Here is a 57,671-nt window from a genome sequence, read left to right as displayed (position 1 = left end):
GTCAACTCTACAGGGAATGGTGCTTTTTTTATCATCGAAAACCGGAATATATCATCGAAAATAGGAATATATCGGCGAAAACCGGAATATATCATCGAAAACCGGAATATATCATCGAAAACCGGAATATATCATCGAAAACCGGAATATATCATCGAAAATTGGAATATATCATCGAAAGTCGGAATATATCATCGAAAACCGGAATATATCATCGAAAATCGAAACTTACCAATCGTAATGACTCATAAGACTAAAGGCAGGATAAAATATATTTGACAAATCAGTGACTTGTAACTTATATTGTTACATGTAAGTAATTCAGTTACATTTGAGAATTCAATTAAGGGTTCAAAAACGATATAGGAGGAATTTGAAAATGAAAATAGGTATTATTGGTGCGAGCGGAAAAGCTGGAAGTATGATTTTAAAAGAAGCATTGACTAGGGGACATGAAGTTACGGCTATTGTCAGGGATCAAGCCAAAGTCCAAATTCAAGGAGCATCCGTACAGGAAAAAGACCTATTCGATCTGAAAGCTGAAGATATTAAAGCATTTGATGTGGTAGTGAATGCCTTTGGTGCTGCACCAGGGAAAGAACATCTGCATGTAGATGCAGGAAAAATCTTAATTGATGCCATGAAAGGGGCTCCTCAAACTAAACTGATCGTTGTTGGCGGAGCGGGAAGCCTTTTCGTTGACGAGGCGAAAACGATACGTGTACTGGAAACACCTGAATTCCCGAAAGAATACTTTGCAACAGCATCTAATCAATCCAAGAACCTTGAGGATTTAAATAATGCCACTGGAATTCAATGGACGTTCATCAGTCCTTCAGCCTTCTTTGATCCGCAAGGAAATAGAACAGGTGAGTATAAACTGGGTAAAGACAACCTTCTTGTAAACTCAAAAGGGGAAAGTTATGTAAGCTATGCCGATTTTGCCCTTGCAGTACTTGATGAAATAGAAAACCCGCAACACATCAATCAACGCTTTACGGTTGTTGCCGAAGCTGAATAATTTGTTTGTAAGGTGATCCATTATAGTGGACATCAGCCCCTGTCTTAAGGCAGGGGCTGATGTCCAAGATCACCGAATCCATCGCCATCCCCTGATTATTGCCTCCATTCAAATTCAATTGATTATCCATCCCTAACAAACCTTTTTATGTTGAAAATATTGACTGATATCCATTTATTGCTGATAATATAGTGAAGAAAGTCCTATGAATGGCTTTTTTTTTATTTCAGTGATAACTGTTAGTCTTTAGCAGAACATCTAGATTTCCCAACAGGGAACCAGAAAGAAAGAAGGACAATGTGAAAATGGATTATAAATGTTCTTACCACTCATGGGTGAATTTCGAAGCCCTTGATGAGGAAATGAAGTCATTACTAAACAAGATGCAAGATGATGAAAAACATATTGAAGATGCGTTTTATAAGAACTTGGAATTTGGCACAGGCGGTATGCGCGGGGAAATTGGGGCAGGTACCAATCGAATGAATCTTTATACGGTCCGCAAAGCAACATTGGGATTAGCCCATTATCTGCAATCGATGGGTGATGAAGCAAAACGCAGAGGTGTCGCGATTGCCTACGATTCACGTTTTAAATCACCTGAATTTGCCTTGGAAGCAGCCAAGACCTTGGCTACTGAAGGGATCAAGGCTTATCTATTCGATGAGTTAAGACCAACGCCGGAGTTATCCTTTGCCGTTCGAGAACTGAATGCCTATGCTGGGATCGTTATCACGGCAAGTCATAATCCCCCTGAGTATAATGGCTATAAAGTGTACGGACCAGATGGTGCCCAGCTTCCTCCGGCTACTGCTGATAAAGTGATTGAATTCGTGAATGCGATTGAAAATGAACTTGCCATTTCGGTAAAAGATGAAGTGGCATTGAAAGCACAGGGCCTCATTGAGATCGTCGGAGAGGAAATCGATGCCGCTTATAATGAAAAGTTGCTTACTGTGCCCGAAAACAGAAATCTAAGCGAAGAAGTTGATGTGACAGTAGTATTCACACCACTTCATGGCACAGCAAATAAGTCGGTTAGGCGGGCTTTAAAAGATCTGGGATACGATAAGGTACATGTTGTTAAAGAGCAGGAATTGCCTGATCCCAATTTTTCGACAGTCAAATCACCGAACCCTGAAGAACATGCAGCATTTGAAATGGCCATTGAATTAGGAAATGAGGTATCGGCGGACCTGTTGATCGCAACAGATCCGGATGCAGATCGGCTCGGTATCGCCGTTAAAAATAAGAATGGCGAATATGTAGTGCTTACAGGTAACCAAACTGGTGCACTAATATTGGATTATCTTTTAAAAGAAAAGAAATCGAAACGCACTTTACCTCCCAATGGAGTTGTCTTAAAAACGATAGTGACTTCTGAAATAGGCCGCAGGATCGCAAATGAATATGGCTTAGGGACCGTTGATGTATTAACGGGTTTTAAATTCATAGCTGAAAAGATCAACGAATATGAGAAAAGCGGTAAGCACACATTCTTATTCGGGTATGAAGAAAGTTATGGCTATTTAATCAAGGATTTTGCCCGTGATAAAGATGCGATCCAAGCTGCTGTTCTTGCGGTGGAAGTGTGTGCCTACTATAAAAAGCAGGGCATGGACCTATATGAAGGTTTGCTAAATATATTTGAAAAGTACGGATATTACCTGGAGGGACTCCAGTCATTGACCTTAAAGGGGATCGAAGGCGCTGGGCAGATTCAAGGGATACTGAATCAATTCCGTGAGAATCCTCCAAAGCAAATAGCCGGAAAAGGTGTAACTGTGCAGGAGGATTATCAAAGCGGCATGAAGCTGACGGTGGGCACCGATAAGGAAGAAGTCATTGATTTACCTAAATCAAATGTAATTAAGTACTTCCTTGAGGATGGCACATGGGTATGCTTACGGCCATCTGGGACAGAACCTAAAATCAAATTCTATTTCGGAATCCAAGGTGAAACGATGGAAGAAGCCGAGCTGAAGTTGAACCTAGTCATGAATGCTTTCATGGAAAAAATTAATGGGATGATCAATAGTACTAAATAAGTCAGTCTTTGGACCTGACAGCCGTATAATCAAGAAAATAAGGCCTTTTCCTGATATTCGTTCGGGAAAGGGCCATGTTTACTTTATCAGACGTTCCGTTCCAAGCTAGAGACGGTGAATAGTGTCAATTTATGTGTCTAAACAGTTGTAGATGAAAGATTTACCCAATAAGTTTTAAATTATGAAGAAATTGGTATATAATAAATAGGATATAAAAAGTATTGAATATACAAACATTTTAACAAAAAACCAGACTATGTTACTATTAATATGGTGATTAAGAAAAAACTGTAAATTATATGGATTTAATTTTTAAAGTTGATATGGAGGAGTAACAAGAGTATGAAAAAAGTAAAAAAGGCTATAATTCCTGCAGCTGGATTGGGAACTAGATTTTTGCCTGCTACGAAGGCTATGCCAAAAGAAATGCTGCCAATAGTGGACAAACCAACTATTCAATATATTATAGAAGAAGCCGTGAAAGCGGGAATCGAAGATATTATCATTGTCACTGGAAAGAATAAACGTGCGATAGAAGATCATTTTGATAATGCATACGAACTAGAGAACAACTTGAGGGAAAAAGGGAAATTCGATTTATTGGAGAAGGTACAATACCCATCGAATTTAGCTAATATCCACTACATTAGGCAAAAAGAACCGAGAGGCCTTGGACATGCTGTTTGGTGTGCACGTAACTTTATTGGTGATGAGCCATTTGCAGTCCTTTTAGGCGATGACATCGTTCAAAGCGATGTGCCATCATTACGTCAATTAATCAACGAATATGATGCGACAGGTTCGTCCATCATTGGAGTGCAGCCAGTAAATGAGAATGAAACACATAGATACGGCATCATTGACCCGCTTACTCAAGAAGGCAGAAGATACGAAGTGAACCGATTCGTTGAAAAACCAGAACAAGGAACGGCACCATCCAATTTAGCCATCATGGGAAGATACATACTAACCCCGGAAATATTTGATTTCTTAGCTAAGCAGGAAACAGGGGCTGGCGGTGAAATCCAGTTAACGGATGCGATCCAAAAACTGAATGAAATCCAAAAAGTCTTCGCTTACGATTTTGAAGGAAAACGTTATGATGTAGGAGTTGTTGATGGCTTTGTGAAAACGACAATTGAATTTGCCCTTCAACGTCCTGATTTAAGAGACGACATTATAAAAGAAATGGAAAATATCCTCAAGATGCATAAAGCAGGAATCAGATAGACCATTTTAAATAGAGAAAACACCTATGTGATACTATCCCCTTTAGGTAGAAAGTGTACTAAGACCAGTAACAATTTTGGATTGTACACGACTTGCCTGGAGGGGATTATTATGGCTAAAAGGGCTAAAGCGTGCGATCCAGGGACGCCCAATTCTTAAGACGCGTGAGGTTTGTTGGGAGAACTTATAACGTAAAGAAGTCAGTTTAAAAAGAAAGGGTAAATATTATATGATTTTGGTCGTTGGCGGTGCAGGATATATTGGAAGTCATCTTGTAAAAGAGTTAGTGAATACAGAAGAGGTTGTCATTCTGGATAATCTCTCAACCGGTTTTCCTTCGCTGGTCGATTCGAAGTCGATCTTGGTAGAAGGTAATTTAGGGGACGAAGCGGTCTTGAATGAAATATTCCTTAAATATCCCATTAAAGCTGTAATGCACTTTGCTGCTAATAGCTTGGTTGGCGAGTCTGTCCAAGACCCTTATAAATACTATGATAATAATGTTGGTGCAACTCTTACATTAGTGAATACCATGCTCAAGCATGATGTTAAGAATTTCATTTTTTCATCAACGGCAGCTACTTACGGTATACCAAATGTGGATATGATTGATGAAGATCAGCCAACTGATCCGATTAATCCATATGGCCGCTCGAAATTGATGGTGGAGCAAATCTTAAGTGACTTTGCAAATGCATATGGACTCCACTATGTCGTTTTACGTTACTTTAATGCGGCTGGAGCACATGTTTCGGCAGAAATCGGTGAAAGTCATGATCCTGAAACACATCTGATTCCTATTATTTTACAGCATTTATTAGGTCAACGAGAGAAGATTTCCATATTTGGCACAGACTATGACACGAAAGATGGCACTTGCATTCGTGATTATATTCATGTAACGGACTTAGCCAAAGCTCATATAATCGCGCTTCAAGCCCTATTGTCCGGGAAGAAGGATACGGCCATCTACAATCTTGGGAATGGAAAAGGATTTTCGGTTAAAGATGTAATCGACACTTGTGAAAAGGTCACAGGAGTGAAGCCGACCATAGAGTATGCAGACCGTCGCCCTGGAGATCCAGCCCGTCTGGTTGCTTCAGCTAATAAGATATATGAAGAACTTGGATGGAAAGCATCAATAGATTTGGAAGAGATTATTGAAAGTGCATGGAAATGGCATAAATCTCAGATAGTTTAACAATTAAAAGTCGTTTCAGGCTGTAGACAAACTCGAAGAAAAGCGAGTTTGCCTGCAGTTTTTTTAGTTGAAAATCGTTCCATTTGATTTCGGCCGCCGACTGTCTGCCAAGCCTCACCAAAGCACGCGTCTGTGGGATCTCGGCTAGCCAGTTTTTCGACCTCCCGCGCAGTTTATTCGACCGCGCAACCCAGTTGGACCTAACTCAAATTTTATTCGTCCGTTCACGAATTTTTGCGACAGTCTGAAACGACTTAATTAAAAGTCTTTCTTTGTTATTCTAAGCTTGAAGAGCTTTCTGTATTGATTTTTTCATCGCTTTTACAAAGTTCTGACGGGTCTCATCAGTTAATTCCAGCAAGGAAAGATAGGGATTTAAATCTTCCAGTTCAACCAATAAAAGTTCACCTTGCTCATTCCGGCATGCATCAACTCGTTGAATCCCCCAATCAAGATTATTCCATTCAATAAATTGCTGAGCAAAGGCTAAATCTTTTTCTGTTGGTGTATATTCCTTTAATCCCCATCTTTTCTCTTTGTCTGGTGCATAAAGAGCATACTGAAATTCCTTATCGATAAAATAAAATGAAACCTCATACTCAAAGTTGATAAAGGGTTGTACCAATAGGTTCTTTGATTCTGAATCGATTTTTTCTCCCAATTCATCTTTCGAGACAAATGCCAAACCGATGGAATCTGCACCATCTTTCGGCTTCACTATGTACATTTCTACATTAGGAAGTTTATTTAAAGAATCAAGGGTATCGATAGTTGGAATGACAGGAAATTGGGCATTCGTCAGTTCAATTAAGTATTCTTTCCCGTTCATATCAGCCTTTCCAATAAATGAATTATAAGTTTTCAAACCAGTAGCCACTCTCTTGCGGAATGCTTGATACTTATCTTTAAAATTTGCTACTGGACCAGCATTTCGAAATACAATTAGGTCAAAATCCTTTTCAAATGTTTCAGTGTCTTCAGGGTGACAAATGACCAATTGAAAATCTTCCCTAAGTTCCGAAGTAAGGAACAAATCCTCCTCATAATAATTTCTTCCTTTTGCTTCATAGTATAAATCTGTTACGAATAATAGTGTCTGCATTAGACCTTCACCTGCTTTGCCTTTATTTTCATTGATTTAACTGGATTAAAACAAAAAATCCCGTCTCATTAAGAGACGAGATTCGGAACTCGCGGTACCACTCTTGCTTAATGGAATGCTTAGAAAGCACATTGCTGCCCTTTACAAACATAATTGTATGTTGTCCCTTATAACGGAGGAAACCGGTAAAGCTTACTAAAGGTTCGGCTTTACTTCTCAGAGATGATCTTCGGTTATTATCTGGACACTGGCTTTCAGCAAAGCACCAGCTCTCTTTGGAACAGAAACTATAACGTACTCTTTCTCTTCATGGAATGTTAAATAAAATTAGGTTAATTTGAGTTATTGTATAATAGTCAGAAAATAAAATCAATGGTTTTTACCAGCAAGGAAAATGGTCATTTCTCTTAATATAGGATAATTGTTACTTCTATACTTAAATTCATGGATTTAAATTGAAAACGTAAAAACCCTGTGCTAAGACGTGTATTGTCTTAGCACAGGGTTCTTTAATCAATCATTCCCCCATGCTCATCCCTTTTAAAACGACCGCAGTCAAAAATACGGTCACACAAATGATTGAGGTGGATACGACAATCGCAATCGGTAACGTCATTGGAAATCCCTCCTTTAGATGATGGTCACGCTGCTAAGATCAACCTTCGCTCCATTTAAAAAGTTGAAAGTAAGTTTATCCATCGAAGCTCCAGTAAAGTCGATTTTCTTTAAATCGGACATCCGGAATTGAACATTGATGAGTGTGGCATCACGAAATGATGCCTTTTTCAATGAAGAACCCTCGAAAATGGTTTGGTTAAATGTTTCCCCATCAAATGTAAGACCAGATAAATTACAGCCTTTAAAATGGGTCTTATTATAAATGCTGTTCTTGAAAGTTACGCCTTTTAAATTCGCGCTTTTAAATAAGGTGCTCGTTAAATTGACGTTTTCAAAGATGCATTTATTTAAGTTACTGCTTTTAAAAGTGCTGTTCGTCAGGTCGGAATGGCTGAAATCAGAGCGGCTTAAATCACAGGAATTGAATTTCCCGTCATGCACGGAAACCGAGCGAAAGTCGGAATCCAATAAGCGATGTCTGGAATAGTCCATGTTTATCGCTTGCTCAAGTTCACTATAGTGAAGATTGAGTGATTCCATGAGCTCTGATACTTCTCCAATTGAATCCACAGTCAGCTTATACGCTTCCTGCTCACTAGAGCCATTCCTTTTATGGTCATTGTATTTTTCCAGTAAGTTTTGCAGCAGTTCTTCTTCCAATTCATTTGCTGTTTTTGCATTTTTGTACGGTGCAAAAATGCCATGAACATGTGCATGCAGTTTTTCAATCACATTTCATCTTCCTTTCTTACAAGAGGCGTTCAAGTATTCGCTTGGCAAGTTCCCAATCATTTTTATTTTGCGTATATGTGTCTTCCCCGATGGGGGTGATTTTGTAATATTTCCTTCTTCCGCCTTGTGAAGCATCTCCCCAATAAGAGATGATGCATCCGTCCTTTTCTAGACGTTTTAAACTGGAATACATGGTCGCTTCCTTTAATTCATATTGCTCATTTGAACTCATATATATCAGTTTGCTGATTTCATAACCGTATTTATCGCCACTTTGCAGGAGTTTTAGAATCATCGTATCTACATGTCCGCGAAGCAGGTCAGAGGATAGCTGTCGTTGAACCAAATCCTCACCTCCTGTGGTATATCTTATAATGCATTACTATGACAGTCAAGGTAATTTATTAAAATGGTTGCAGGTGTAAGGTCTGTGTTTAAAAAGGTATGGCCTTTAGATTTGGAGGGTTGTTCTATATGGAAAGAAATACAGGGAAACCTAATGTCGGACACGGCTGGAGCAATCTTATGATGATTTAAGGAAGAAAACCAATAGTGGGAACAGTTTTTAGAGATATGGCATACCTGACCGTTATCGTGGAAGGAAACATCGCATACTGAATGAACTTTACATATCCGCTTGGAAGGGATTTCATATGCTTTATAGAAGAAGTATGTAAGAGGCCGGGGAGGTATGGATGTTGAATAATTCGTGGAATAAAGTAATTTATAAGGTTTGGTCTCCAATATATGACAAAACCTTCAGTGCCCTCTTTTTAAAAGCCAGGAAAAGTATATTTGAAGAGATATCATTTCATGACAATGCAAAGGTTCTGTTTGTGGGCGTAGGAACGGGTGCCGATTTAGAGTTGATCAAGCACCTTGACCTTGAGATAACGGCGATAGACCTTTCGGCTGATATGCTAAAAAAGGCGATGGTTAAATATGGGGATAGATCGATCACTTTCCTGGAGATGGATGCACAGCATATGGAATTCGATAATGAATCGTTTGACTATATAGTTGGAAGTTTGGTCCTTTCCGTCGTACCTGATGCAAATGAATGTCTTAAGGAAATGATCAGGGTTTTAAAAGGCGAGGGGAAAATAATCATATTCGATAAGTTTATCTCTAAAGATGAACGGCTTTCATTACCCAAAAAGCTTCTGAGACCCATTATTAGATTTTTAGGTACAGATATTGGCTTGAGGTTTGAAGACTTGTTCAGTAGACATGAAAAAAATATGAAAATGGAAGAAAATCGATCGATCATGCTGAATGGAATGTATAGAAAGATAATTATCAGTAAACGGAGGGAAGAGTAAAGACCCAAAAGGTGTGAAAATCATTCTGAAAAATGGAAGGGCTCAACGAAGTTTATTTTCTTCATCATGGTTTATAACCTTATATTATTTTAAATAGATGTATAGAACGGAAAATCCCAATTAAGTCTTCCTTGGTTTTTCTAATCGTCGTTATTACATCCTTTATCAGTATGCAAATGATTGGCCATGATTATATCTTTTCAATGCTTACTGCCAATAGCATGATTTTAACCCTATTATTATTTTCTTGGAGATATCGAGAACTGCTGGTGATAGAGAGGTAGTTGTGGATTCTCTTAATCGGCTGGGATATTTTTTTCATCTAAGGGGGATTTATTTGTTTGTCAGTCTTGCCATTTTGATTGTTATAGTTATGGCTGCCAAAGTGATGGTAAAGAACAATAATATTGAGGAAGCTGGTGGAGGCATGTTTCAGAAGTGGATTGGGAGTCAATTGAAAAATCCGAAAGGCCCTCTCTCCAAATGGGTGGGCAGGTATATGGAGAGAGGGAACCATACTATAAATGATTGGACAATTGGCTTATTGAATAGTAATGGAAACGAAAAAATTCTGGAAGTCGGAATGGGAAATGGCTCCACATTAACTAGATTGGCTCAAGTGAATATTCTTGGCAGAAATTATGGTGTCGATATTTCCGAAAAGATGGTCAAAGAAGCAATGAGGAGGAATAGGAAGTATCTGTACGATGGGGTGGTGGATATACAGGTAGCCAATATTGAAAGCTTACCTTTTAGAAATGACTTTTTTGATAAAGTATTCACCGTCCATACCATTTATTTTTGGGATGATATTGATCAAGGAATATGTGAAGCATACCGAGTGTTAAAACCGCATGGAATGTTATTTTTATCTAAAACCAATATGGAAATGATGGAGCAAACGAAGGACTTTAAACTGTATTCAATCCAGGAGATAGAAAGTAGCTTGGTACAATGCGGATTCAAGGACATCAGGATACATAATAGAGATGAGTTTTATTGTTTGGTAGCTAAAAAATAGGAACCTGTCCGTAATGTTGATAATGGGTTGTTTCTATCAAGGTGCGTAAGTATGGGAGACACCGTTGTCTGTCATTCTTCTAATGGATAATGAGCTGATAAACGGTTATTAAGTAATGTTGGATTATCAATCAGAAGGCAGTTTGAGTGCGACTTTGCTAGCTTTACGTCATATGTAACAAATGCAGCTGTTACATGGCCGCCGGGCGAAATCGGTATAATTAAATTGTGGGATATAATGGGAAGAGGTGATGGGTTTTGTCGGAGACGATTACAACCTATGAAGATCTATTGAACATGCTTGATTCGTTATTGCGTGAGCCAACTGCATTCTGGAATGGTTTTTATGAAGACCGGGAAAAGGGAGTTCCCTTTTTCGGAAATCTCCCTGATGAGAATTTGGTTCAATACTTTGATAGTGAGCTGCTTGGGTCTGGAAAGGTACTTGAGCTTGGGTGCGGTCCTGGAAGAAATGCTATTTACCTTGCTCAAAAGGGCTGTTCTGTTGATGCGGTTGATCTTTCAAAGGAAGCCCTGGAATGGGGAAAAGAACGAGCGGCAGAAAAGAAAGTCCAAGTGAACTTCATTCAAAGGAATATATTTGAGTTGGAAATTGAGGAAGGGCGATATGACTTCGTATATGATTCAGGCTGTTTTCATCATATCGCACCACATCGAAGGATCAATTATTTGGAGATGGTGAAAAAGGCGTTAAGGCCAAGGGGATTGTATTCGATTACTTGTTTTATAGAAGGCGGCATATTAGGTGGTGCCGACATCTCGGATTGGGAGGTATATAGGCAAAGAAGCCTTAAAGGCGGATTAGGTTTTACTGAAGAAAAACTTAGAATGATTTTCAAGGAATTTGAAGTGGTGGAAATACGTAAAATGAGGAAAAAGGAAGAATCTGATGAAACCTTTGGGGTGCAAGGTTTATGGACGGCTTTATTTATGAAAAAGTAATGGTCATTAGATGGGTGAAACGGTGATGGGGTGGTTTAAAGGTTATGGATAGTGCGGCTCAATGCCACTCAATGCCACTAAACGGAGGATCTGGGATCAGGTCCTTTTTTCACGTGAAAAGAAAATGGTTTGGATGAAGGTGAAATTGTTAACAAAAAATAAAGATGGTAAACTATAACAATAAAATGACCAGAATAATTGATGAATGTTTTTAAGAATCCTTTTTTAAAAAATCGGCAGTTGTATGGTTTCAAAAATAGCTGGGAAGGTAAATGGAAAGAGGGGACCATTGGGGGGATCTTTGATGCTTACTTTGTTGATTGAATCGTTAACTTTCAATACCCTTACAATGCTGATTCCAGTCTTCCAGTAGCGATGATTTATCGATTGCTGAGACCAATTGGGATGATAAAAAAATAAATAGGTGGGGAATTTATGCACAGAAATAAAGAACTATATTCATTTTTATTAGGTGTTGCAGCACAATTGACTGAGGATTGGTACGCAACATTGAATAAAAATGATAAGGCGGGGGTTTATTGCTCACCTGATCCCGAAGTAATTAAAAAGCTTAAGCAACAAAATAATGAATTCCATTTACGTTTCTTTCAGGTCTTTGATACAGAGGAAAGGGAATACTTTGAGCATCTTGGTGAGTGGATTGAAAATATCGGTCAGGATGAGCAGCATTTAAACACACCCATCTATTTTATATTGAGGGAGTTCTTTCGAACGCAAGAGCAATACTTGGATTATATTGATCAATTCGTGGCATTGCATGGAGATCAACATACACAGGAGGAAATAAACTCCTGGTACCGGATAGTGGTCAAGGTGCTCAGTGAAGTGATGGAGCGGTTTACGGAAGCGAATCATAGATATGCCAATAAAATTATGAAAGCCCAGCAGGCAACGATCGATGAATTGAGCTCGCCTATCATTTCCCTTAAAGATAACACGGCGTTGCTTCCCCTGATCGGTGATATTGACACGGCGAGAGGCATGTCCTTGCTTGAAAACACATTACAAAAATGCGCTGAAAAAAATGTCACCAGGCTTTTCATTGACCTATCGGGCGTCCATGCAATAGATAGTGTATCCGCCCACCAACTGTCACAATTGATTGAATCCTTAACTTTGATCGGAATCCGGACAACCCTTTCAGGACTTCGGCCGGAAATAGCCAAGACTGCTGTTAAGCTTCAACTGCCTTTTGATAAAGTGATGATAAAATCCACTCTTGCCCAAGCCATCAATACCATTAAATAATACATACGTATTCATGGCAGGGGAATATTTGTTTTAGTGAAAAAAGTATAAAATCCATTCAAGAAGACCGCCATAAAGCAGCCTTCTTGAATGGGTAAACATAAAAATGAAACCGCTACAGAAAAGGGAGGTGGAACTATGGAAAGGCATATGACATTTGATGATGATGCGGGTATGGGCTATATCTATTTAGCCGAACCATTGAAGCACACCATTACAAAAACGGACGAGCTCCCGCTTAACGAGGATATCATTCTGGATTTCGGCAAAGGCATTCCAATCATAGGAATTGAATTGGAAGGTGGAACAGCCTTGAAAATTAAAGGTTTGGCTGATGAAATGCCTACATTCACAATAGGAATTACAGCTGATGGTGAAAGCTATTATTCCTTAAGATTGAATGATGTACTTGTAAAACGGTCAGTTACTCATCCTGATGCCAAGAAAATAGTGTTTCTCTTTTCAGATCCTGACTGCAGGGAATTTATAGGAATCGATATATATGACACGAAGTCCTATGATGAGTCATTCTTAATCGGCTGATTTTAGTTCATCTTCATACAGCCAGAACCGGAAACGAGAAGGGGAACCATTATTCAATATTTGCAAAGACGGCAAGATCTTCTTTATTGCCAACCACTAAAAGCATATCTTTTTCTTGGATATCCTGATCGGGTGATGGTGCTATGATAATTTCCCCATTACTCACGATGGCAATGACGCTGATATTATATTTTGCGCGTAAATCCAGCTCCCTGAGGCTTTTTCCCTTCATGCTCATGGGGACTATGATTTCCTCGATATTATATTCTTTAGATAGTTCAATATAGTTCAGCATGTTAGGGGACAGAAGCTGGTTCGCGACCCGTTCCCCCATATCCCTCTCAGGATAGATGACCCAATCGGCTCCAACTTTAGTGAGCACCTGACCATGATTTTTATTAAGGGCCTTGGCAATCACCTTTTTGACCCCAAGCTCTTTTAAAAGCAAGGTAGTTAAAATGCTTGATTGCATATCAATTCCGATGGCTACGATGACACAATCGAAGTTGCGGATTCCAATGGATTTCAATGTCTCTTCTTCAGTCGTATCCGCAATGACTGCATGGGTAACGCTCAGTTCCGCATTCTCGACTCTTTCCCCGCTGATATCAATACCCAATACCTCTTGGCCAGCCGAATATAATCTATGGGCCACACTGGTTCCGAATCTGCCTAAACCAATCACGGCATATTGTCTTTTTCCCATCTTTTACACTCCTTCATTTATGTTTAACCAATCATGATTTTCCCTTTTGGACGTCGGAACGGATCTGGTTTGCGCCTCATAGCGATGGCAAAGGCCAAAGTCAAAGGACCCACACGGCCTGCAAACATCGTGAAAATGATGAGCATCCGGCCAACCGGTGATAATTCGGGGGTCAAACCCATTGAAAGTCCCACGGTGGCAAATGCTGAAGTGGCTTCAAATAAAATCATCAAGAAGTCACTTCCGCTTTCAGTGATGGTCAGCAGAATGGAGATGATTGAAACCATGAATACGCCAATGAATGTAACGGATAATGCTTTAAAAATCGTTTCACTAATTATGCGGTGACGGAATAATACCACATCACCCTTTCCTTTAATCTGTGACCAGACCGTTCCGATAAGCGTCGCAAATGTGGTTGTTTTAATCCCGCCGCCAGTCGATCCGGGTGAAGCCCCAACGAACATCAAGAAAATGATGAGCAGTAATGTGGGTTGAGTCAAATCAGGGATATTCAGCGTATTGGAGCCGGCCGTCCTTGGTGAAACCGATTGAAATAGAGACGATAACGTTTTACCCATGAAAGATAAAGGCTGCAATGTCTTGGCATTACCGAACTCGAATAAAAAGATTAAAATTGCGCCGACGATTGTAATTGTCAGGCTAGTCATCAGAACAACCTTCGTATGTACGGATAAACGATGGGTATCACGATATTCGTATAGTTCATTCATCACGATAAAACCTATTCCGCCAAACGTGATCAGGAAGGCGACCGTAAGGGTTACGAATGGATCCGATACATAAGGGGTCAAGCTCTTGAATTCTCCCATCAAATCAAAACCGGCATTATTGAAATTCGATATGGAATGAAAAACCCCGTAATAGATCGCTTTGCCGATTGGCATGTCAAAAGAAAAGCGAATCGATAAGATAAGGGCACCCATGCCTTCAATGATGGCCGTGAAAATTAAAAGCCGTTTTACTAACTTGACTATACCTGCCATGGAAAGATTATTTAAGGATTCCTGCAAGAGTAACCTGCCTTTTAAAGAAATCCTTTTGCCTAAAAGGAAAAAGAAAAACGTCGCAAATGACATGAAACCTAAGCCGCCTATCTGAATCAGTGTTAAGATGACCAATTCACCAAAGGTGGTGAAGGTCGTTCCCGTATCCACTACGACAAGTCCTGTTACACATGTAGCGGAGGTTGAGGTGAATAAAGCATCCAGAAAAGCAAGGCCATTCCCATTTTCAGTAGAAATCGGCAGGGTCAGCAAATAGGCCCCAATAAGTATCAGGGTGGCAAAGCCTAGTACAAGGATTTTTGGCGGATCGAATAATTTTTTTGCTTTTATCAATTGATCATCCCTACCTAAAAATGACATGTGTAAAACTGTATGAATATCTTAACCATCAATCCTGTTATCAAATCTTTTTTAAGCATAATAAAAAGACCTGCGTAAACATCGAACAGCTATTTTGTCACAAAAAGCGTGCAAAAAAAGCTCCCGAAATAGGCGGTCTTATGACCTCCTTCGCTTTAGCCGACGAAGTTAGCTGACGGGTAGGATGGCGAAAGAGCTGATCTCATCCCTTCTGCATGGCAGAATTAACCCCAAATGATTGGGTCCTCCGTACTCAATTCCTTTGAGTTTTGGCCGAAATATATTAAATTGATAAACGTATTCTACTCCCAACATTTAGCAGTTGTAAACCCCTAAATTGTAAAAAAATATTTCTTTAATAAAACTGAAAATTTACGTTTTATTTACATTGATAAAACGTATTGACAAATATTAGTTAGCACATTATGATAGGTTCGATTAATCCGATTATGATAACAGTTTCGGTGTACTTGATTCAACACTTTCTAGCTGAACAGGTCATGGGCAATCAATGTTATTAATATATATAAACTATTTTTCTTTTGAAAAGCATAGAAAAAGTCAATGCATTCGTATTTAAAGGTTTCAGACATTTTATAAAAAAGGCGGGCAATTATGGAGAAGACGTTCAATAGATATGTTATTAACGCTACAGGCAAGGGTGGCCAGACATATTTAACACAATGCCAGGATAAAGATGCACTAAGGAAATGGATAGCCGATCATGAGGACCAAATCATAATGAATGAGTTAAGGATAACGGATAAGAAAAAGAATCCGTTATTAAAATTGTTTTCCCTAAAGTAAATCAGCTGAATCCAAACATTCATTTAACGGTATTCAATTATGTCATTCCTGTGTCTTATTCGGGAACGCTGAGCGAAAAATTCCTATCTTGTTTTGCTTTCAAACTCATTTAATTTTGAATGAGTTTTTTTGTTTTGAAAATCATAACATTTACAAAATTATACCATTAATGTTAAAGTTTAGGGGGAATGTGATTCTGATGAGAAAAAAGTAAATGAAACGCAACTTTCCAGTGCGCTTGGTAAACTGGAAAGGAGTAACGGGGATGTATTGAGGCTTAAAGGGAGTTCCCATTATAGTGCATAGTTATTGCATGCTGTTAATGCAATACGGCATAAGATTAATAATGGTGACATATTAATTGGCACCGTTCTATTGATCCCGTCCCCAAGACGCATTTCTTGTGGACGGTTTTTTTTATTGTTTTTATATTTTCTTTCTAAGGAGGGGAAGCGTTGACATTGAGAAATTCATTAGTATCTTGGAAATATCCTTCCATTTTATTGTGCGGGATCGGGATTTCCAACTTCGGTGCTTGGGTTTATTTCATTGCACTTAATTTAATCGTGCTGGATATGACTGGCTCGGCCTTGGCGGTTGCTGGACTGTATATCGTTAAACCGATGGCTGCCATATTTACGAATGTTTGGGCCGGCAGCGTGATCGACCGGATCAATAAGCGGAATCTAATGATCGCACTTGATCTATTTCGAGCGGTATTCATGGCTTTGCTGCCATTGGCTTCTTCTATTTGGGTCATCTATTCCCTTATCTTCGTGATCAATATGGCAGAGGCCATGTTTGTAACGGCATCAAGGACTTATATAACAAAATTAATCCCCATTGAACAGCGGAAACGATTTAACTCGTTACGAAGCTTGATCGATTCTGGAGCTTTTTTGATTGGACCAGCGATAGCGGGTATCCTTTTCTTAATCGGTACACCGGTTTTAGCCATTTATATTAACGCGGCTGCCTTATTATTATCCGGTATCATCACTCTATTCATGCCTAATCTTGAAAAGGATCATCCCCTTGGAAAATCCAGTCATTACCTGTCTTGGACCATCATGAAAAAGGATTGGGGCATCGTCCTGGATTTCAGCCGGAAATCTTCCTATATCATGCTCATTTATTTCTTATTCAGCTGCATGGTGGTGATGGAAACGGCCATCGATTCCCAAGAAGCAGCGTTTGCCAAGGCCATACTCCTTTTGTCGGACAGCGATTACGGATTCCTTGTAAGCATCGCCGGGGCAGGCATCATTGCGGGTGCCATAGTCAATGCCGTATTCATCAGTAAAGTGCAAATCTCGTACATGATTGGTCTTGGATCTTTATTTGTCTCGATAGGTTATATGGTCTATGCCTTTTCGAATTCCTTTTCATTGGCCGCCATCGGTTTCTTCATCATTGCCTTTTCTCTGGCGTTTGCCAATACAGGCTTTCAAACCTTTTATCAAAATAATATTCCTGTGGAAATCATGGGCAGGGTCGGAAGTGTTTTTGGCTTGTTAGAAGCTTTATTGATCATCATCACTACAGCAATTGTCGGTGTTTCAGCTCATTTCATTTCGAGTCGGTTCGTGGTGATTTCAGGTTCAATGATCATGTTTGCTATATCCATTTTATTGTCCATGCTTAGTATGAAGGCCTCGAAGAGCAGGTATTATCAGGTTGGAAAGGCAGAGGTCAAAGCGGGGGAAAAGATGTAAGTTTAAAGGGGGAGTATCCCATTTTATTATCCTAAAGGCATGTAAATGGAACATGCCTTTATAAAAGTTCATTGAATGAATGCCCGTAATTGGCTGATGAAGTTCAGGATTTGAAAATGAATTTTCGCCATTTCTTCCGCCGTTTGCTCTTCGCAATTCTCCAGCCACTCCTGTATAACGCCTAAAATCGCAGATGTCATGAAGGCGTGCATATACATGCGGAATGCTTCATCTTTAGCTGCTGGATGCTGGCTGATCAAACGCTCCGATAGTACTTCACCGAACACAAGCTTTATTTTTTTTGCAAAAGAAGGATCTCCCTTATCTCCAAGAATGGCCCTTAATGCGTGCGCATGTTCACTGATGAATTGAAAAATGGCTACGAAAGGCGGGTAAAGTTGTTGTTGATGGAGAGCCAAAAAAGCCTCTTTCGGCAAAATGGCAGTAATTCGGGTTTGTAGTTCATTTAACAATTCCTGCTGTAAGTGATCCATCAATTCATATTTATCTGTGTAATGCAAATAGAATGTGCCCCGATTAATGTTGGCGCGCTCTGCAATTTTCTTCACTGAGACATGTGAGAACCCCTCTGCTTCAACGAGTGCAATAAAATGATGTTGTATCTGCTTTTTCGTCTTTTGTACCATATCCTCATGAAATTCCGCCATTGAATGTCTCCTCACTAAACATTTTTCGAAATGTGTTGATTGTATTAGACTAAAAGCTACCTTAGAATGATGATACACTCAACACCGTGTTAATTAAAGAGGGAGGATGTGTGTACAATGAAAAATGCGATTTCCATTGAAGGAATTGCTAAGGGTTTTCATCATAAAAAGGTCATTCAGCCATTGAGCCTGAATATTGAAAAAAGTGGAATTTTTGGCTTGTTAGGTCCATCCGGATGCGGAAAGACGACCTTGATTAAAATGCTTGTCGGATTGATTAAGCCCGATGCTGGTAAAGTCACGGTTCTGGATCATGAAGTGCCAAATGAAGCACTGTTAATGGATGTCGGCTATATGGCACAATCCGATGCTTTATATACAGATCTGACGGGTGCTGAAAACCTCGAGTTTTTTGCGAAGCTATACCGTTTTTCGAAAAAGGAACGAAGGGAACGCATTCAATATGCAGCTGAAATCGTACAGTTGACGAGTGACTTGAACGTTCGGGTTGCGTATTATTCCGGGGGGATGAAACGCCGTCTGTCACTGGCGGTTGCACTCATCCAAAATCCGGAGATTCTCATTTTGGATGAACCGACAGTGGGAATGGACCCTTTGCTGAAACGATCCATTTGGCGGGAACTTGAGCGTTTAAGAAATGAAGATCATAAGACGATCATCATCACGACGCATGTGATGGATGAGGCGGAACGATGCGATAAACTGGCGATGCTGCGTGAGGGTGAAATCATCGCATCAGGAACCCCGGCGGCTTTAAAAACACAATATGCAGCGGAAACGCTTGATGATGTTTTTTTAAGGATTGGAGGTGGCCTAAAATGAGAATTGCCTCTCTTGTTACGCGGATCACACAGCAGATGCGCCGGGATCGAAGGACGCTCGCTTTATTTTTCCTCGCTCCATTGCTCATTTTAACGCTCATGTATTTTATTTTCGATACAGAAGCGAGTGATTTGAAAATCGTTGTTACAGGCAGTAATGAAGCTATGGTTAAAGCATTGAAACAAGCGGATTTTCAAGTAACGGCTGCTGAGGAATTTTCACAGGGGAAAATGATTGAAAATGATACAGATGGCTGGCTGCAGGTTGAAAATGGCAAGATAAAACTGACACTATTGAACGACGAACCGAGCCGTGCAAAGGCCGTTCAAATGCAATTGATGCAAGGGCTGCAAGGGAATGGAAAAAATACACCCTCAATTGAGAAGCAATATGTATACGGGGATGCCAAAACAAAGGGTTTTGATACGTTCAGTCCGATGCTCGTCAGCTTTTTCGTGTTCTTCTTTGTATTTTTAATAGCAGGGATTGCACTTTTGAAGGAGCGAACAAGTGGTACGTTGGAACGGTTGCTTGCTACACCGATTAAACGATACGAAATCGTAGCGGGGTATGTAATCGGATATGGCATATTTGCGCTCGTTCAAACCTTAATTGTCGTACTATATGCCGTAAATGTGTTGGATATCGTCCTTGTTGGCTCCATTTGGCTCGTTTTATTAACGAATATACTTGTCGCGCTTGTTGCATTATCGCTTGGTACATTACTATCGAGTTTCGCAACATCTGAATTCCAAATGGTACAATTCATTCCGTTGGTCATCGTGCCGCAAGTCTTCTTCACAGGGATTTTCCCATTGGATGGCATGGCAGACTGGCTGCAAAAAATCGGCAAGGTCATGCCGCTCTATTACGCATCGGATGCCATGAACGGGATTATGTACAAAGGTTTCACTTTCAATGAGGTTTTACTGGATTTACTCATTCTCCTGGCATTTTCCGTCGTTTTTATAACCATCAATATTATAAGTTTAAAAAAATACCGTGCACTATAAAATGAACATCAATAAACAAAAAAGCCTGATTCCTGGAAAGTGAGGAACCGGCTTTTTTTGTTCTGCCGGATGAAGGACGAATTATCAAACACAACGGACGAATTCTCCTTCGTTTCGGGTGATTTATTCGAAAGAACTTCCCCTTGACGAACATACCGGCAGTTTTCTAAATGACAGGTGTATGTAGTTTGTTGACGGCTTGTTAAGGATGTCCTAGGATATAATGATATGCATTGATTTTGAGAGAAATAGAAGGGGGAGTTACAATGTCCCGAAAATCCGCCATGCTTTCCCTTTTGCTGTCGCAAGCCCTGTTTTTGTGCGGTTTACCTCTTTTCCTTCAGCTTCTATTATATTTGAATCCTTTGGTGATCATGGTTGTTTGGTTTTGTATACTTCTTTTCGTTTCGTTTGCGGTCCTTTATTTTCGAGGTGAAACGGTGATGATTCCGCGCCTTTTGTGGCAGGCAGCCTTGATTTGCTACAGTTTATCATTATTGGTTTTGCTGTTCTTCCGACCAAAAGGGCAGGTATATTCGTATAATTTGATTCCTTTTTCTACGATACTTTCATATTTATCGAACGAAATGAACGGGCTTGTGTCATTTTATAACCTTAGCGCAAATGTGGGTCTGTTCATTCCATTCGGGCTGTATTTGTTGTCCAGGGATGGGAAAGAGCCATCTGCTTTAAGGAAATTTCTTTACCCATTCATAACGATCTCAGGTATTGAAATCTGTCAGCTCGTTTTTCGGCGCGGAAGTTTGGATGTCGATGACCTGATACTGAATATGATGGGTGTTTATTTGGGGTACGTACTGTATCCTTTGTTCACGAGTGTGGTAGTGTTCCGTTCTGGAAAAAGTAAAAGGGTGCAGAGGCAGTAAATCTCACTTCAAGGGGTAAAATGCTGAACAAATTAACTTGGGGCCTGAAAGGGAATGCGGTTCCTCGCCAAGATTATAAATAACTATGATACTCAATAGATTTGGAGACATCGTATCGTTAAACGATTTGATGTCTCTTTTTTTGGTTTGAAATATGGAACGGCTTAAGGATTGAACATGCCTGTTCCAAAAGAAACTGAGGTTTCTTTACAATCGTTATAAAATAAACTATTGTAAAGAAAACCTAACATTTAGTCTAAATTATTGTTCGAAATCATTATGTATAGAGGAAGGTATAGGGAAATATGGGTGTAAAGTATAGAATGGTCGTAGAACAAATGGAGAAAGAAATATTAGAAGGAACATATACATTAAATACTAAGTTACCTACTGAAGAAGAGTTGATGAAGAAGTTCGATGTCAGCAGGAATACCATAAGAAAAGCAATCAATATATTGGCTGAACAGGGTTATATTTATCAAGTTCAAGGAAGCGGGATATTCCTAAGGGAATTTTCCAGACCTGGCTGTATTTCGATGAAGAATATGAATGGCTTAACGAAACAGTTTGAAAAGGATGAAATGACAAGTGAAGTGTTGAAGTTAGATTTAATAGAAGCTGATGAAAAATTGGCCGAAAAAATGAAATGTAATCTGAAAACCAAAATCTATAACCTCAAACGGGTTAGATGCTTAAATGGTGAACCCATTGTAATAGAAGAGTCCTTTTTCAATAAAGACATCATCCCCATCATAAATAAAGAAATCGCAAATGGTTCCATTTATGAATATATAGTCGAGGATTTGAAGCTGAATATTGGTTTTGCAGATAAAATCATTTCGTGTGAGAAACTAAATGATGATGATGCAAAGCTTTTGGACTTGCAGCCAGGAGATCCGACTTTAATTGTAGAAAATACGGTGTTTTTAAAAGCAGGAGTCGTTTTTGATTTTTCGATTGAGAAATATAATTATACTTCCGCAAAACTATTAACATTGACAAATTAAAATGCTTTGAAAAAAGAGCGACTGCATTTAATTGGCAATCGCTCTTATTATTTATTCAGCAGTATAAATGGGCCAACTCCAAAACACCTCACCTGTGCAATAATGTAGCGATCCAAGAAAATTACACAATTAAGGTTTAGAGACGAAAGATCTGTAAACTCCATAAGTTTCTCTTTTCAATAGGTGGGCAATCGGAATCCCATGTTCACTCAGGTAGTCAATTTCCTGAACCTCTTTTATTTCATCTAAACTAAAAACATGAAGACCGCCCCCTATTTTTTCACCGTCGTCACCCGAGTAATTCATATATTCTTGCCCCATTATGGAGTGTTAAGAACGCCTTGTAATCTTCAGGGAGTTTGATGTTATTTACAAAATTCCGGGTATTCCTCTTTTTATCATCAGAGAAACTGCTATTCTTAACTGTCACTCTGCCATTTATTTTTTTTATCCGCAAAGAATTCTTGTAAAAGTTCTGCAAACTTGATATTGTGAAAGTGCCATTTATATCCAATTTGGTGAAAAAACTAGGGTAAGAGGGCAATGAATTATGAAGGTAGCCCTCTATTTTGGTGACACTTTTCGCAGATAAAGTAAAAGTTAAGAACCTGCAAATTGAAATATTTATCTAGTGATTTGTCATATATGAATTCATAGGAGGAATATTAAATGTTTCCTAATTTAGAAACAGACAGACTCATTTTGAGAGAAATAACTCATGAGGATGCAGATGCCATTTTTTCTTGTTTTTCTAACGCTAACGTCATACGTTTTTATGGTCAAGATAAATTAGAGAGCGTCGAACAAGCTAGCGGATTTGTAGATTTTTTTTCTGAAAGTTTAAAGGAAAAAAGAGGAATAAGGTGGGGGATCGAAAGAAAAGGAGAAAAAGGGTTAATAGGAACAATTGGATTTAATGCTTGGTCTCCTAAACATAAACGGGCGGAAATAGGTTACGAAATCCATCCTGACCATTGGAAAAAGGGATATATGACTGAAGCAGTCTCGAAAATTCTTTTCTACGGCTCGGAAACTCTAGGATTAACGAGAATTGGTGCTGTAGTTTTTATTGAAAATGTACCGTCAAACAATTTACTTAAGAAAATGGGATTTCAACAAGAAGGAGTCCTAAAAAACTATATGTATCAAAATGGTGAAGTATATGATACAAATGTTTACTCTTTTCTTCCTGAAAACTAATGTATGTAAGAAAGACACGTAATCATCATAATAAGGTTTTATGCATGAACACATGACTGAGGAGTTTAAATACCACAGTCATGTGTTTTTTTATTGTTAATGTTGGATGGACAAACAATGCAGGCTCGTTATTTAGTCGGCTTACATTATAAGATATTTAATTATTTTGGAAGTCTACTGTCGTGCATGAGAAAAGAAAAAATTTTAGATGCATCTAAGAAACTAATAGATTCAGGAAATTTATCATGAAGGGCACAAGCTGCTAGCTTATAATTTTCTTGAAAATCAAACATTTTCACATGAAATTTGGTGTCATTCAATGTGCTTTCTTCGAAATGGATCGACGTTACTTGTTGGTTTTGACGGGCGTAAAAGCTGTTTAATGGAATACTTAAGCCTTTTCCAATATTTTTTATGACACTTTCTTTTATCGTCCAGAGTTTATAAAAATAATCCTTTTTACTAGTTTTTTCCTTCATTTCTCTGCTTTCAAAAGAGTGAAAAAATGAAATTAAAGCTTCATAGTCTATATCTGTCATTAGTTCAATATCTATACCCACTCGTTTAGTATCGACAATGCAAACAACCCAACTGCCAGAGTGTGAGACGTTAAAATGGAAAGCTGCTTCATTACAATATGGTTTGCCATATTCATTTCGTCGTATCACAAGGGGGATGGAAGCCTCTTTCTGGTTTTGGAGATAGATATAGTGAATTAATAATTCACCGACTACAGTTCTAACACTATCTTTATAGTGTTTAAAATTTTTTGCTTTCCTTAGGGTTTGTTTTGATAAAATGTGATTGTATGTTGTGTATTCAAAATTAAATTCATTAATACCCTCAATGTTAACTGCGTAAATTTCCATTTTGAATTTCTCCCTTTACTAACAAAACTAGATTTTTTCAGTTCCTGCATTTTCATCTAACAAAGCGATATGCAGCTTTTCCTTATTATCTATTTCTTATGTATCATAACTTCTTTTTTTATTTACATCCCATTATTATGAATGCCTTAAGTAATAGCATGTTTCGTTTCTTGAAAAAATTGTATAATTTTATCTTAATCTATAACTGTAAGGTTTCAAACTAAAAAAAGAGAGAGAAGTGTTAATACATAGAGTAACTTCGGCTAAGGTTGCTGACTCCAATAGGTAAACTATTCCAAATGTGATTTGATATAATTATAACTAACATACTATTTAAGGAGGCATTTTTTCATGGAATTAACGATTATTAATACGTTTACAGATCAACCTTTTAAAGGGAACCCTGCTGCTGTCTGTCTTCTTAGCGGGGTAAAGGACAGTGAGTGGATGCAACGAATAGCTAAAGAGGTTAATTTACCTGTTACGGCGTTTATTCACCTTCATAATGATGAATGGCAGCTGCGTTGGTTCACACCTTCGATTGAAATCCCGATTTGCGGACATGGGACGTTGGCAAGCTCTTTCTTTTTGTGGGAGAAAGGATACGTACCAAGGAATGAAGTAATTGTCTATCAGACAAAAAGCGGGCTTCTCACTGCCAAATTCGTGGATGGGATGGTTCAATTGGAATTTCCGTCATTAATGGAGCAGGAGACCGCTGCCCCGGATTTACTGATAAAGGCTTTGGGCGTTGTGCCTACGTATGTTGGTCAAAACAAATGGGATTATCTAGTCGAAGTTCAATCAGAGGAAATCGTAAGGAACTTAAAACCAGATATCGATTTGATTGCCCAATTACCGACTCGGGGTGTCATTGTAACGAGTCGATCGAATCTCAATGAATATGATTTCGTCTCTCGTTTCTTTTCCCCTGCCCAAGGCCTTGACGAAGATTATGTTACGGGCTCTGCCCATTGTTGTCTGGGGCCATATTGGGAAAGCAAGCTGGATAAAAATATCTGTATTGCCTATCAGGCATCGGAAAGAGGAGGGCTAGTCAAGGTTGAAGTAGCGGAGGACACAGTTAAACTTTCTGGCCATGCCGTGACAGTATTCGAAGGGAACTTGACTATTTAACGCTTGGTCACGGATGAAAATCATTTTAAACGTGAGGTCAAGCTCAGAGGGTCAATATTCTTTGAATCTATGAAAAATACGGACACTGCAAAATGATAAACGAGCCGGAGCAAGGATTCTGTTCCGCTCGTTTTTTAAATGGGCCATGTGTTACCTTGCGAATCGTCGGGCGGCTGCCACGCATAGTACAACGGCAATATTCACAGCTACGAGTGCCGGACTGACTTTCTCATTTAGAATCATAGCAGCAAGGAGCAGCCCAAAAAAAGGTTGAAGAAGCTGTAGCTGTCCAACCGCTGCAATACCGCCCTGGGCGAGACCGCGGTACCAGAACACGAAGCCGATGAGCATGCTGAATAAAGACACATAAGCAAGGCTGAAGAGAGCAGGATCACCGATGTCCGCCCACGAGTCCGGCGTATAATAGAACGAGAGTGGCAGCATAAGGGGAAGCGATAGAACGAGAGCCCAAGAGATCACCTGCCAATTCCCAAGCTTGCGTGAGAGCCGAGCTCCTTCTGCATAACCGAGACCACATACGATGATGGAAGCCAGCATGAATGCATCACCGATCGGCGATGATTCCCCATTTTGGATTAGGGCAAAGCCTGCGACCAGGAAGCTGCCTGCAGCTGAAAAGATCCAGAAGGAGGGTCGAGGCCGTTCACCCCCCCGAAGTACCCCAAAGATCGCCGTCGAGAGCGGAAGAAGCCCAATGAAGATAATGGCATGCGCAGACGTGACATATTGCAGGGCCAAGGCTGTCAGCAGCGGGAAACCAACAACCACGCCAAATGCTACCACCAATAAAGGAACGATATCGCTTCTGACAGGACGTTGCTGCCGGAAGATGAAAAGGAGAGCGCCAGCCAATACGCCAGCTATCGCAGCGCGGCAGACGGTGAGGAATAACGGATCGAAATCCGCTACAGCCAATCGTGTCGCAGGTAGCGAGCCGCTAAAGATCAGTACGCCAAGAAAACCATTCATCCAACCATTTGCTGCTTTGTTCATTACAATCACTCCAAATCATGTTTCTTTTTGATTAAACTACTTTAAATGACTAAATCAATTTTTTATCTAGATCCTCTTATTAAGCCTTTCATAATGGATTACAATGACTATAAACTTACATTGACCTTTAATAAACAGCCAGTTTCCTTAAATAAAACCATGCCAGTTAGGAGGAATCATATAAATGGATATCACGTTTTTTTTAAATCGAAATCTAGACATTCCCCTTTATCAACAGCTCTATCAGCTCTTCAAAAAAAATATGCATGAGGGCCGTATTCAAAAAGGAATGAAACTCCCTTCAAAAAGGTTGCTAGCCACTCAGCTTTCAATTAGCCAAACGACTGTAGAACGGGCTTACGAACAGCTTGCTGCTGAAGGCTACATTATGAGCAAGCCGAGAAGCGGCTGGTTTGCTGATTATAATGATTCTGATTTTATCCTTGTTAAAATGCCAGGCACCTCATCCATTAAGCCAAAAACAGAAGAGAATGAACAATCGATTGATTTTCATTATGGCAATGTGGATTCTGCCCACTTCCCTTTTTCCGCTTGGCGAAAAAGCATGGTCAGTAGTTTAGATCAATATGGTCAACAGCTTTATCGGCCAGGGAATGTTTTAGGAGAACTTGAGCTGAGAACACTCATTGCAGAATACTTGTATCAATCGCGCGGCGTCAATTGTCAACCTGAACAGGTCATCTTAGGGGCTGGGAACCCTGTTCTGATGCAGATCTTGTGCCAAGTCTTCGGCCCGAATATTTCCATAGGGTATGAAGATCCGGGTTTTCCGAGAACGAGAAAGATTTTTGAAGTCAATCATATGAAGATTCTTCCCATACCAGTCGATGATGAAGGAATCTGTATCCAAGAAATCCGAAAAGAGAAGCCGAGCCTTGTGTATGTAACGCCATCTCATCAATTTCCACTCGGAACGATTATGACGATTAACAGAAGAATGCAGCTGCTTAAATGGGCGGCAGAAAATCAATCATTTGTCATCGAGGACGATTATGACGGCGAATTCAGATACAGCGGACAGCCGATCCCCTCCTTGCAAGGTCTTGACCAGCATGACCGTGTCATTTATATGGGCACTTTCTCTAAATCTCTTCTCCCTTCAATGCGTATCAGCTATATGATTCTTCCGTTACCTCTTTTAGAAAAAGGCAGTGAAATCACTTCCTTATATAAGCAAACGGTGTCTTCTCACAATCAACTGACGCTTGCTGAATTTATAAAAAAGGGCGAATGGCAAAAACACATCAACCGAATGAGAAAGCTGTACCAAAAAAAAAGAGCCATTTTATTAGAGACCTTACAAAGCGAATTAGGAGGACAAGTGAAGATTCGGGGAGGAAACTCGGGGCTGCATATCTTGCTTGACGTTTACTCACCATTTAGTGAAAAAGAGCTCATTGGGAAAGCAAAAGAGCATGGCGTGAAAATTTATCCTGCCTCTCTTTTTTATAAAAGACAACCGCCGGCAACCACAGTCTTAATGGGATTCGCAGGTGTTTCCGAAGACAACATACAAGAGGGCATAAAAAAACTGAAAGCTGCTTGGATAATATAAGTCAGCTTTTGGTTTTGATTATGATATCTGCTTTTCCTTTAGAAAAGACGGTTTAACGATCAAATAATACTACTGCAAATAACCAGAGCTAACAAAGTGATACTCTCCTTTTTTGGTCAATTGCAAATTTAGGTATAAAGGCCAAAGGTGGTTTTAATAAGGGGTGATACTATTTTACTACTGAATAATTTTATTGGTATATCATCTTTAAGGTAATGGGTATTTTGGGGTGATTATAATGATAATATTCTGTTAAAATTCCACTTTAGATTGTAAATTTGTTTTAAAATTGGATTTTTTTGTTGTAATATAGGATATACACGGATCTTTAGAGGAAAAAAGTAGGGGGATTTGTGTATAAGTAATTAAATTTATCTAGATTCAATTTTTTGAAAAGTATGTCAACTCTATGGGTATGTTAGCAATATGTTATATCAGTATAGAACATATGGGAGGCTTAACTATAATGGGGAAAAAGAAAATCGTAAAAATTGCAACAGCTACCATAATAGCTGCGACAACGATCGTAGCAGTAGCACCTGCACCATCAGATGCTGCCACTAGCCTGAATAGTAAAATCAAAACGGCAAAGGCCACTATCAAAAAACCATTCGACACCTATTTCTACTCTTCTAAACTCGCTTCCGTGTCCACTGTTGAGAGACAAATCAAGTCAGCAAAACAAGCAAAAAAAGACATCAACTCTACCATTAAAAAATCAATGTTAAGCAAAAAAGAAAAAGATGCCAAATACAAAGAAATCGAAGCTTATGATAAGTACATCACTCGTTCAGAGGGATATGTAAAAGGGTATAAAGCGGCAGAAAAAGCAAAGGCTGCCAATGATAAATCGATTAACGCCCTTACGAATTCAATCATTGCCAAGAAATCAAATGATATCAGGGATCAATACAATGCATTGGATAAAGCTGTGAAAAAGACAGACAAAGCCATTAAAGATACGGTTTACGGTGCGAAAATCGAAAAGCTTTTATACGATAAATTCACTAAATCGACCAAAACAGCTTTGAACGGTGACCTGAAAGTGCCGTACTACTATGAAAAAGTTGCTTACTGGGTGACGAAAGGTGATTTAAAAACCGCAGACAAGCGGATGAATACTGTTTCTTCGCAGTTGAAAAAGGTCAGCAAAACATCCAAACTCGGAAAAGCCATACATGCTTATGTGAAAGAAGTGAAAGGCAAGTATGATGATGCGGTATATGCAGAAAAGAAAAAAGAAGTGGCAAAACGGGTCAATGCCTATGTAGCTCTTGCCAATGGGGAACTTAAAACGAAAGAACAGATAAACGCAGCTAAAAAAGCGAAAGCTGCCATCAATTTAAATGGAATCAAGGAGTCTGACCGTAAGGATTTTCAAGCTAAAATAGCATTGGCGGATCAGAAAGTTGCCGCTGCTGAAGAAGCTTTGAAAAATCCAGCGAAGGCAATCACGCTTTCCTTGATGCATACGAATGACACGCATGCCCACTTGGACAATGTGGCCAAAAGGGTGACAGCTGTTAAAGAAGTGCGTAAGAGTAAGCCGCAAGCTCTTTTGGTTGATGCTGGTGACGTATTCTCGGGAACACTCTATTTTAATGAATTCAAAGGGCAAGCGGATCTTCGCTTCATGAATTTAATGAAATACGACGTCATGACATTCGGGAATCATGAGTTTGATTTGGGATCAAGCGCTGAGGGGCATCAAGCTTTGGCAGACTTCATTAAAGGGGCACAGTTCCCATTTGTCAGTTCGAATGTGGACTTCTCCAAAGATGATAAATTTAAGGGACTATTCTCGGACTTGATTTCAAGTAAGCCGGAGCAAGGGAAGATATACAATGGAATCGTAAAACAAGTGGATGGTCAAAAGGTAGGTTTCTTCGGGCTTACAACTGAAGAAACGAAAGATATCTCAAGTCCTGGAAGTATAGAATTTGAAAACTATCTTAAAGAAGCCGAAAAAGCGGTCAAGGCGTTCAAAGGCATGGGGGTTAATAAGATAGTTGCCGTATCCCATATTGGTTACGATGACAATCCAGCTTATGACAATGATTTAACATTAGCTGCAAAGGTCAAGGGCATCGATGTGATTGTGGGCGGACATAGCCATACGCAGTTAGACGCTCCCGTTGTTATTGACAAGGATGATAAAGGGAAAACGAAAGAGCCGACTGTCATCGTTCAAGGGTATCAATATAGCGACTATTTAGGAACGATCGATGTGAATTTCGATAAGGAAGGCAAGATTGTCGGACAAGCCGGACAGCTGATTAAGCTCTCGGAAAAACAGGATGATGCCGAAGCGGCAAAAGTTCTCGAAACATACTCCTCGAAGATTAAGGAGCTGAAGGAAACGAAGACTGGTGCATCAGCTGTGAAGGCATTGGAAACCCCGCGTGATGCAGGAGATGCAACGAAACCGAGTGTTCGTAAAAATGAAACGGAACTGGGGAATTTAATTACGGACGGAATGCTAAAAAAAGCAAAAGAATTTAATAAGGATGCGGTCATTGCTTTCCAAAATGGCGGTGGCATCCGCGCTGGCATTGATCAAGGTGAGATCACTTTAGGGGAAATCCTGACCGTTTTACCGTTTGGGAATACGCTGGCAACGATGAAGCTTACGGGTGCAGAAATCAATGAAGCATTAGAGCATAGTGTAAGCCTCGCTCCTAAGGAAAATGGCGGCTTCCTGCATGTATCAGGGATGAAATTCAGCTACGATAGTTCGAAGGAACCAGGCAATCGTCTGACAAAGGTTGAAGTCCTGGGACAAGATGGAACATATTCCGAATTGGATGCAACGAAGGAATATGTCGTGGCGACCAATGCATTTACAGCTAAGGGCGGGGATGGATTCTCCGTTTTCAAGAAGGCTTATGAAGAAGGAAGAGTGACGGATATCGGACTCGCTGATTGGGAGAATCTACGGGATTATGTAAGCGGGCTGAAAACTGTCGATCCAAGCATTGAAGGACGCATCAAAGATGTGGCCGGAAACTCTACAGACCCGACTTTGGTATTGGCTAAAGACTTTGGCGGAACGGCTGATGCGCCAAAAAACCATGAAGGTAATGTAGTTGTGGATATCACGGATATCGCTTCATTGGAAAATGCAGTGGTTAAAGGGAATCTTACATTAACAGGAACTCCATCAGATAGCTTTGCCTTTTCAAATGTTACAGTCGAAGGCAATTTGGATTTATCGGGGCTTAACGGTAAAACCGTGAGTATGAACGGTGTCACGGTGAAAGGCGAAACCATTTTTTAAGCGGTATTCAAATGATTGCTGCACCTACGTAAAAAGTTGGAGGGGTTGAGATCTTGAAGAAGAATGGGATAAGCAAGCTTTTCTTTGCCATATTGGTCGTGCTATCAACGGTTTTGCCATATGCAGCCGCTGCAAAAGCGGAAGGGACAATAACGGTAACCGAAGCGATTAATAATAACAGCGGAACGGCAACGGTGAAGGGATACATCGTCGGTACTGCTAAAAGCGGTACAAGCTATCAACATACATCGCCTTTTACTGAAGGTACGAATATAGGTATTGCAGATAGTCCGGATGAAAAGGATGTAAAGAAAATCATGCCTGTTCAGCTTCCAGCCGGAAATATCCGAACGGCTTTGAATCTAGTCGAACATCCGGATTTACTCAAAGCACAGGTGACGATTACGGGGAAGCTGGAAAAATATTTTTCAGTACCAGGTCTGAAATCAGCAACGGATTACACAATCATCACTGATGGAGGAACACCTCCTGAACAGCCTGATGTGAAGGTTCTGGAATCCATCGCCGAGGCCCGCACGAATACGGAAGATGTTGTGCAGGTTGATGGGGTGGTCACCACAGGGCTTGGATATTGGGGAGGAAAAGGCTTTTATATTCAAGATGAAACGGCTGGGCTATATGTATATGGTTCTTCATGGCCTGAGGATGTAAAGCAAGGGGATAAGGTTCGTTTAATCGGACAAGTATCCGCTTATAATAAGGAATTACAAATTCAACCAAATTCCCTTAAAGTCGTTTCTTCTGGGAATGAACTTCCTGAAATCCAAAAAATTGACGCGGCTGGCGTCAATGGGGAAACACAAGGTGAGCTGGTCACCATTGAAAAAGCGACCATTACAGAATTGGCCGCATCGGGAACATATGGAACATTCGAATTCAAGGCGGCAGATACTAAAGGGAACTCTGTTATCGTTCGCCATGATAACCGGAACGGGTCGAATTATGAAGATTTCCTGAAGAGCTTTAAAGAAGGGGATGTCATTTCCGTAACCGGAATATCATCGCAATTCAATGACACGTATCAACTGAAGCCACGTGGTCTTGAAGATTATGAACTGGTGAACAAGCCAGCAGTTTACACGGATATTTTCCCTGGTACGGTAAGTGAAAATACAAAAGTATCACTTGATTCGGGTTGGGAAGAAGCGAAGATCCATTATACGCTGGATGGATCCACTCCGACGTCTTCAAGTGCTGTGTACACAGAACCTATCATTTTAACGAAAGATACGGTCATCAAGGCAATCGCTATCAACGACAAGACATCGGAAGTTTTCACATTTGCCTATACCGTTAACAAAACCACTGAAGTGAAGATTCGTGACATTCAGGGGATGAATCATTTTTCATCTTATGAAACTCAACTCGTCTCAGGTGTGGAAGGTGTCGTCACTTATGTAAAAGATGCGAATAACTTTTACATGCAAGATCCCAACCCGGATAAGGACTTAACGACTTCCGAGGGAATACTTGTGTACAACAAAGCGCATGGCCTAAAAGCGGGCGATCATGTCAAAGTGGCCGGTAAAGTCGTTGAGTGGTATGTCGAAGGATACGCTGAAATGAAAACGACGGATCTGCCAACAACTGAATTGACTAATACGACGATTGAAAAGCTTGGCACTGCAGCGATGCCAGAACCGATCGTCATTGGAAAGGATGTCATTCCGCCGTCTGAGAACATCGATGATGATAGATTGACAGACTTCAATCCGACTGAAGACGGCATTGATTTCTATGAGAGTTTGGAAGGGATGCTCGTAGAAGTATATAACCCGAAAGTGGTCGCTCCTCAAGACTATGGTGAATTGGTCGTGATCCCAGGGAATATGGAAACGAGCACTGCAGTTAGAGGTGTCAAAATAACGGAAACGGATTTCAATCCTGAAAGAATAACCCTCGATATGGATGATGAATCATTTGTGGCGAAAACTGGTGATTCTTTTGAAGGCTCGGTTACGGGTGTCATCAGTTATGGATATAGCAACTATAGGGTATTGACGGATAAAAATAAGCTGCCGGCGCTAAAGGATGGCGGAACGGTTCGGGAAGTGACTTCCCTAGAGAAGGATTCCGATAAACTATCGATCGCTTCCTATAATATCGAGAATTTCTCCACTCAAACCGCTAACTCGAAAGTTGAGACGATCGCAACATCCATCATTACTAATCTTAAACAACCCGATATCATCGGCGTAACGGAAATGCAAGATAATGATGGTGCAACAGATAGCGGGACAACGGATTCTGCTCAAAGTGCCAAGAAATTGACCGACAAAATAAAAGAGTTGGGCGGCCCGCAATATCAATTCATCGATATCGCTCCAGAAGATAAACGTGATGGCGGGGCACCTGGCGGGAATATCCGTGTAGGCTTTTTATACAATGTCGACCGTGTCAAATTAACGGAGGGAACGAAAGGAACGGCGACTCAATCCGTTGCCTTCAAAGATGGAAAACTTACATTGAATCCTGGACGAATCGAGCCTGCAGATCCTGCCTTCACTTCGAGTCGGAAGCCTTTGGCCGCTCAATTCGAATTTAAAGGGGAAAATGTAGTGGTGGTGGCCAATCATTTTAATTCGAAGGGCGGCGATCAGCCACTATTCGGGAGAAACCAACCTCCTTTCCTTTCAAGTGAGACGCAAAGGCTTCAAATTGCCTCCATCGTCAATCGGTTCGTCAGTGATATCAAGGCACAGGATGCCAAGGCGAATATCGTCTTACTTGGAGATTTTAATGATTATGAATTTTCAGCTCCGCTTAAAACATTAAAGGGTAAAGATTTAACTAATATGATCGAGAAAGTCCCTTTTGAAAAACGTTATTCATACACATATCAAGGCAATTCACAAGTACTGGACCATATCCTGGTATCGAATAATATCGCGGCAGCCACGAAAGTCGATATTGTCCATATTAACTCATCCTTCATGGAAGTGCATGGAAGGGCAAGCGATCACGACCCTGTATTGATTCAAACCGCTTTAACTGAATCAGGGGGAGTTGAACCCGCTGCTCCGGAAAAAACGTATCATTTAACAAACGTTAAAACAAAAAGGCTTACAATTGCTTCACCTAGTGTTTTGATCGATCTTGACGAAACATCCAACATCGAAGAAGGTATCTGGTTAAAAGGTTCCTATGCTGTACTTAAAGGCCTTGGGCTGAAGAATGCAACTGTGGCTGTCAAACCGGATAAGGAAGGCGCAATCATTGATTTTGGAGGCATGGCAGTGAAGGAAGTCATCATTGATAACGCCAATGTAAAAGAAATCAGGGGCGCTGAAAATGTTCAGAAATGGTCTGTAACGGAAGGTGTCGACACTAAGAATATCAAGTTTTTCGATTCAAAAGGGGAAGCAATTGCTTCTCCTTTCGACCCTAAAGAAAATCATGCGCCCGTCGTAACGAAAAAACTGGAAAATCTTGAAGTGAAAACCGGTTCCAAGGTCACTATCGATTTGAGTGAGCACTTCTCAGATCCGGATGAAGATAAACTGACCTTTTCATCCACGATTGGTACAGTCACCGGCCCGACATTAACCCTTCCTGCAAATGAAGCTGGAACATACCTTGTCGCAGTCAAGGCCGCGGACCAGCAATCGGAAGTGGTTGCCCGTTTCACGCTGACCGTATCGGATGATAAGCCGCTTGAAGCTTATTATGAAACGGCGGCAGGAAAAACCGGAACGGAATTGAAATCGGTTCTTCACACGATAATCAAGGGTCATACGATGTTATCTTATGATCAAGTGTGGAATGCCCTTAAAGAAACGGATGAAGATCCGGATAACAAACAGAATGTCATCTTGCTTTACTCTGGAAAGTCTATTTCGAAGAACGCCAATGGAGGCAATGCCGGACAATGGAACCGTGAACATGTTTGGGCCAAGTCCCACGGTAATTTTGGCACAAGCAAAGGCCCTGGGACCGACCTTCATCACCTCCGCCCAGCTGATGTGACAGTGAATGGTAAACGGGGCCACCTTGATTTTGACGAGGGCGGTCAAACATATAGTGGCTGTGAATGTAAGTTTGATTCAGATTCATGGGAGCCGCCGGATCATGTTAAAGGCGATATAGCCCGGATGCTATTTTACATGGCCGTCCGTTATGAAGGAAACGGTGAGTTGGATCTGGAATTGTCCGATACAGTCAATACGTATCCAAAGCCGCTTCATGGAAAGCTATCGACACTTTTGAAATGGAATGATCTCGATCCAGTCGACGATTTCGAGAGCCACCGAAATGATGTAATTTATGACTGGCAGAATAACCGCAATCCATTCATCGATCATCCTGAATGGGCGTCCGAAATTTGGGGGGCCGCTGAATCCATGGATGTGAAAAAAGCGAGTTAGATCGGTTCTTATATTGAATGCAAGCTACACTACAGACTGTAGACAACCTCGATGAAAGTCGTGTTTGCCTATAGTCTTTTTTTATTTCCAACTGAAGTTATTTTTTAATAAAACTTTTATATCGTTCGGTAAAAACATCGCAACTCTCCAACTGCACTCCTCTTTATCTCCATATAGATCCGGATTGGTCCTTATATCAAGGGAGGTATAAAAATGAATTTTATCAAACGCGCATTTTTAAGTGTACAAGCAAGAAAGGGAAAATCCCTTTTCTTATTTGCAGGATTTTCCTCGCAAAATGTTGCAGAAACAGCGAGTGATCCCACTAGAAAAAAGTTGGGAGTTGATGTATTGCTAGGATTAAATCAAGATGAGCCTCCCAAATACATTGAAAAACAGAGAGAAGAAAAACCAAATGAACCAGTACGTTTTCAATTTCAATATTCTTCATAAAGGGTCAAGCAGTTAAACTCATTATTAAAAGGTGATTTAATTATTTCAAAATACTGAAAAATCAAACATTACTTCTGCTATAAAATTTTAAAAATTTTGATAGGTATGCATACCGATATATGTTAATATGAGATATAAAATGAAAGGGTTTACATTCTGGGTGGAATAAAGATATCTTAATATAGTAAGAATTCATTTAATTCTACTCCTTATTTTTTCGTAGAGACACAGCCAACTATGGAACGAAAACAAAGGACCGATGATGTTGTTCTTTAATCGGAAAATCGCAAATGAATTAGTAGTTCGCCTATAAATATTAAGTCAAAGTATACTAACTATTCACTAAGAGGAGAGACGTTAATGGAAATTTTAAAAGGAACGGCCTTATTATTATTGGTACTTGGTTTATTTTCTTTATTCAGTTTTAAAGCCCCAAAAGGGATGAAAGCAATGGGTGCTCTTGCCAATGCAGCGGTTGCCGCTTTTCTCGTGGAAGCATTTCAGCGGTATGTCGGAGGGGATTTATTTAATATCAAATTCCTTGGAGAAGTAGGGGATGCGGCAGGTAGCATGGGAGGCGTTGCAGCGGCTTCACTTGTTGCATTAGCACTAGGGGTTTCCCCTGTATATGCTCTATTACTTGGTGTTTCATGTGCTGGTTTAGGTTTGCTGCCTGGATTTTTCGCAGGATATCTCGTTGCTTTCCTTGTGAAAGTGATCGAGAAAAAAGTCCCTGCTGGATTGGATTTAATCGTTACAATCATCATTGCAGCACCGCTCGTTCGGTTTATTGGTGAGCATTTAACGCCTTTGGTCAATGCAACGCTTTTGAATATCGGAGGAATCATTACGGAAACGGCAAACAGTAATCCAATCTTAATGGGGATCATTCTTGGAGGAGTCATCACCGTCGTCGCCACTGCACCATTAAGCTCGATGGCCTTGACAGCAATGCTTGGATTGACGGGACTTCCTATGGCAATCGGGGCTCTTGCCGTATTTGGATCATCTTTCATGAACTTTGTTTTGTTCGATCGCTTGAAATTTGGAGATAGAAGTACTACAATTGCGGTTGCGATAGAACCTTTGACACAAGCCGATGTCATATCTGCAAACCCGATTCCTGTGTATGCAACCAATTTCATTGGCGGAGCGGCTGCAGGTGTGGTCGTGGCCATGTTTGGCTTAGTGAATAATGCGACAGGGACGGCAACACCAATTGCAGGGTTGGCAGTTATGTACGGTTTCAATGACCCTATAAAGGTGACGATCACAGCTGGAATATGTGCAGTTGTGGGAGCAGCGGTTGGTTTCCTTGGCTCGATCGTGTTCAAGAATTATAAGATCAGGACCGTTTCACAAATAAGGGTGAATGAAGAGCAAAAAGCGGCATAATGAATGGCCGTTAAAAAAATCTATTGCCAGAAAAGGGGCATTGAACAATGAAATACAGATCTGCATTCGATATAATCGGTCCCGTTATGATTGGACCTTCTAGTTCACATACAGCAGGAGCTGCCAGAATCGGCAGAGTAGCACGGACATTATTTGGAAAACAACCGAAGAAAGCCATCATTTCTTTGTATGGTTCTTTTGCAAAAACCTACCGGGGACATGGTACGGATGTAGCTGTCGTAGGGGGGATTTTGGATTTCGATACGGATGATGAACGAATTCCCACTTCATTGACGATAGCGGAAGAAGCGGGTATGGAAGTTACCTTTACAATTGAGGATACGGTGATGGATCATCCTAATACAGTCAAAATCAGACTGTTCGACGAGGATAAAGAAATAGAGCTTGTTGGGATCTCCATTGGCGGGGGAACAATAGAAATAACGGAGTTGAATACGTTCAAGCTTAAATTGTCAGGTGAAAACCCAGCCATTTTAGTTGTACACAACGATGTGTTTGGAATTATATCTTCGGTTTCGACAGTATTGGCGAATCATGAAATTAACATTGGACATATGGAAGTTTCACGAAAAGAAAAAGGTCAAATGGCCCTTATGGTGATTGAAGTCGATCAGAAGATCAAGGGCGATATCATGAAAGAAATTGAGGGATTGGAAAACGTTTCGCAAGTCATAAGGATGGTTGAATGAGAATTTTTAAAAGTGTTGGTATAGATAAGGAGGTAAAAACATGTTCCGAAATGTAGCAGAGTTGGTTGAACTTGCTGAAAGTAAAAATGTAAAAATCGCGGAAATCATGATTTTACAAGAAATGGAATTCTCTGGCTTGTCGAGAGAACAGATCATTGAAAAGATGGACAGGAATTTGACGGTGATGGAACAAGCGGTGGAAAGAGGTCTGAAAGGGGTGCAATCCGTTACAGGCCTAACGGGCGGGGATGCCGTTCTTTTGCAAAATTATATCAAGACGGGCAAGGCACTCGGAGGCAATTTATTATTGGATGCCGTCAGTAAAGCGGTTGCGACGAACGAAGTGAATGCAGCAATGGGGATGATTTGTGCCACTCCGACTGCCGGTTCTGCGGGCGTGGTTCCCGGTACGTTGTTTGCCGTGAAAGAAAAACTAAACCCGACCCGGGCAGAGATGATTGAATTTCTTTTCACCTCCGCTGCCTTCGGATTCGTGGTAGCAAACAATGCTTCCATTTCTGGAGCAGCTGGTGGCTGCCAAGCAGAAGTGGGCTCGGCAAGTGGAATGGCGGCAGCTGCGATTGTAGAACTGGCCGGCGGTACACCAAGTCAAGCCGCGGAAGCGATGGCAATCACACTGAAAAATATGCTTGGATTGGTTTGTGATCCAGTGGCAGGTTTGGTTGAAGTTCCTTGTGTGAAACGCAACGCAATGGGGGCATCCAACGCGATAACGGCAGCTGATATGGCACTTGCAGGCATTACGAGCCGCATTCCATGTGACGAGGTTATCGATGCCATGTATAAAATAGGATTGACCATGCCAGTTGCACTACGTGAAACGGCAGAAGGCGGCCTTGCTGCCACTCCGACTGGACGTAAATTGGCAAAGGAAATATTCGGTTCATATAAATAAACATTCAGCCCCATTAACTAATTTGTTAATGGGGTTTTTAATTTTTGGCTCTTTTCGTAAAGATTGTTGTTTTTAAAACGAAACTATTTAAGGTTGATTGGAGCGGAAGTGCGAGACTCCTGCGGGAGCAGCGGGACAGGTGAGACCCCACAGGCGTTTACGCCGAGGAGGCTCACCGCCCGCTCCAAGGAAAGCGAGCATCTGGAGGGGAAATCAACCACAACTCACTACCTGGTAAATAGCAACAAAGTATGGAAAAAAGCCTAATTTTTTAAAAAAATTTGGAGAATTTTGTAATTAAAAAAGGAAAATGAAGGAAGATGGAGGGATATGGCGTTTACGTACACGGTGATAAGAACAGCTGTCAGGAAATCTGAACTATCAGTGAATATGGAGCTGTAGTAACTTTGTAAGTTATCATTTTCAATGATAAGATGAGTACGAAATTTACTTTGGAAAGGATTGATTCTTCATTAATTTTCTCGAATTAACGTACACGTCGGCAATGGAAAAAGCAATGTTTCAGGCTCATGGTATCGGCTATGCACTATATGCTCAAAAACTGGAGCAACGCATAATGGTTGAACAAGAACGGGAACAGGATTATCTACAAAGCAGGCGTATATCAGAGGAGATGAGATCCAATCTTTTTTTGGGGAGTTAATATCGATTTACTTGTCACAGATAACATAAAACGAAAAAATCAGATACAAACGAAAGAGCAATCTGAAGGTTGCTCTTTTTTCATTATTAACAGGGAATTTCAATGTAAAGAAGGAAGCAAACATTTTAAATAGAATGTATTTTTAGAAGAGGAGGATGATCCTGTTGGAGAGAAGAGCGTTAATTGTATCTGCATTACCGGAATATGAAGAAGAAATTGGGCGGTGGCTATGGTGTTTAGAAGATGTTCGCCGTACGCTTATAACGGAATTAACTGGAATCAGCCAAAATTCACTCGATTCGAAAATGGATGAAAGGCAAACGATTGGCTCGCTGTTATATCACATAGCATTGGTCGAGGCAGATTGGTTATACGAGGAGGTACTTGTTACGGAATGGGATTCGGAAATCCGTGCTTTGTTTCCATTGGAATGCCGTGCTGATGATGGCTCCCTAACACATATTGAAGGACAAACATTAGAAGAACATTTCTACCGCCTTAATAAAGTACGTCAAGTTTTTCTTTCAAACTTCCGTTCAATGAATCTAACGGATTGGCGTAAACCGAGGGTGCTTGACCAATATGACGTCACGCCTGAGTGGGTCGTTTACCATTTGATTGAACATGAATCACATCATAGGGGGCAAATTTTTCAATTGCTGAAGAAATTACGAACGAATAAGAAGATACAAGAAATGGGATTTTAAATCCTGCTATCCAGCTATAGCCGGAGCTGCCTTTATCGCAGTTTTTTTTCCAATCAATATGCAAATTACATATGTCGAGAGGACAATTCGACCTAGAGGAAAATAATTCGGCCTACAGAAAAAAAGTCCAGGAATTATTCCTGGACCGATTTTATATCATTAATCAATTTGATGACTATGACCCGGACGTAAGATGCTGAAGGCATACCCAATGATTCCTCCGACTATTGCAGGGATGACCCACCCTAGCCCTGTATCGTACATTGGAAGGATTTCAGTGAAGAAATCATTGATGGACGAAATGTGAATTCCTGCTCCATTTAATCCATCCATTAAACTGATGATGAATGTTAAAAATAAGCTGCCTTGATAAACTTCAGGCCTTCCTTTAAACATGGAATGGAAAAATGTTAAGAAAATCAATACAATGGCCAATGGATAAATGGCTGTCATTACAGGTACGGAAATTGCAATTAACTCGGTTAGTCCAATATTGGCAATTATTGCACTAAATATGGATAAGCTTATTGCAATTGTTTTGTAAGGCAGCTTTGGAAATAATTTATGGAAGTACGTCGAGCACGATGTAATGAGTCCAACGCTCGTCGTTATACAAGCTACTGTGATCATCAATCCCAATAATAGCCCACCATATGCTCCAAAATAGTAATCCGAGACTTTTGCTAAGACATTGCCTCCATTATCCAAGTGTCCAAATTTCTCGACACTTGAAGCACCCATGTAAGAGAGAGCTGTATAAAAGGTAGCAAGGATAACGGCAGCAATTGCGGTCGCTTTTCCACAAACGATCATTATTTGTTTTTTTGTTTTAGCACCTTTTTCTTTTATGGCATTAATGATGATGATTCCAAAAACAAAAGATGCAAGAGTGTCCATTGTTAAATAGCCTTCTTTGAACCCGTTGAAAAATGGTTGAATCGAATAGCTTTTGGCAGGTGCTTGAAAATCACCAATTGGATGAACAAAAGCGACTATCACCAGGATCCCAATGAACGTTAACTTGATGGGTGTTAAAATTTTCCCCACAATTTCGACAAATTTCGCAGGATTGAGCGAAAGAAGGCACGAAATCGTAAAAAAGATGATGGTGAAAATAAGTAAAGGCATTGGCCCGAAACCTTCCGGCAAAAATGGTTTGACACCGATCTCAAAAGAAACGTTTCCTGTTCTTGGCATTGCAAATAATGGACCAATGGCTAAATAAAGAACGGTTGTGAATACAATACCAAACACGGGATGAACGCGGCTTGCTAATGATTGTAGATCATCTTTTCCCGAAAAACCCAGTGCCATTACACCAAGTAACGGTAATCCTACTCCGGTTACGAGAAAGCCTGCATTAGCTGACCAGATATTCGTTCCAGCTGACTGACCAAGCATTGGCGGGAAAATTAGATTTCCTGCCCCGAAGAATAGGGCAAATAACATTAACCCAATCACTACTATAAATGAAAATGGTACTTTATTAGACAAGATAAACCCTCCACGAAAAAACCAAAATTTACTATTTTGGAAAATTATTAAATTTTCTAAAAATTATATGCGAACTAATATTTAAGAACGTATCGTATTATAACTAAATAAAATTGATATTTCAATATATTTTTTGTTTTTTGTTGATTTTGTATGACAAGTAATCTGCCCTCATCTTATTTTGAACAACTAAAAGCTTCTCATACCATTAATAAAATTCATTTTGGTAATAGTTGAAATGTATAAAAATGGGGTGGCTAATATAAAAAATTTCTTGGCAATTGTTTTATTTGTGCTGATTATAGGGGCAAGTGCATGTAACAAGGAAGTAGTCAAAGAAAACGGTGAGGCATCAGAGCGGAAACCTGTTAAAGAGGAAAATGTGGTCAAAGTGGAAGAGGCTGAAAAGTTATTTAAAGGCTATTATACTGCACGATATACCATCAAAGATCCAGCAAATCCGCCAACCTTTGCTGAAATTGCAGACAATGTTAAAGAATATTTATCAAAAGATGAATATAATGCCCAAATTCTTAACCGTTATTATTCAATCCCTTCATTGGTAGCCAAAGAAATTAATAAAAGCATTGTAGTGCAAGATGTGAAGCTTGAAGAACAAAGGAAAAATGAAGACGGCACAATAGATTACACATACACAACGGAATTTAAAGTTTATGACGAGAATTCATCTAAAGTTTATGAGAAAGAAGGAGAGGTCACGATAACCACCATAGATCATGAATTAAAAGTCACTCGTGATTGGAGTAGAGGGATAAAGATTGATGGTTTAGACGGTGGACTTTAATTGAAATTTTAATGAGGCGTAAGATAAAAAGGAGTGACTATATGAGTACATATTTGTTAGTTCATTGAGCATGACATGGAGAGTGTAGCTGGGAGAGGGTTGTCCCTTTGTGGCGCTTGACATCAGGTATTAACCTTGGAGTTACCCGGACATGAAAAGGATAAAACTGCATCTTCCAAAGTTACGTTGGAAGACTTTACTGACCGTCTATGCAGCATTTTGGCTGTGAATCTAAACAGGTTATTTTAGTGGGTCAGAGCATGGGGGAATTGTCATAATACAGACAGCCAAATATCGTCCAATTCAATTGAACGTATATTTATGTGCCTTTCTTCCTGCAAATGGGCAAACTTTACTTCAAATACTCGAAAATGACAAAAAGATTCGCAGTAGGATGACTAAAGAGCATTAATGGAAATGCAAGGGAAATTTATATTGTGGAGGGTTAAAATGAAATTCTTCAGAAGTATGTCTAAAAAAGAGTCAATTAATTGGAGAAAAGGGGCAATACTTGGTTTTTACACCTATATGTTGCTATTATTTATAAATTATATTTACTTTCTAATATATGGAATTGAGCCTTTTACTTCCGTTGTAATTTTTTGGACTGGATTGTTAGTAGCTTTCGGGTACGAGTTTATCTTAAATTTAAAGTCTAAAATGAAATTAAATAAATGAACTAATAGTAATACATAACAGGATATACCCTATTTCTTTATTGAAGTATCGCCTTATTCTTAATGAACTCCCATGAAAATTAAAAAACAAAAAATCTAGAAAAAACCACAACAATAGACCTGGTAAAACGCTTTTTATAAAAAGGATGAGCCTTGGCTGTAACAGAAGGCGTTGTTTCTTACCATCTGTTCAAGAACAAAGTGCCAACATGCATTTAGTGGATTCCTGCGTAACACTGATATGCTTAGACGGTAGTTCTGCTTACAAATGGTAGTTTGTTATAGGATAATGGTCATATATTTGATGGGTAAAATATTAGGTGAAAAACTCCAAAAAGAAGGAAGTGCTAAACGATGAATTTAGAAATGGTTATGCAGGAGCTTGAAGCCCTTGGCAAGGAACGAACTAAAAAAATATACCTATCCAATGGTGCGCATGAGCCGCTTTTTGGCGTGGCTACAGGAGCTATGAAACCAATTGCAAAGAAAATAAAAATAAGTCAAAGTTTAGCTGAAGAGCTATATTTCACGGGGAACTACGATGCAATGTACTTTGCAGGCATTATTGCAGACCCAAAAGCCATGACTGAGTCGGATTATGATCGTTGGATGGATGCTGCGTATTTTTATATGCTGTCCGATTTTGTAGTGGCTGTAACTTTATCAGAGTCAGATATTGCACAAGAAGTTGCAGATAAATGGATCGCAAGCGGTGAAGAGCTGAGAATGTCAGCGGGCTGGAGTTGCTACTGCTGGCTTTTAGGGAATCGACTAGACGTTGAATTTTCAGAAAGCAAGATTTCCAATATGCTTGACATTGTGAAAAATACGATTCACGATTCGCCAGAACGGACGAAATCCGCTATGAATAATTTTCTATACACCGTGGCGATTTCATATGTGCCACTCCATAAAGAGGCAGTCGAGACCGCAAAGGCAATAGGAATAGTAGAAGTCAAACGGGACAGGAAAAAAAGCAGTATTCTAAATGCTTACGAAAGTATTCAAAAAGCAGTTGATAAAGGAAGGCTTGGTTTTAAACGCAAACATGTCAGATGTTAAAATTAGCCGTATGAATGTAGCTCTTTTGTGATTTTTGAGCAAAACAGGCGCTTAATTGATTAAGTATCACAGAAATCCTTTTTTATAAAGTTACAATTGTTAAGAAAAGAACCATGAATAAATATTTGATTATTTTGAAAATTCGTGATAATATTTATGCATAAAAGAATCAATCGGCAATGGCGCCTGTTTCAATAGCTAATAACCAGCTATTGGGCAGGCGTCTTTTGCATTTTTCAGGGGGGATAATATGAATAAGAGAACTAAATTAAAAGCTTTATTTGGCATGATCGTTATTTGCTTGTTTTTGTATGCTTCCTTAGGAACGGCTGCAAGCGGAAAAGCAGTTTCGACTCCGCAAAATAGGGAGGGCCATTGTATTCAAGTGCTGGATAAAGGGAAATGGGCTCCTGACACCTATAAGTCTGTTCAAAAACTAATTGATAAGCATTGTGCTGGAAGTACAGGATACGATCCAAATCGAAAACCTTATGTTGTTTTTGATTGGGATCATACGAGCATCATGAATGATACGGAGGAGGCCCTCTTTCTTTATCAAATTGATCACTTGGCATATAACATGCAACCGGAAGAGTTTTATGAAGTGATCAAAAAGAATGTGCCGAATGGACCCTTTTCACAAGAGTTTAAAAACCTTCAAGGAAATGCGGTAACTCTTAAGGAAATCGCCGAGGATCTGAAGCGCGATTACGAATTTCTTTATTCCAACTATAATGGGATGAATGGAAAAGAGAGGTTAGAAACGCTTCATTCAACTGATCAGTTTAAAGATTTTAAAGCGAAAATGTACTTTCTGTATGAAGCCATTGGGGAAACATACGGTGTTGAAATCGGATATCCATGGGTGCTTTATTTATTTGCCAACATGTCGACCGAAGAAGTTCAGCAGCTTGCAGAGGCTTCAAATGATTATAATTTAGGGGCGGAAATGGCATCGGTGACGCTTATCAGTCCTGGGTCAATGTTAGGAAAAGCCGGTACTGTTCAAGTTACCTATAAAACAGGACTGCGTCTGGCCTCGGAAATCGCAAACTTAATGCATACTTTTATGGAGAATGGGATTGACGTTTTTGTTATTTCGGCTTCGATGGAAGAGGTGGTGGAGGTATTTTCGTCAAATCCAAAATACGGCTACAACGTTCCAAAGGAAAATGTCTTTGGGATGAGATTAAAAAAGAAGGAAGGAATTACTCAAGCAGAATATGAAGACAATTGGCCGATCACTGCTCGAGAAGGTAAGGTGGAAGTGATCGAACACGCCATCTCCAAAACGCGGGGCGGATACGGTCCGATATTCGTAGCGGGAGACAGCAGCACAGATTATGAAATGCTGACAATAAAGAGTTTGAAACTCGGTTTAATTATCAACCGCCTCAAAACAGGTGATATCGGCAAGCTTGCGAAAACAGCTGCAGAACGGATGGGCAAAAACAACCCGAAATATGTTCTCCAAGGAAGAAATGAGAATACAGGCTTATGGATACCGACTGAATACACGATCAAGCTTGGGTCAAATGAAGAAAAATTGTTGACGAATCCATAAAAAGATTCGTCCAATATTCCAGGATTAATTCTAACTTCTCTTTTCGCTATATTAGTTTTATTTTTACTAAAAAAACTAGTGCAATCTATTAGACGGTAAAACCGTCTTTTTTTTTATGTCACAGTATATATCACCTCTACAATAAGTCTTATTGAACTATCGGGGCAGGTTAGTTGAATAAAAATTTCCCAATCGAAACTCAACCAAAAACCTTTAAATGGTAAAATTGATAAAGAATTCAATTTTATAATTTAGGAGGAGTTTAGTTGAAGAAAATATTCACTATGTTATTTATAATAATGGTTTTAACAGCTTGTGGTACGAACGCATCGAACAAAGATTATAATGTGGAAACCTCTAAAGAAGAAAATAATGCCGAAACGACTAAAAAAGATACTAAATCGGAAACGACTGAACATAATTATCAATTTATAGGAGAAAGCGAACATTGGGAAGCTGTATATTCTTATGAAGCATCAGAAATATGGGGAGAAAATGATAACAAACAACTCATTCTAGCAAAGAGAACTATGTATTTACATTAAAATACAAGGGGTCTTTGGAAGAGTTATCTTCCATGAAAAACCTTGAATACACATATGAAACAACTTCTTCAAGTGGAACTAAAACAGAGCAATACAATGAACCACCTAGCGAAAAAGTATTTACAACTAGTGGAGGTTCAGAAGGTGGAGCACTAGTAGGTGAAGGCGAAGTTATAAAGGTAAATGTAAAATGGGATGATTCTGAAGAGTCATTTGAACTGCATAATAAGGATAAGTAATTTAGTTGAAACTAACGGGTGCGTTAGCTGAAGATCGGAGCTGTCTTTAAAGGCAGCTCTTTCCTTATGGAACTAACGGGGCAGGTTAGCTCAATAAGTTTTAACAAAAAGTTCCTTATTAAAGGTACATTAAAGATGATAAAATTTATGTGATTTTTAATCCAGAAATAATGGAAGAATTAATTTTTAATAATTTTTACGCACATCTTATTTTTACAAATTACATGGAAATTAGGAGAGTTCAATGGCGAACAATAAAAAAATAACCATCGTTTTTGAAGATGATAATCTAAAGGACAAATATATTTACGAAGTTTCTAGTGCAGCAGAAAAATTATTAGCATGGGAAACTGAAAAAAATCTAGTAATAGATATTCAAGATAAATCAAAGTCAAATCGATACGAGATATTGTTCACTAGTGTTTTTCTCTCGACAAAGAAATCCTTTTGGTTGGTTTTACCTATATGGTTTCTTAATTTTATAGGGAATTCTCTAAGCTTTAAAGAAAATGGATATCCATATAAATTTTCACTTGAGTTGGAGCTTGAACAAGATTTTGAGGTTGAGGTGATGGCGCATCTGAATCTTTCAACTTTTTTTAGTGTAAAAGGTTATGGATATAGGGTGATACAAAATGGACTTGTGCACGTAAGAGGCTTTAAATCGAAATGGTTTATTCTATATGCACTTCCGATTTTCCTTGTATTTTTTATTATTGCATTTGTCTTGTATTTTGCCTTGGTTGCAAAATTATCATTTGTTGTCCAACTCATTTTTGTACTGGCTGTAGTAACTATTCTTTTGTCTTACAGTGCTTATTTGTATAATATAATGACCAAAAAAGTCTTGAATAGATAAGTTATTCAGGTCACTGGCACGAAAATTGAGGGATGGTTGTACTCATTCTTATGCAACTAACGGGTGCGTTAGCTTAAAATCGGAACTCTCTTTAAGGCAGTTTTTTCTTTATGGAACTGCAGTTTAGTTAATGGTGAGCGCAATCAAGGTTAAAAAACTTTAATTTAGTATTGAATGTGAAAAAGCTAGTGACCTAAAAGTGATTAGCTTTTTTGTCTTATTCATACCTGTTTTTTCAATTAATTTATAATTAAAAATTCATTATTATAGAAAATACATTCATTTATCGTGCTACATTGTATTTAAATAAAATTAAAGGTTATTTTAACTTTAAGTGGTTTGTTTTCGGATATTAGTTGAACAACGTAGTGTTGAGACCTAATGCAAGGTTCTTACAGAATTAATTTAATTTTATTTAATCTATCGGGTACTTAAGTAGTAGATGGGGTTTCGGTGACAATGACCAAGTTAAGAATCTAAAAGTTATGTTATTTTTTAATTTAAAAATGAAGAAATGTAGTGTATACACTAATCTTATTTATAGGAGGACAGATCAATGAATACACGGGAAATCAAGGTCCAAAAACAAGGATGGATTCCTAAAAAGGAACGTATATGGGTAATCGTGGCGATTATTATCTCTGCTTCGATAATGCTTTGGGAACTTAAGGGACTATTACAACTTTCATTAACCACTTTACATAGCAGGCAGTTCGAACATACATTTAAAGGTTTTGGCTCCAATGCAAGAATTGCCTTATTTTTGTACTTGCTTATTATGTGCTTCTTCGTGTTATTAGGCTTCGTATTCTGAAAGGTCAAGGCAAGGTGAAAAAATGGTTGTCCACCTTGCTGCGCTTTGCCCGAAGATGGCATACTCCGGCAGCGATTATCGCTATCGCTTTTATCATCTTGCATGCGGTAGCTGTCTTTATGCACGGCTTCAAATTTGATTTTAATAATATAAGTGGATTGCTTTCCTTGCTAGTCCTGCTTCCAGTTCCTATATCGGGAATATTTCGATATCAGAGGATGGACCGGAAGTGGCATTTGAGGTCTGGTGTTGCTTTTGCAATTCTATTTTTAATTCATTCTTTTTTATAACCAACACGTTATAAACCTTATTAGAGTCAGAGAAATAGTCTATTTTCAGGTGTAATGACGTAAATGTAACAATGGGGGAATAATAAAGTGATCGTTTCGTGACTTTTTAATAAGTGCTTCTTGGTAACTCTTTTTTTGGGAACGAGATTGTGAAGAATTATACTTAAACAAACGGGTGCGTTAGCTGAAGATCGGAGCTGTCTTTAAGGCAGCTTTTTTGTTATGCAACTATCGGGGCAGTTTAGTTGCCTAAGGCGAACATGTCATTTTTGTCGTTAAAAATAAAATGTGGAGGAACAAATGAACTGGAAAGGATAAAAAGAAATTAATCTCATCATTTATCCTTTTCAAGTAGCTCAAATCCCACCAGCATTTAAACAACAGACCCTTTAAAAAGAATAATGGCCTATTTTTTGTTAGATTTTATTAACTCTAGGTATGTTAAAATAAATTAACAATATATGGATAAAGAGAGGGAAGGTTAGTTAATTGAATAAATACATAAAACCATTTTTAGTTTTTGAATGGATCACGGTACTAGGAGCATCAACAGCTGCTTACATACGTTGGGATTTTCCGCTTTATATCTGTTTAGGAATCGTTTTATTAGGTGTTATCCTTACTCTATACTTTTCAAAACGATACGAAAAGAAATCAATTAATAAATCACAATAAACATAGAATCGAAGGATCTCTGATTAGAAGGTCAGCCCTGCTTGAAAAAATGCCTATTCCTAAATGATCAAAATTTGAATTCAAAGATACAGCATAAACGATAATTTCGAAGATGAGAAAACCTCTTGGCCGCCAAGGGGCTTTATTTTTGCTGGGCTCCTTTAAGAGTGATTATGTAATTTGTTTTTTATGGAAAGTGAACTTTACATATTTATCTTTTTATGTTAATTTTATGGAAAGTTTACTTTCCGTATTAGAGGTGGGTAGTTGAAAAATAAGCTAGAAATAATCCGAAAACAGCATGGAGTTAAACAGGAGGAACTTGCCGCAGCCTTAGAGGTATCTAGACAAACGATTGGGTCTTTAGAAAATGGGCGATATAACCCTTCAATAATTCTAGCTTTTAAGATTGCACGTTATTTTAATTTAAGCATTGAAGAAATTTTTATCTACGAGGAGGAAATAAATAATGAAAAATAAGGCACTTTGGATATTAACCTTCAGTGGAATTGTCTTAATATCATTTGGAATATTCGTAACTTTTCCTGTGGCAAATGAGATTCGTTCCATATTTATCCGTCCGGATCTAGTTTCCATAGCTATTATTTTTACTGGGGTCTTTCTCACCTTTTCTGGAGTAACATCTATTTCAAGTGAAAGATTTAAAACTAAAGCACAAAAGATCGAAGAAAATGATGAGCGTAATATAAAAATCAATCAATTTGCAAAGTCTAAAGCCTTTGATTTTATGTCCATTTTATTTGGTATTGGTTTATTATTTTTAGCATTGCTAGGTTATATGAATAAGGTGTCTTTTTTCTTTTTAATTGGTTTGTATTTTATTAGTTATTTTTATTTTCTTTATCAAAACTGGTTAATCAGAAAAGCTATTTAACCTAATTTTTCTCCTGAAACTGGGGATTTTTCTTTGGATAAGGGATTTTTGGTTTCCACTAATGAGATTGGGAAGGTTTCTACTTAAACTAACGGGTGCTTTACTTCAATAAGGGAGGTTGCTGAAGCAACCTTTTTTGTTATGGAACTATAGGGTCAGGATAGTTCCATAACACGAATTGGAAATATATGTGGTAATATGGGAAGAAAAATATTAAAGTAGGTAATTTGTTATGGAACTCTTAACAGAAAAATTAATTCTTATATCTCTATTTATATTTATTATCCATTCTATCGAAACACTTGCATATGCAGTCAGATTATCTGGTGCAAGGGTAAGATTGTTAGCTTCAGCTCTATCCTTATTTAACTTGATGGTTATGATTTCTCGATTAGCGAATATGATGCAGCAACCATTTACAGGGAGCCTGGTTGATAATGCTCCAAAAGTAAATACCCTAGAGTTTGTTGAAAACCAATATAGAATCATTATTGGTTCATCAACATTAGGAACAATTATGGGTATTCTTTTACTTCCTACTTTTATTGCAATTTTTTCAAGGGCTATTGTTCATTTATCTGAAGAAAGAGGTTCTATACCAGCTTTAATAAAAAAGGGATTAACTTTCGAATACATTAAACGTGGGGTAAAACACATTCATTTACCAAAGTTTTCTTACTTAAAGGATATTAGATTGGAAGATATTCCTATAAGATTGTTCTTAATTAATATGGTAATAACTGCAATCTATACAATTGGAGTGTTATCTGCGTTATATGCTGCTTTAATAGCTCCAGAAAGAGCAACAACAGCTATTATGGCATCGGGTCTAATAAATGGAATAGCTACAATTTTACTTATAATTTTTATTGACCCTAAAATATCTATTCTTGCGGATGACGTAATAAATCAGAAGGGAAGTTACCTTAATCTCAAAGGTGTATCTCTTATGATGGTTACTTCTCGTTTATTAGGAACGATACTAGCTCAAGTATTTTTTATTCCAGGGGCAGGATATATTGCGTGGTTTACTAAGTTTATTGTCTAATAATTACCTGATTTCTTTAATGAACTGACGGGTGCATTACTTCATTACCAGGAGCTGATCAGCAGCTCTTTTTCTTATAGTGAAAGAAAAACAAAACTTTTGTTGTTCAATTTTCGTATATGAAAATACCAAGAATAAATTAGGAGTTGTTTTTATGTTTGACATTGCCTTGATATTGTTTATAGCTTCTGCTGGGGTAGTTATTGCTATTACCGGCTTCTTCGTTATATTAGGTCGAAGGATTTTAGAACCTAAGAAAAAACTTCAACAAAAAATCGATAAACTAGAAGAAGAGGTTCAAATATTGAAAAATCACAAATGATAAACTAGCTTTAATGAACTGACGGGTGCTTTACTTCAATAACAAGGGTTGCTGCGGCAGCCTTTTTCTTATGGCACTAACGGGGCAGGATAGTTCTATAAGAAACCCAATGAATTCCATGGTATAATATGTAACGAAAATACACGAGATCCTAACAAGGGGGAGTTATTAATGTTTCAGTTTTTTCTTATTGTTGGGATAGTAAGTATTGTTATTTCAGGTGTTTTTATCGGAGCATGGACAGGTGGACAACAACAAAGAGCAAATTTTCATTCAGAAACAACAAAAAATCGAAGCTTTAGAACGAAAATAGCATTAATCTCAGGTCTCATAGCTGTAATCTGTTTGGGTATTTCTGGATTAATATACTTTGTATAATACCACTTTGCTCTTCAACTGATGGATCTTTACTTCAATAAGGAAGGTTGCTGAGGCAGCCTTTTTCTTATGGCATTAACGGGGAAGGATAGTTATGTTGTAATTATATACACATCAACTATGACAACACTTAGCAATAGAAAGTTCGATGATTTACGTCTCTTTATTTAACCAGTTTGAAAGGGTGAAAGACATTGAAACTAATAAATTGTTATACATTTTATCTTAGAATATTAGCCCGTACATGGGTTGTTCCTATATTATTCTTAGGTATTCTTATTTACGGATCATTTACATTTTTCGTTTATAGCTCATTAAATGATCCTTACATATTAAGTGCTAATCCTCTCGTTTTAGCTCTCATGATTTGCTATTTATTTATTGGCATATATTTAGCTAAAATTGATGAAAAAGAAGAAATTTATGAAACTTTTTGCATTATAAAGAATGCAGTCTTATATAAGACACTTGCAAAATGGTTACTCATCCTTAGTTCAGTAGTGTTAATTACGGTATTGTTCTTTGTTGTTTATCTGTACTTATTTTTCACAAAAGATTTTAACAATAAAACGTATTTCTTATCGGTATTAAAATATATTTGGTTATATTGGGGATTGTCCTCTTTCATAATGTTCTTGTTAGGAAATTTATTATCTCTTTGGATAAGAGGAAAGTTCGTTTATTTAATAGCACTTACTATCTACGTTTTCACGATGCCTTTGAATTACGTTGTGTTTAATACAGAAGGGGGGGGCCCTTCCAAGTTTAGAATTGATAAAATTCTAAACTTAGGAGAACCTAACATAACCAGAGGATATAACAGCTTATACGGTTTCTCAATAGATACCATTCATTGGGATAAGAAGCTGTTAATCATTTCATTGTTAATCATTCTATTCTTATTAACATGGAAGAATAGAATGATAATATCTAAATCACAATTGAAATATTCTATAATACCCATGCTAGTTATCTTAGTAGGTTCCGTTGCGTATGTACTACAGCCACTTCAGGTTCTTTCCGATGATGACGATGCAACAAATCGATATTATAGAGAACATAAGATATCAGTAAATGATTCATTTGGGAATCCTATTAGTTTTAAAAAATACGATATTGAGTTAAGTACTAAAGCTAATCTCAATGTTTCAGTTAAAATACAAGCAATTAGCACAGCTACAAAAGATATTAAACAAATTAAACTTGGCTTATTCCATGAGTTACATATTCATCAAGTAAAGATGGATGGGAAAGAGATTAAATTTAAACAAAAAAATGACTCGGTCACTTTATATTTTGAAGACAATACTTGGAAACCTAATGACAATAGAATACTAGAATTTAACTATGAAGGATTACAATCTAATCTCTACTTTGGAAATGCTCAAGCTGTTTATCTACCAAATTATATGCCTTGGTTACCAAGCGAAAATTCCCTTCCAGCTTTTGAGATTGTAACGAAATATCATTTCATACACCGAGTACCTCATCAACCTAACGACCAGAAAAAGTATCATCTTAAGGTAAACGGTGCAAAAGAATTATATACAAATTTAACAAAAACAAAGGAAGGAACTTGGGAAGGAACTTCCACCGACGGTATCTCTTTATTATCTGGACAATTATCATCTAAGATTGATAATAATGTGACATATGTCTTCCCTAATACTTGGGAATCACAATTTGAGCATACAGATAGCATTTACAACTATTTAAACGATGTTACAAGGGTGATGAAAACTACATTAAAGGATGATCAGCTCACTGTTCCTCGAACCATTTATTTTGTTCCAAATCAAAACATAAGTGATGGTATGCTAGGAGAAGGAACTTGGTGGAATAATGACTATTTAATTTGGGGATTCAGTCATATAGAATATCCTTTTGATCCATTCTTTACAGTTAATCATCTAGGAGACTTTACTCCTCAGTTAGTATTAGCAAAAACTAAAGTATCTTCTCATAAAGAAGATTTTGAATTTAATATTTTATTCTCAAATGTATATGGGAGAGCTCTAAATAATGCCCTTCAACTTCCTAATGAGAGAGTAGAGTCTTATTTAGATCTTATTAGTAATGCAATAGTAGGAAATCAAACTAAACAAAAAGTAAAAGAACAAGTCAACGTATGGCTAAAAAACAAGGATTCATTGAATCCTGAAAGCTCAGTATATAAAGAATGGTATTCTTTAATTCAACATCCAACATCTCAAAAATGGAATAAATTATATAACGTTCTAAAAGAAGAAAATTCAAAATGAGGAGAACATTATGGAACGCATTTGCTTAAAAGAAGTCAATAAATCTTATCAAAATAAACAGATTCTGAAAAACCTAACATTTGATATCCAAGGTTCTTTCGGACTACTAGGACCAAATGGTGCCGGCAAAACTACATTGATGAGAATTTTAACAACTTTAGTGCCAGCTGATAGTGGAAAAATTAAAATGAATGACGATCTTTCGTGGAATGATCAAAATGTCGTTCGTTCTTATATCGGTTATTTACCTCAACATTTCTCTTTATATAAAAATGTAACAGTAGTGGAGTGCTTACTCCACTTAGCTGTCCTAAAGGGTATCGAAAAATCGAAAGCAAAAAAAGAGATTGATTCACTCCTTCAGGAAGTGAATCTACAAGAGCATAAGAAAAAGAAAATTAAGCAACTCTCCGGAGGAATGCTTAGACGTGTCGGAATTGTTCAAGCTTTACTCGGAAACCCTCGCCTATTAATTGTTGATGAGCCTACTGTAGGACTAGACATCGAAGAACGTGTACGTTTTCGAAATTTATTAAGAAAATTAGGAAGAAATCGAACTATATTAATCTCTACTCATATAGTTGAAGATGTAGAAATGACATGTGACTATATCGGAATCTTAAAACAGGGAGAAATCATCTTTACAGGAAAAAAAGAAGACTTAAAGGCAATAGTTAAAGGAAAAATTAAGGAAGAGCTTCTAACTATGGAAGAGGTAGATTCTATTCAGAATCAAGTAATTTCTCTTAAGCAACAAGAGGATAAGTGCCTTGTACGCTACTTTATAGAAGAACAGGAGGAACAAACGGAAGTTTCCCCTACTATTGAAGATGCTTACTTGTATCTCACTAGGAGAGGGGAATAACAGTGAACTCTGCTAAAAAGTTAGATCTGCAGTTTGAAATTAAATCTATGGGTGTATCTTTTTATGCACCTTTATTTGTTATCTTATTGGGGATTATCTACGTTAACTTCTCTTCAAGTGTAGATGTGATTAGACACACGTCAAATATAATTGAATTTGTTATTTGTCCCTTTGCAGCATGGTGGTCTATGTATTTATTCTTCGATTATTATGAAGATCGAGCATTTGAGGTGCTCTTTAGCTATCCACTATCATCGTTCTTTCACGGGATCATAAGAGTAACAAGCTTTTTTATTTTCTTTCTAATAGGTTTCTTTATACTTCTCGTTACTATTACATTAAAGTATCCAGATATTTCTCTAATGGATATATCCATTATATATATACCCCAAACTATATTATATAGTTACTTAGGTTTCACTCTCATGGTGTTGTCTAGAAATATCATTTTCCCTTTACTATTGATAGTAGGGTATATAGCAATGAAGTATTGGACAATGGGAAGTAATCTATTCCCAGTATATAATGTCATGTCTTTCTCCATTGATATGAAAGTATCTTCCAAAATAACTAGCTCATCTATACAAAATATTGTGATAGGTATCATTCTAGCTATGATAGGACATGTTATTCTGTCTAAACGTAAAATATAAGTTCTCACCTTAAATCGTAATGACACAAACTGCACCGTGAAAAGGTGGGCGGTGTGAATTTGTTAACTACTATAAATATTCCAGGATTAATTCTATCTTCTCTTTTCGCAATATTAGTTTTGTTTTTACTAAGAAAACTAGTGCAATCTATTAGACGGTGAAACCGTTTTTTATTCACAGTATATGTTACCTCTACAATAAGTCTTATGGAACTAAAGGGGCAGGATAGTTTTATAAGAAGTATAAAAACAAAGTATTAAATTACCATATGTAAAATAAGTTGGGTATAGTAAAATACTATTGTTTTCATAGAAAAGAAAAAAGGCATAATTAATCTTAATTAGTATATATTTGGATGTGAAATAACACCTTATGGATTTGTATGATTGGGGTTTTGATGTAATCATAGCTTTTATTTTTCTTCTGATGTCTAAAAATAAGAAAATAACAATACTTGTTTTAGTATTAACTTTCTCTGTTTCTGCAATTCTTCATAGAGATATAGTAGTTGGAGCCACATTTTTTATTCTATTTATTATCGATATGTATAGACAAAAGAAAAAATAAGTTAGATTCAACTAACAGGTGCTAGAGTTAATGTTCAAAATGAGTTGCTGCGGCAGCTTATTTTTTAATTGCTTTTTCAACTAAAGGGGCAGTTTAGTTGAAAAAGCACGTATGGTAAACTAATGCAAAGAATAATGCCATTTTATATTCTGCTGTATTTATTAAGGAGGAAGAAATGGTTACGCCTATATATTTAATAAAACCAAGTACATTTACTTTAGATAAATATTATAAAGTTTACGCAACTGAAACCAGTTATATTTTTATAAAACTTGGAGGACAGTTTTACGAAGAAAATGCGGTTGAAAAACAATATCTCTTGTTAGGATTAATTTTTTCATTTTTCAGGAAAAAGATACTCGCAAATAAACGTTCTGTACTTGAAAATAAGGTAGACAAAGGAATTGAACTCAATCCAGATTCCTTATTAGCTAAAAGAAATAATTTTAAAGTAGATTTAGATAACATTAAAACAGTTGAAGTCAGTGAAAAATCAACATTTCATACAGCTTGGAACGATAACGGAAGTGTTAAAATCACTTTAAGAAACGGAAAAGTTCTCAAATTTATCATCCCGTTATCTGTTTCAGCTAAGCTAGTTATTGATTCTTTTGAATCAAAAAAAGTTCTTAATAAAACTGTTAATTGAGCATCGGTTTCGATGCTCTTCGTTAGTAATTTATACTGCTATTTCATTTGCTAAATGCACTCTTTTTTTAAAAAAATTCCCCATCAAGAGAACCTGTTAGTTGCTGCGGCGACCCCTTTTTTTATTGGACTAACGGGGCAGGTTAGTGAAAGTAGGAATTTCCATTTTCCACACAAATGAAAAGGTGTAAATGGTATGATTATATTTTAAATTGTACCGACTTAATTTTTAGGGGGAAATATATTTTTGAAAATAGTTAGAGTTATCTTAGCGATATTTGTTCTTGCTTTATCAGCCTATCAGCTAATTACTGAAAATTTTGAGTTGATGCCGTATTCTATGTTGTTCTTGGGGGCAATTATGTTAGTGACAGGATTAGCCGAACTTCAAAAGGATAGAAAAGGATTTTGGGGGTATATGAACATTGTTATCTCCTTATTTTTTTTCTTTGTTTCCATACAGAGTTTCTTAATGAACTAACGGGTGCGTTAGCTGAAGATTGGAGCTGTCTTTAAGGCAGCTTTTCCGTGCGCCCGGCATGGGTGCAATCTATAGGGTGGAAGTCCCGAATCATGAAGGCAGTAGTAGTGGTTAGCTTAATGC

The 57,671-nt window shown here is 38.4% G+C and carries 54 protein-coding genes, 1 riboswitch and 1 other annotated feature; of the genes, 44 read left to right on the top strand and 10 right to left on the bottom strand.

What is annotated here, in order from left to right:
- The first annotated feature begins 379 nt into the window (after nt 1-379).
- From SB775_RS18480 to galE, 4 genes are all read left to right on the top strand, one after another.
- On the top strand, nt 380-1,021 hold the full coding sequence (locus SB775_RS18480) for an NAD(P)-dependent oxidoreductase (RefSeq protein ID WP_284469501.1): 642 nt from the start codon (nt 380-382) through the stop codon (nt 1,019-1,021).
- 305 nt (nt 1,022-1,326) lie between these two features.
- Complete coding sequence (locus SB775_RS18475; RefSeq protein WP_410862721.1) at nt 1,327-3,069, top strand: phospho-sugar mutase; 1,743 nt, start codon at nt 1,327-1,329, stop codon at nt 3,067-3,069.
- 342 nt (nt 3,070-3,411) lie between these two features.
- Nucleotides 3,412-4,299, top strand: coding sequence for a UTP--glucose-1-phosphate uridylyltransferase GalU (gene galU / locus SB775_RS18470; protein ID WP_089362753.1), 888 nt, complete (start codon nt 3,412-3,414; stop codon nt 4,297-4,299).
- 229 nt (nt 4,300-4,528) lie between these two features.
- Nucleotides 4,529-5,500: a UDP-glucose 4-epimerase GalE gene (gene galE / locus SB775_RS18465; protein ID WP_410862719.1), complete on the top strand. Its 972-nt coding sequence runs from the start codon at nt 4,529-4,531 to the stop codon at nt 5,498-5,500.
- Nucleotides 5,501-5,780: 280 nt separating this feature from the next.
- Here the strand turns inward: galE and SB775_RS18460 are convergent, their stop codons facing one another.
- The 3 genes from SB775_RS18460 to SB775_RS18450 form a co-directional block, all read right to left on the bottom strand.
- Nucleotides 5,781-6,602: an ATP-grasp domain-containing protein gene (locus SB775_RS18460; protein WP_410862718.1), complete on the bottom strand. Its 822-nt coding sequence runs from the start codon at nt 6,600-6,602 to the stop codon at nt 5,781-5,783.
- 68 nt (nt 6,603-6,670) lie between these two features.
- Nucleotides 6,671-6,922 (bottom strand) — a binding site (T-box leader).
- 310 nt (nt 6,923-7,232) lie between these two features.
- Nucleotides 7,233-7,952: a pentapeptide repeat-containing protein gene (locus tag SB775_RS18455; RefSeq protein WP_410862717.1), complete on the bottom strand. Its 720-nt coding sequence runs from the start codon at nt 7,950-7,952 to the stop codon at nt 7,233-7,235.
- A 16-nt stretch (nt 7,953-7,968) separates the two neighbouring features.
- Nucleotides 7,969-8,247, bottom strand: a complete 279-nt coding sequence (locus SB775_RS18450) for a PadR family transcriptional regulator (protein WP_397260673.1) — start codon at nt 8,245-8,247, stop codon at nt 7,969-7,971.
- Between the two features lie 403 nt (nt 8,248-8,650).
- Between SB775_RS18450 and SB775_RS18445 the strand changes: the two genes are divergently transcribed.
- From SB775_RS18445 to SB775_RS18425, 5 genes are all read left to right on the top strand, one after another.
- Nucleotides 8,651-9,274 (top strand): class I SAM-dependent methyltransferase, encoded by a 624-nt coding sequence (locus SB775_RS18445; protein WP_410862726.1) that lies wholly within the window; start codon nt 8,651-8,653, stop codon nt 9,272-9,274.
- A 337-nt stretch (nt 9,275-9,611) separates the two neighbouring features.
- Complete coding sequence (locus tag SB775_RS18440) at nt 9,612-10,295, top strand: class I SAM-dependent methyltransferase (RefSeq protein WP_410862715.1); 684 nt, start codon at nt 9,612-9,614, stop codon at nt 10,293-10,295.
- Between the two features lie 257 nt (nt 10,296-10,552).
- Nucleotides 10,553-11,257 (top strand): class I SAM-dependent methyltransferase, encoded by a 705-nt coding sequence (locus SB775_RS18435; RefSeq protein WP_410862714.1) that lies wholly within the window; start codon nt 10,553-10,555, stop codon nt 11,255-11,257.
- Between the two features lie 435 nt (nt 11,258-11,692).
- Nucleotides 11,693-12,526: an STAS domain-containing protein gene (locus SB775_RS18430; protein ID WP_410862712.1), complete on the top strand. Its 834-nt coding sequence runs from the start codon at nt 11,693-11,695 to the stop codon at nt 12,524-12,526.
- 138 nt (nt 12,527-12,664) lie between these two features.
- On the top strand, nt 12,665-13,069 hold the full coding sequence (locus SB775_RS18425; protein WP_176431908.1) for a DUF2283 domain-containing protein: 405 nt from the start codon (nt 12,665-12,667) through the stop codon (nt 13,067-13,069).
- 49 nt (nt 13,070-13,118) lie between these two features.
- On the opposite strand, the gene SB775_RS18420 is transcribed toward SB775_RS18425, so the two are convergent.
- Entirely contained in the window at nt 13,119-13,775 is a 657-nt protein-coding gene (locus tag SB775_RS18420) for a potassium channel family protein (protein WP_410862710.1), read from the bottom strand.
- 23 nt (nt 13,776-13,798) lie between these two features.
- Entirely contained in the window at nt 13,799-15,163 is a 1,365-nt protein-coding gene (locus SB775_RS18415) for a TrkH family potassium uptake protein (protein ID WP_410862708.1), read from the bottom strand.
- A gap of 142 nt (nt 15,164-15,305) precedes the next feature.
- A riboswitch (cyclic di-AMP (ydaO/yuaA leader) is annotated at nt 15,306-15,448 on the bottom strand.
- A 330-nt stretch (nt 15,449-15,778) separates the two neighbouring features.
- Here SB775_RS18415 and SB775_RS18410 point away from each other — a divergent pair.
- Nucleotides 15,779-15,970: a hypothetical protein gene (locus SB775_RS18410; protein WP_317778213.1), complete on the top strand. Its 192-nt coding sequence runs from the start codon at nt 15,779-15,781 to the stop codon at nt 15,968-15,970.
- Between the two features lie 461 nt (nt 15,971-16,431).
- Nucleotides 16,432-17,685, top strand: coding sequence for an MFS transporter (locus tag SB775_RS18405; protein WP_410862725.1), 1,254 nt, complete (start codon nt 16,432-16,434; stop codon nt 17,683-17,685).
- A 68-nt stretch (nt 17,686-17,753) separates the two neighbouring features.
- On the opposite strand, the gene SB775_RS18400 is transcribed toward SB775_RS18405, so the two are convergent.
- A complete protein-coding gene (locus SB775_RS18400; protein ID WP_410862706.1) occupies nt 17,754-18,353 on the bottom strand; it encodes a TetR/AcrR family transcriptional regulator in 600 nt (199 codons plus the stop codon).
- 117 nt (nt 18,354-18,470) lie between these two features.
- On the opposite strand from SB775_RS18400, the gene SB775_RS18395 reads away from it, so the two are divergent.
- The 4 genes from SB775_RS18395 to SB775_RS18380 all read left to right on the top strand — a co-directional run bounded on the left by SB775_RS18395 (nt 18,471) and on the right by SB775_RS18380 (nt 22,103).
- Nucleotides 18,471-19,196 carry an ABC transporter ATP-binding protein gene (locus SB775_RS18395; RefSeq protein ID WP_410862704.1) on the top strand — a complete coding sequence of 242 codons (726 nt, stop codon included), beginning with the start codon at nt 18,471-18,473 and terminating at the stop codon, nt 19,194-19,196.
- Nucleotides 19,193-20,209, top strand: a complete 1,017-nt coding sequence (locus tag SB775_RS18390) for an ABC transporter permease (RefSeq protein WP_410862702.1) — start codon at nt 19,193-19,195, stop codon at nt 20,207-20,209. Before SB775_RS18395 ends, SB775_RS18390 begins: the two co-directional genes overlap by 4 nt.
- Nucleotides 20,210-20,475: 266 nt before the next feature.
- Nucleotides 20,476-21,096 carry a VanZ family protein gene (locus SB775_RS18385; RefSeq protein WP_089362766.1) on the top strand — a complete coding sequence of 207 codons (621 nt, stop codon included), beginning with the start codon at nt 20,476-20,478 and terminating at the stop codon, nt 21,094-21,096.
- A 305-nt stretch (nt 21,097-21,401) separates the two neighbouring features.
- Nucleotides 21,402-22,103, top strand: coding sequence for a GntR family transcriptional regulator (locus SB775_RS18380; protein WP_061465163.1), 702 nt, complete (start codon nt 21,402-21,404; stop codon nt 22,101-22,103).
- Between the two features lie 129 nt (nt 22,104-22,232).
- On the opposite strand, the gene SB775_RS18375 is transcribed toward SB775_RS18380, so the two are convergent.
- A complete protein-coding gene (locus SB775_RS18375; protein ID WP_410862701.1) occupies nt 22,233-22,409 on the bottom strand; it encodes a VOC family protein in 177 nt (58 codons plus the stop codon).
- A 363-nt stretch (nt 22,410-22,772) separates the two neighbouring features.
- Between SB775_RS18375 and SB775_RS18370 the strand changes: the two genes are divergently transcribed.
- Complete coding sequence (locus SB775_RS18370; protein WP_410862700.1) at nt 22,773-23,303, top strand: GNAT family N-acetyltransferase; 531 nt, start codon at nt 22,773-22,775, stop codon at nt 23,301-23,303.
- A 161-nt stretch (nt 23,304-23,464) separates the two neighbouring features.
- Here SB775_RS18370 and SB775_RS18365 read toward each other — a convergent pair whose 3' ends face one another.
- Nucleotides 23,465-24,172 (bottom strand): 4'-phosphopantetheinyl transferase family protein, encoded by a 708-nt coding sequence (locus SB775_RS18365; protein ID WP_410862699.1) that lies wholly within the window; start codon nt 24,170-24,172, stop codon nt 23,465-23,467.
- Between the two features lie 351 nt (nt 24,173-24,523).
- Between SB775_RS18365 and SB775_RS18360 the strand changes: the two genes are divergently transcribed.
- Nucleotides 24,524-25,309, top strand: coding sequence for a PhzF family phenazine biosynthesis protein (locus tag SB775_RS18360; protein ID WP_410862698.1), 786 nt, complete (start codon nt 24,524-24,526; stop codon nt 25,307-25,309).
- A 150-nt stretch (nt 25,310-25,459) separates the two neighbouring features.
- On the opposite strand, the gene SB775_RS18355 is transcribed toward SB775_RS18360, so the two are convergent.
- Nucleotides 25,460-26,323: a DMT family transporter gene (locus tag SB775_RS18355; protein ID WP_061465153.1), complete on the bottom strand. Its 864-nt coding sequence runs from the start codon at nt 26,321-26,323 to the stop codon at nt 25,460-25,462.
- A gap of 184 nt (nt 26,324-26,507) precedes the next feature.
- On the opposite strand from SB775_RS18355, the gene pdxR reads away from it, so the two are divergent.
- The 9 genes from pdxR (at nt 26,508) to SB775_RS18315 (ending at nt 40,406) form a co-directional block, all read left to right on the top strand.
- Nucleotides 26,508-27,899: a MocR-like pyridoxine biosynthesis transcription factor PdxR gene (gene pdxR, locus SB775_RS18350; protein ID WP_410862697.1), complete on the top strand. Its 1,392-nt coding sequence runs from the start codon at nt 26,508-26,510 to the stop codon at nt 27,897-27,899.
- Nucleotides 27,900-28,365: 466 nt separating this feature from the next.
- Nucleotides 28,366-31,176, top strand: coding sequence for a bifunctional metallophosphatase/5'-nucleotidase (locus SB775_RS18345; RefSeq protein ID WP_410862696.1), 2,811 nt, complete (start codon nt 28,366-28,368; stop codon nt 31,174-31,176).
- A 53-nt stretch (nt 31,177-31,229) separates the two neighbouring features.
- Nucleotides 31,230-35,561: an endonuclease gene (locus SB775_RS18340; RefSeq protein WP_410862695.1), complete on the top strand. Its 4,332-nt coding sequence runs from the start codon at nt 31,230-31,232 to the stop codon at nt 35,559-35,561.
- A gap of 213 nt (nt 35,562-35,774) precedes the next feature.
- Nucleotides 35,775-36,014: a hypothetical protein gene (locus SB775_RS18335; RefSeq protein WP_410862693.1), complete on the top strand. Its 240-nt coding sequence runs from the start codon at nt 35,775-35,777 to the stop codon at nt 36,012-36,014.
- A gap of 360 nt (nt 36,015-36,374) precedes the next feature.
- Nucleotides 36,375-37,409, top strand: coding sequence for a PTS sugar transporter subunit IIC (locus SB775_RS18330; RefSeq protein ID WP_410862691.1), 1,035 nt, complete (start codon nt 36,375-36,377; stop codon nt 37,407-37,409).
- A gap of 47 nt (nt 37,410-37,456) precedes the next feature.
- On the top strand, nt 37,457-38,119 hold the full coding sequence (gene sdaAB / locus SB775_RS18325) for an L-serine ammonia-lyase, iron-sulfur-dependent subunit beta (protein WP_061465145.1): 663 nt from the start codon (nt 37,457-37,459) through the stop codon (nt 38,117-38,119).
- 40 nt (nt 38,120-38,159) lie between these two features.
- Nucleotides 38,160-39,035, top strand: a complete 876-nt coding sequence (gene sdaAA, locus SB775_RS18320) for an L-serine ammonia-lyase, iron-sulfur-dependent, subunit alpha (RefSeq protein WP_061465143.1) — start codon at nt 38,160-38,162, stop codon at nt 39,033-39,035.
- Between the two features lie 505 nt (nt 39,036-39,540).
- Nucleotides 39,541-39,699 (top strand): YuzK family famiily protein, encoded by a 159-nt coding sequence (locus SB775_RS34695; RefSeq protein ID WP_472673206.1) that lies wholly within the window; start codon nt 39,541-39,543, stop codon nt 39,697-39,699.
- A gap of 155 nt (nt 39,700-39,854) precedes the next feature.
- Complete coding sequence (locus SB775_RS18315; protein WP_410862689.1) at nt 39,855-40,406, top strand: DinB family protein; 552 nt, start codon at nt 39,855-39,857, stop codon at nt 40,404-40,406.
- A gap of 159 nt (nt 40,407-40,565) precedes the next feature.
- Here the strand turns inward: SB775_RS18315 and brnQ are convergent, their stop codons facing one another.
- Complete coding sequence (gene brnQ, locus SB775_RS18310; RefSeq protein WP_410862688.1) at nt 40,566-41,900, bottom strand: branched-chain amino acid transport system II carrier protein; 1,335 nt, start codon at nt 41,898-41,900, stop codon at nt 40,566-40,568.
- 238 nt (nt 41,901-42,138) lie between these two features.
- Between brnQ and SB775_RS18305 the strand changes: the two genes are divergently transcribed.
- From SB775_RS18305 to SB775_RS18220, 18 genes are all read left to right on the top strand, one after another.
- A complete protein-coding gene (locus tag SB775_RS18305) occupies nt 42,139-42,705 on the top strand; it encodes a hypothetical protein (protein WP_410862687.1) in 567 nt (188 codons plus the stop codon).
- Between the two features lie 1,031 nt (nt 42,706-43,736).
- Nucleotides 43,737-44,444, top strand: coding sequence for a DNA alkylation repair protein (locus SB775_RS18300; protein WP_410862685.1), 708 nt, complete (start codon nt 43,737-43,739; stop codon nt 44,442-44,444).
- Between the two features lie 250 nt (nt 44,445-44,694).
- Nucleotides 44,695-46,008: an HAD family hydrolase gene (locus tag SB775_RS18295; protein WP_410862684.1), complete on the top strand. Its 1,314-nt coding sequence runs from the start codon at nt 44,695-44,697 to the stop codon at nt 46,006-46,008.
- Nucleotides 46,009-46,274: 266 nt separating this feature from the next.
- The gene (locus tag SB775_RS18290) at nt 46,275-46,553 is read left to right on the top strand and encodes a hypothetical protein (RefSeq protein ID WP_410862682.1); all 279 of its coding nucleotides are present in this window, start codon (nt 46,275-46,277) and stop codon (nt 46,551-46,553) included.
- A gap of 32 nt (nt 46,554-46,585) precedes the next feature.
- The gene (locus tag SB775_RS18285) at nt 46,586-46,792 is read left to right on the top strand and encodes a hypothetical protein (RefSeq protein WP_410862680.1); all 207 of its coding nucleotides are present in this window, start codon (nt 46,586-46,588) and stop codon (nt 46,790-46,792) included.
- Between the two features lie 244 nt (nt 46,793-47,036).
- Entirely contained in the window at nt 47,037-47,651 is a 615-nt protein-coding gene (locus tag SB775_RS18280; RefSeq protein WP_410862678.1) for a hypothetical protein, read from the top strand.
- Between the two features lie 556 nt (nt 47,652-48,207).
- Nucleotides 48,208-48,465 carry a hypothetical protein gene (locus SB775_RS18275; RefSeq protein ID WP_410862676.1) on the top strand — a complete coding sequence of 86 codons (258 nt, stop codon included), beginning with the start codon at nt 48,208-48,210 and terminating at the stop codon, nt 48,463-48,465.
- Nucleotides 48,466-48,491: 26 nt separating this feature from the next.
- On the top strand, nt 48,492-48,755 hold the full coding sequence (locus SB775_RS18270; RefSeq protein WP_410862674.1) for a hypothetical protein: 264 nt from the start codon (nt 48,492-48,494) through the stop codon (nt 48,753-48,755).
- A 942-nt stretch (nt 48,756-49,697) separates the two neighbouring features.
- Nucleotides 49,698-49,910, top strand: a complete 213-nt coding sequence (locus tag SB775_RS18265; RefSeq protein ID WP_061465124.1) for a helix-turn-helix transcriptional regulator — start codon at nt 49,698-49,700, stop codon at nt 49,908-49,910.
- Entirely contained in the window at nt 49,900-50,325 is a 426-nt protein-coding gene (locus tag SB775_RS18260; RefSeq protein ID WP_061465122.1) for a hypothetical protein, read from the top strand. The genes SB775_RS18265 and SB775_RS18260 overlap by 11 nt, the downstream gene beginning before the upstream one ends.
- 232 nt (nt 50,326-50,557) lie before the next feature.
- Complete coding sequence (locus SB775_RS18255) at nt 50,558-51,373, top strand: lipid II flippase Amj family protein (protein WP_410862673.1); 816 nt, start codon at nt 50,558-50,560, stop codon at nt 51,371-51,373.
- Nucleotides 51,374-51,527: 154 nt separating this feature from the next.
- The gene (locus SB775_RS18250) at nt 51,528-51,695 is read left to right on the top strand and encodes a hypothetical protein (protein ID WP_289319550.1); all 168 of its coding nucleotides are present in this window, start codon (nt 51,528-51,530) and stop codon (nt 51,693-51,695) included.
- 171 nt (nt 51,696-51,866) lie between these two features.
- Entirely contained in the window at nt 51,867-52,073 is a 207-nt protein-coding gene (locus tag SB775_RS18245) for a DUF5316 family protein (protein WP_054399278.1), read from the top strand.
- 194 nt (nt 52,074-52,267) lie between these two features.
- The gene (locus SB775_RS18240; RefSeq protein ID WP_410862671.1) at nt 52,268-54,334 is read left to right on the top strand and encodes a hypothetical protein; all 2,067 of its coding nucleotides are present in this window, start codon (nt 52,268-52,270) and stop codon (nt 54,332-54,334) included.
- Between the two features lie 10 nt (nt 54,335-54,344).
- Nucleotides 54,345-55,199: an ABC transporter ATP-binding protein gene (locus SB775_RS18235; protein ID WP_410862669.1), complete on the top strand. Its 855-nt coding sequence runs from the start codon at nt 54,345-54,347 to the stop codon at nt 55,197-55,199.
- 2 nt (nt 55,200-55,201) lie between these two features.
- The gene (locus SB775_RS18230; RefSeq protein WP_410862667.1) at nt 55,202-55,852 is read left to right on the top strand and encodes a hypothetical protein; all 651 of its coding nucleotides are present in this window, start codon (nt 55,202-55,204) and stop codon (nt 55,850-55,852) included.
- Nucleotides 55,853-56,594: 742 nt separating this feature from the next.
- A complete protein-coding gene (locus tag SB775_RS18225) occupies nt 56,595-57,068 on the top strand; it encodes a hypothetical protein (RefSeq protein WP_410862666.1) in 474 nt (157 codons plus the stop codon).
- Between the two features lie 246 nt (nt 57,069-57,314).
- A complete protein-coding gene (locus tag SB775_RS18220) occupies nt 57,315-57,548 on the top strand; it encodes a DUF3953 domain-containing protein (protein ID WP_410862664.1) in 234 nt (77 codons plus the stop codon).
- Nucleotides 57,549-57,671 lie beyond the last annotated feature (123 nt).

This window comes from Peribacillus sp. SIMBA_075 (assembly GCF_046534585.1).
The sequence above is the reverse complement of the archived record's forward strand: the minus strand, read 5'-3'. Positions and strand labels throughout refer to the sequence as shown.

Bases quoted from the DNA above. Each gene is read 5' to 3' on its own strand.
- SB775_RS18335 (WP_410862693.1), top strand. From the start codon at position 35,775: ATGAATTTTATCAAACGCGCATTTTTAAGTGTACAAGCAAGAAAGGGA.
- sdaAA (WP_061465143.1), top strand. From the start codon at position 38,160: ATGTTCCGAAATGTAGCAGAGTTGGTTGAACTTGCTGAAAGTAAAAAT.
- SB775_RS18260 (WP_061465122.1), top strand. From the start codon at position 49,900: ATGAAAAATAAGGCACTTTGGATATTAACCTTCAGTGGAATTGTCTTA.
- SB775_RS18380 (WP_061465163.1), top strand. From the start codon at position 21,402: ATGGGTGTAAAGTATAGAATGGTCGTAGAACAAATGGAGAAAGAAATA.
- SB775_RS18425 (WP_176431908.1), top strand. From the start codon at position 12,665: ATGGAAAGGCATATGACATTTGATGATGATGCGGGTATGGGCTATATC.
- SB775_RS34695 (WP_472673206.1), top strand. From the start codon at position 39,541: ATGGAAAAAGCAATGTTTCAGGCTCATGGTATCGGCTATGCACTATAT.
- SB775_RS18375 (WP_410862701.1), bottom strand. From the start codon at position 22,409: ATGAATTACTCGGGTGACGACGGTGAAAAAATAGGGGGCGGTCTTCAT.
- SB775_RS18305 (WP_410862687.1), top strand. From the start codon at position 42,139: ATGTATAAAAATGGGGTGGCTAATATAAAAAATTTCTTGGCAATTGTT.
- SB775_RS18245 (WP_054399278.1), top strand. From the start codon at position 51,867: ATGTTTCAGTTTTTTCTTATTGTTGGGATAGTAAGTATTGTTATTTCA.
- SB775_RS18280 (WP_410862678.1), top strand. From the start codon at position 47,037: ATGGCGAACAATAAAAAAATAACCATCGTTTTTGAAGATGATAATCTA.
- SB775_RS18370 (WP_410862700.1), top strand. From the start codon at position 22,773: ATGTTTCCTAATTTAGAAACAGACAGACTCATTTTGAGAGAAATAACT.
- sdaAB (WP_061465145.1), top strand. From the start codon at position 37,457: ATGAAATACAGATCTGCATTCGATATAATCGGTCCCGTTATGATTGGA.
- SB775_RS18415 (WP_410862708.1), bottom strand. From the start codon at position 15,163: ATGTCATTTTTAGGTAGGGATGATCAATTGATAAAAGCAAAAAAATTA.
- galU (WP_089362753.1), top strand. From the start codon at position 3,412: ATGAAAAAAGTAAAAAAGGCTATAATTCCTGCAGCTGGATTGGGAACT.
- SB775_RS18390 (WP_410862702.1), top strand. From the start codon at position 19,193: ATGAGAATTGCCTCTCTTGTTACGCGGATCACACAGCAGATGCGCCGG.
- SB775_RS18285 (WP_410862680.1), top strand. From the start codon at position 46,586: ATGAAAAACCTTGAATACACATATGAAACAACTTCTTCAAGTGGAACT.
- SB775_RS18480 (WP_284469501.1), top strand. From the start codon at position 380: ATGAAAATAGGTATTATTGGTGCGAGCGGAAAAGCTGGAAGTATGATT.
- SB775_RS18315 (WP_410862689.1), top strand. From the start codon at position 39,855: ATGATCCTGTTGGAGAGAAGAGCGTTAATTGTATCTGCATTACCGGAA.
- SB775_RS18255 (WP_410862673.1), top strand. From the start codon at position 50,558: ATGGAACTCTTAACAGAAAAATTAATTCTTATATCTCTATTTATATTT.
- SB775_RS18460 (WP_410862718.1), bottom strand. From the start codon at position 6,602: ATGCAGACACTATTATTCGTAACAGATTTATACTATGAAGCAAAAGGA.
- pdxR (WP_410862697.1), top strand. From the start codon at position 26,508: ATGGATATCACGTTTTTTTTAAATCGAAATCTAGACATTCCCCTTTAT.
- SB775_RS18385 (WP_089362766.1), top strand. From the start codon at position 20,476: ATGTCCCGAAAATCCGCCATGCTTTCCCTTTTGCTGTCGCAAGCCCTG.
- SB775_RS18355 (WP_061465153.1), bottom strand. From the start codon at position 26,323: ATGAACAAAGCAGCAAATGGTTGGATGAATGGTTTTCTTGGCGTACTG.
- SB775_RS18365 (WP_410862699.1), bottom strand. From the start codon at position 24,172: ATGGAAATTTACGCAGTTAACATTGAGGGTATTAATGAATTTAATTTT.
- SB775_RS18235 (WP_410862669.1), top strand. From the start codon at position 54,345: ATGGAACGCATTTGCTTAAAAGAAGTCAATAAATCTTATCAAAATAAA.
- SB775_RS18295 (WP_410862684.1), top strand. From the start codon at position 44,695: ATGAATAAGAGAACTAAATTAAAAGCTTTATTTGGCATGATCGTTATT.
- SB775_RS18410 (WP_317778213.1), top strand. From the start codon at position 15,779: ATGGAGAAGACGTTCAATAGATATGTTATTAACGCTACAGGCAAGGGT.
- SB775_RS18420 (WP_410862710.1), bottom strand. From the start codon at position 13,775: ATGGGAAAAAGACAATATGCCGTGATTGGTTTAGGCAGATTCGGAACC.
- SB775_RS18345 (WP_410862696.1), top strand. From the start codon at position 28,366: ATGGGGAAAAAGAAAATCGTAAAAATTGCAACAGCTACCATAATAGCT.
- SB775_RS18430 (WP_410862712.1), top strand. From the start codon at position 11,693: ATGCACAGAAATAAAGAACTATATTCATTTTTATTAGGTGTTGCAGCA.
- SB775_RS18330 (WP_410862691.1), top strand. From the start codon at position 36,375: ATGGAAATTTTAAAAGGAACGGCCTTATTATTATTGGTACTTGGTTTA.
- SB775_RS18300 (WP_410862685.1), top strand. From the start codon at position 43,737: ATGAATTTAGAAATGGTTATGCAGGAGCTTGAAGCCCTTGGCAAGGAA.
- SB775_RS18450 (WP_397260673.1), bottom strand. From the start codon at position 8,247: ATGATTCTAAAACTCCTGCAAAGTGGCGATAAATACGGTTATGAAATC.
- SB775_RS18475 (WP_410862721.1), top strand. From the start codon at position 1,327: ATGGATTATAAATGTTCTTACCACTCATGGGTGAATTTCGAAGCCCTT.
- galE (WP_410862719.1), top strand. From the start codon at position 4,529: ATGATTTTGGTCGTTGGCGGTGCAGGATATATTGGAAGTCATCTTGTA.
- SB775_RS18360 (WP_410862698.1), top strand. From the start codon at position 24,524: ATGGAATTAACGATTATTAATACGTTTACAGATCAACCTTTTAAAGGG.
- SB775_RS18250 (WP_289319550.1), top strand. From the start codon at position 51,528: ATGTTTGACATTGCCTTGATATTGTTTATAGCTTCTGCTGGGGTAGTT.
- SB775_RS18395 (WP_410862704.1), top strand. From the start codon at position 18,471: ATGAAAAATGCGATTTCCATTGAAGGAATTGCTAAGGGTTTTCATCAT.
- SB775_RS18275 (WP_410862676.1), top strand. From the start codon at position 48,208: ATGAATACACGGGAAATCAAGGTCCAAAAACAAGGATGGATTCCTAAA.
- SB775_RS18225 (WP_410862666.1), top strand. From the start codon at position 56,595: ATGGTTACGCCTATATATTTAATAAAACCAAGTACATTTACTTTAGAT.
- SB775_RS18400 (WP_410862706.1), bottom strand. From the start codon at position 18,353: ATGGCGGAATTTCATGAGGATATGGTACAAAAGACGAAAAAGCAGATA.